The 56207-nt window shown below is 66.7% G+C and carries 51 protein-coding genes (2 of these 51 cut by a window edge); 11 read left to right on the forward strand and 40 right to left on the reverse strand.

Annotated features, from left to right (window positions below; genetic code table 11):
- From nirJ to C6W92_RS01730, 8 genes are all read right to left on the reverse strand, one after another.
- A protein-coding gene (gene nirJ / locus C6W92_RS01695) for a heme d1 biosynthesis radical SAM protein NirJ (protein ID WP_129431348.1) crosses the window boundary here: on the reverse strand, positions 1-544 show its 5' end (the start). Its footprint begins 674 nt before the window's first position; the window shows 544 of its 1218 coding nt (coding positions 1-544); the start codon lies at positions 542-544; the stop codon falls past the left edge of the window.
- Positions 544-1035 (reverse strand): AsnC family transcriptional regulator, encoded by a 492-nt coding sequence (locus C6W92_RS01700; protein ID WP_129431349.1) that lies wholly within the window; start codon positions 1033-1035, stop codon positions 544-546. The genes nirJ and C6W92_RS01700 overlap by 1 nt, the downstream gene beginning before the upstream one ends.
- Entirely contained in the window at positions 1032-1481 is a 450-nt protein-coding gene (locus C6W92_RS01705; RefSeq protein WP_129431350.1) for an AsnC family transcriptional regulator, read from the reverse strand. The genes C6W92_RS01700 and C6W92_RS01705 overlap by 4 nt, the downstream gene beginning before the upstream one ends.
- Positions 1478-2467, reverse strand: coding sequence for an AsnC family transcriptional regulator (locus tag C6W92_RS01710; RefSeq protein WP_129431351.1), 990 nt, complete (start codon positions 2465-2467; stop codon positions 1478-1480). The genes C6W92_RS01705 and C6W92_RS01710 overlap by 4 nt, the downstream gene beginning before the upstream one ends.
- A 4-nt stretch (positions 2468-2471) precedes the next feature.
- Positions 2472-3575 (reverse strand): cytochrome D1 domain-containing protein, encoded by a 1104-nt coding sequence (locus tag C6W92_RS01715; RefSeq protein WP_129431491.1) that lies wholly within the window; start codon positions 3573-3575, stop codon positions 2472-2474.
- A 161-nt stretch (positions 3576-3736) separates the two neighbouring features.
- A complete protein-coding gene (locus tag C6W92_RS01720) occupies positions 3737-4036 on the reverse strand; it encodes a cytochrome c (RefSeq protein ID WP_129431352.1) in 300 nt (99 codons plus the stop codon).
- Complete coding sequence (gene cobA / locus C6W92_RS01725; protein ID WP_104018198.1) at positions 4029-4796, reverse strand: uroporphyrinogen-III C-methyltransferase; 768 nt, start codon at positions 4794-4796, stop codon at positions 4029-4031. Before cobA ends, C6W92_RS01720 begins: the two co-directional genes overlap by 8 nt.
- An 82-nt stretch (positions 4797-4878) precedes the next feature.
- Positions 4879-6636, reverse strand: coding sequence for a cytochrome D1 domain-containing protein (locus C6W92_RS01730; protein WP_129431353.1), 1758 nt, complete (start codon positions 6634-6636; stop codon positions 4879-4881).
- 238 nt (positions 6637-6874) lie between these two features.
- Here C6W92_RS01730 and C6W92_RS01735 point away from each other — a divergent pair, with 238 nt between their 5' ends.
- The 3 genes from C6W92_RS01735 (at position 6875) to C6W92_RS01745 (ending at position 10213) form a co-directional block, all read left to right on the forward strand.
- A complete protein-coding gene (locus C6W92_RS01735; RefSeq protein WP_241691038.1) occupies positions 6875-8791 on the forward strand; it encodes a 4Fe-4S binding protein in 1917 nt (638 codons plus the stop codon).
- Between the two features lie 151 nt (positions 8792-8942).
- Positions 8943-9650 carry a Crp/Fnr family transcriptional regulator gene (locus tag C6W92_RS01740; RefSeq protein ID WP_129431354.1) on the forward strand — a complete coding sequence of 236 codons (708 nt, stop codon included), beginning with the start codon at positions 8943-8945 and terminating at the stop codon, positions 9648-9650.
- Positions 9632-10213, forward strand: a complete 582-nt coding sequence (locus C6W92_RS01745; protein ID WP_129431355.1) for a DUF4202 domain-containing protein — start codon at positions 9632-9634, stop codon at positions 10211-10213. Before C6W92_RS01740 ends, C6W92_RS01745 begins: the two co-directional genes overlap by 19 nt.
- Here the strand turns inward: C6W92_RS01745 and C6W92_RS01750 are convergent.
- From C6W92_RS01750 to C6W92_RS01830, 17 genes are all read right to left on the reverse strand, one after another.
- Entirely contained in the window at positions 10210-10479 is a 270-nt protein-coding gene (locus C6W92_RS01750) for a nitric oxide reductase F protein (protein WP_129431356.1), read from the reverse strand. The two genes, C6W92_RS01745 and C6W92_RS01750, sit on opposite strands and share 4 nt — an antisense overlap.
- 5 nt (positions 10480-10484) lie before the next feature.
- Positions 10485-11033 (reverse strand): cytochrome c oxidase subunit 3, encoded by a 549-nt coding sequence (locus C6W92_RS01755; RefSeq protein ID WP_129431357.1) that lies wholly within the window; start codon positions 11031-11033, stop codon positions 10485-10487.
- Entirely contained in the window at positions 11030-12967 is a 1938-nt protein-coding gene (locus C6W92_RS01760; RefSeq protein ID WP_129431358.1) for a nitric oxide reductase D protein, read from the reverse strand. Before C6W92_RS01760 ends, C6W92_RS01755 begins: the two co-directional genes overlap by 4 nt.
- A 9-nt stretch (positions 12968-12976) precedes the next feature.
- A complete protein-coding gene (locus C6W92_RS01765) occupies positions 12977-13789 on the reverse strand; it encodes a CbbQ/NirQ/NorQ/GpvN family protein (protein ID WP_129431359.1) in 813 nt (270 codons plus the stop codon).
- A 5-nt stretch (positions 13790-13794) separates the two neighbouring features.
- Complete coding sequence (locus C6W92_RS01770) at positions 13795-15159, reverse strand: cbb3-type cytochrome c oxidase subunit I (RefSeq protein WP_129431360.1); 1365 nt, start codon at positions 15157-15159, stop codon at positions 13795-13797.
- Positions 15160-15174: 15 nt separating this feature from the next.
- On the reverse strand, positions 15175-15627 hold the full coding sequence (locus tag C6W92_RS01775; RefSeq protein WP_129431361.1) for a cytochrome c: 453 nt from the start codon (positions 15625-15627) through the stop codon (positions 15175-15177).
- 229 nt (positions 15628-15856) lie between these two features.
- A complete protein-coding gene (gene fghA / locus C6W92_RS01780) occupies positions 15857-16690 on the reverse strand; it encodes an S-formylglutathione hydrolase (protein WP_129431493.1) in 834 nt (277 codons plus the stop codon).
- A 29-nt stretch (positions 16691-16719) separates the two neighbouring features.
- Positions 16720-17652, reverse strand: a complete 933-nt coding sequence (locus C6W92_RS01785) for an AEC family transporter (protein WP_129431362.1) — start codon at positions 17650-17652, stop codon at positions 16720-16722.
- Between the two features lie 126 nt (positions 17653-17778).
- The gene (locus C6W92_RS01790; RefSeq protein WP_129431363.1) at positions 17779-20316 is read right to left on the reverse strand and encodes a DUF4214 domain-containing protein; all 2538 of its coding nucleotides are present in this window, start codon (positions 20314-20316) and stop codon (positions 17779-17781) included.
- A gap of 190 nt (positions 20317-20506) precedes the next feature.
- Positions 20507-21568 carry an extracellular solute-binding protein gene (locus C6W92_RS01795; RefSeq protein WP_129431364.1) on the reverse strand — a complete coding sequence of 354 codons (1062 nt, stop codon included), beginning with the start codon at positions 21566-21568 and terminating at the stop codon, positions 20507-20509.
- Positions 21555-23216 (reverse strand): chloride channel protein, encoded by a 1662-nt coding sequence (locus C6W92_RS01800; RefSeq protein ID WP_164989155.1) that lies wholly within the window; start codon positions 23214-23216, stop codon positions 21555-21557. The genes C6W92_RS01795 and C6W92_RS01800 overlap by 14 nt, the downstream gene beginning before the upstream one ends.
- Positions 23217-23367: 151 nt before the next feature.
- On the reverse strand, positions 23368-24756 hold the full coding sequence (locus C6W92_RS01805; protein WP_206735489.1) for a polysaccharide biosynthesis/export family protein: 1389 nt from the start codon (positions 24754-24756) through the stop codon (positions 23368-23370).
- 30 nt (positions 24757-24786) lie between these two features.
- A complete protein-coding gene (locus tag C6W92_RS01810; protein WP_129431366.1) occupies positions 24787-25389 on the reverse strand; it encodes a YjbF family lipoprotein in 603 nt (200 codons plus the stop codon).
- Positions 25386-27497, reverse strand: a complete 2112-nt coding sequence (locus C6W92_RS01815; protein WP_241691039.1) for a YjbH domain-containing protein — start codon at positions 27495-27497, stop codon at positions 25386-25388. Before C6W92_RS01815 ends, C6W92_RS01810 begins: the two co-directional genes overlap by 4 nt.
- 294 nt (positions 27498-27791) lie before the next feature.
- Positions 27792-28118, reverse strand: coding sequence for a hypothetical protein (locus C6W92_RS01820; protein ID WP_129431368.1), 327 nt, complete (start codon positions 28116-28118; stop codon positions 27792-27794).
- A gap of 91 nt (positions 28119-28209) precedes the next feature.
- Positions 28210-30369, reverse strand: a complete 2160-nt coding sequence (locus tag C6W92_RS01825; protein WP_129431369.1) for a polysaccharide biosynthesis tyrosine autokinase — start codon at positions 30367-30369, stop codon at positions 28210-28212.
- A 140-nt stretch (positions 30370-30509) separates the two neighbouring features.
- Positions 30510-31238: a metallophosphoesterase gene (locus C6W92_RS01830; RefSeq protein ID WP_241691040.1), complete on the reverse strand. Its 729-nt coding sequence runs from the start codon at positions 31236-31238 to the stop codon at positions 30510-30512.
- A 234-nt stretch (positions 31239-31472) separates the two neighbouring features.
- Between C6W92_RS01830 and C6W92_RS01835 the strand changes: the two genes are divergently transcribed.
- A protein-coding gene (locus C6W92_RS01835) for an IS5 family transposase (RefSeq protein ID WP_129431370.1) occupies positions 31473-32230 on the forward strand; the annotation gives its coding sequence in 2 pieces (ribosomal slippage) (positions 31473-31794 and positions 31794-32230; 759 coding nt in all).
- 29 nt (positions 32231-32259) lie between these two features.
- Here the strand turns inward: C6W92_RS01835 and hslU are convergent.
- Entirely contained in the window at positions 32260-33561 is a 1302-nt protein-coding gene (gene hslU, locus C6W92_RS01840; RefSeq protein ID WP_129431371.1) for an ATP-dependent protease ATPase subunit HslU, read from the reverse strand.
- Positions 33562-33669: 108 nt separating this feature from the next.
- On the opposite strand from hslU, the gene C6W92_RS01845 reads away from it, so the two are divergent.
- Positions 33670-33933 carry a BrnT family toxin gene (locus tag C6W92_RS01845; RefSeq protein ID WP_129431372.1) on the forward strand — a complete coding sequence of 88 codons (264 nt, stop codon included), beginning with the start codon at positions 33670-33672 and terminating at the stop codon, positions 33931-33933.
- Positions 33899-34231: a BrnA antitoxin family protein gene (locus C6W92_RS01850; protein WP_129431373.1), complete on the forward strand. Its 333-nt coding sequence runs from the start codon at positions 33899-33901 to the stop codon at positions 34229-34231. Before C6W92_RS01845 ends, C6W92_RS01850 begins: the two co-directional genes overlap by 35 nt.
- Positions 34232-34330: 99 nt before the next feature.
- Here C6W92_RS01850 and hslV read toward each other — a convergent pair whose 3' ends face one another.
- The 10 genes from hslV to C6W92_RS01900 all read right to left on the reverse strand — a co-directional run bounded on the left by hslV (position 34331) and on the right by C6W92_RS01900 (position 48040).
- Positions 34331-34888, reverse strand: a complete 558-nt coding sequence (gene hslV, locus C6W92_RS01855; protein WP_129431374.1) for an ATP-dependent protease subunit HslV — start codon at positions 34886-34888, stop codon at positions 34331-34333.
- Between the two features lie 61 nt (positions 34889-34949).
- On the reverse strand, positions 34950-36098 hold the full coding sequence (locus tag C6W92_RS01860; protein WP_129431375.1) for an amidohydrolase: 1149 nt from the start codon (positions 36096-36098) through the stop codon (positions 34950-34952).
- Positions 36099-36176: 78 nt separating this feature from the next.
- Complete coding sequence (trxA, locus tag C6W92_RS01865) at positions 36177-36497, reverse strand: thioredoxin (RefSeq protein ID WP_104018221.1); 321 nt, start codon at positions 36495-36497, stop codon at positions 36177-36179.
- A gap of 48 nt (positions 36498-36545) precedes the next feature.
- Positions 36546-39953 carry a double-strand break repair helicase AddA gene (gene addA / locus C6W92_RS01870; RefSeq protein ID WP_129431376.1) on the reverse strand — a complete coding sequence of 1136 codons (3408 nt, stop codon included), beginning with the start codon at positions 39951-39953 and terminating at the stop codon, positions 36546-36548.
- Positions 39950-42898 (reverse strand): double-strand break repair protein AddB, encoded by a 2949-nt coding sequence (gene addB / locus C6W92_RS01875; RefSeq protein WP_129431377.1) that lies wholly within the window; start codon positions 42896-42898, stop codon positions 39950-39952. Before addB ends, addA begins: the two co-directional genes overlap by 4 nt.
- A complete protein-coding gene (locus C6W92_RS01880; RefSeq protein ID WP_129431378.1) occupies positions 42885-43574 on the reverse strand; it encodes a nucleotidyltransferase family protein in 690 nt (229 codons plus the stop codon). The genes addB and C6W92_RS01880 overlap by 14 nt, the downstream gene beginning before the upstream one ends.
- Positions 43571-44587, reverse strand: coding sequence for a phosphotransferase (locus tag C6W92_RS01885; protein ID WP_129431379.1), 1017 nt, complete (start codon positions 44585-44587; stop codon positions 43571-43573). Before C6W92_RS01885 ends, C6W92_RS01880 begins: the two co-directional genes overlap by 4 nt.
- Positions 44580-45065 (reverse strand): tRNA (adenosine(37)-N6)-threonylcarbamoyltransferase complex ATPase subunit type 1 TsaE, encoded by a 486-nt coding sequence (gene tsaE, locus C6W92_RS01890; protein WP_129431380.1) that lies wholly within the window; start codon positions 45063-45065, stop codon positions 44580-44582. Before tsaE ends, C6W92_RS01885 begins: the two co-directional genes overlap by 8 nt.
- 58 nt (positions 45066-45123) lie before the next feature.
- Complete coding sequence (locus C6W92_RS01895) at positions 45124-46602, reverse strand: PAS-domain containing protein (RefSeq protein WP_129431381.1); 1479 nt, start codon at positions 46600-46602, stop codon at positions 45124-45126.
- A 73-nt stretch (positions 46603-46675) separates the two neighbouring features.
- Complete coding sequence (locus C6W92_RS01900) at positions 46676-48040, reverse strand: ActS/PrrB/RegB family redox-sensitive histidine kinase (RefSeq protein WP_129431382.1); 1365 nt, start codon at positions 48038-48040, stop codon at positions 46676-46678.
- Between the two features lie 82 nt (positions 48041-48122).
- Between C6W92_RS01900 and C6W92_RS01905 the strand changes: the two genes are divergently transcribed.
- The 5 genes from C6W92_RS01905 to C6W92_RS01925 all read left to right on the forward strand — a co-directional run bounded on the left by C6W92_RS01905 (position 48123) and on the right by C6W92_RS01925 (position 53688).
- Positions 48123-48758, forward strand: a complete 636-nt coding sequence (locus C6W92_RS01905) for an SCO family protein (protein ID WP_129431383.1) — start codon at positions 48123-48125, stop codon at positions 48756-48758.
- A gap of 72 nt (positions 48759-48830) precedes the next feature.
- Positions 48831-49382 (forward strand): ActR/PrrA/RegA family redox response regulator transcription factor, encoded by a 552-nt coding sequence (locus tag C6W92_RS01910; protein ID WP_104018230.1) that lies wholly within the window; start codon positions 48831-48833, stop codon positions 49380-49382.
- Positions 49383-49531: 149 nt separating this feature from the next.
- On the forward strand, positions 49532-50518 hold the full coding sequence (locus tag C6W92_RS01915; RefSeq protein WP_104018231.1) for a glycosyltransferase family 2 protein: 987 nt from the start codon (positions 49532-49534) through the stop codon (positions 50516-50518).
- Between the two features lie 32 nt (positions 50519-50550).
- Positions 50551-52251 carry a beta-1,6-N-acetylglucosaminyltransferase gene (locus C6W92_RS01920; RefSeq protein WP_129431384.1) on the forward strand — a complete coding sequence of 567 codons (1701 nt, stop codon included), beginning with the start codon at positions 50551-50553 and terminating at the stop codon, positions 52249-52251.
- 6 nt (positions 52252-52257) lie between these two features.
- Positions 52258-53688, forward strand: a complete 1431-nt coding sequence (locus C6W92_RS01925) for a nodulation protein NodH (RefSeq protein ID WP_129431385.1) — start codon at positions 52258-52260, stop codon at positions 53686-53688.
- 3 nt (positions 53689-53691) lie between these two features.
- On the opposite strand, the gene C6W92_RS01930 is transcribed toward C6W92_RS01925, so the two are convergent.
- From C6W92_RS01930 to lptA, 4 genes are all read right to left on the reverse strand, one after another.
- Positions 53692-54156, reverse strand: a complete 465-nt coding sequence (locus C6W92_RS01930) for a PTS sugar transporter subunit IIA (protein ID WP_129431386.1) — start codon at positions 54154-54156, stop codon at positions 53692-53694.
- Positions 54157-54195: 39 nt separating this feature from the next.
- Positions 54196-54759 carry a ribosome-associated translation inhibitor RaiA gene (gene raiA, locus C6W92_RS01935; RefSeq protein ID WP_129431387.1) on the reverse strand — a complete coding sequence of 188 codons (564 nt, stop codon included), beginning with the start codon at positions 54757-54759 and terminating at the stop codon, positions 54196-54198.
- Positions 54760-54972: 213 nt separating this feature from the next.
- Complete coding sequence (gene lptB / locus C6W92_RS01940; protein ID WP_129431388.1) at positions 54973-55737, reverse strand: LPS export ABC transporter ATP-binding protein; 765 nt, start codon at positions 55735-55737, stop codon at positions 54973-54975.
- Positions 55734-56207 carry the 3' portion of a lipopolysaccharide transport periplasmic protein LptA gene (gene lptA, locus C6W92_RS01945; RefSeq protein ID WP_241691041.1) on the reverse strand. The gene runs 15 nt beyond the window's last position, so the window shows 474 of its 489 coding nt (coding positions 16-489); the start codon falls outside the window, past its right edge; the stop codon is at positions 55734-55736. The genes lptB and lptA overlap by 4 nt, the downstream gene beginning before the upstream one ends.

Raw genomic sequence — 56207 nt, forward strand, 5'->3', positions numbered from 1 at the left:
ATTGGGTCGCGTTGTCCCGCGTCAGCGTGAACCGCAGCCCCACCTTGATGCCGCGCTTTTTGCATTCGCGCACCCCGCGCAATGCGTCGGCAAAGGCACCATCCACGCCGCGAAACCAGTCATTGGTCTTGCCGATCCCGTCGATGGAAATGCCGACATAGTCAAAGCCGACCTCGGCCACGCGATCCGCCGTCTCGCCATGGATCTGCGTCCCGTTGGTCGACAACGCCAGCATCCGCACCTTGTCGCGTGCCGCGTGCGCGATCTCGAACAGGTCCCGTCTGTCGAGCGGTTCGCCCCCCGACAGAATCAGTGCGGGGATCCCGAAATCGCCCAGATCGTCGAGCGTCGCCATGGCCTGCGCATGGGTCAGCTCGCCGGGGAAATCCACGTTTGCGGAGACCGTGTAGCAATGCCGGCATTTCAGGTTACAGCGCCGGGTAAGGTTCCAGATCACCACCGGCCTGACCTCGGCCGCGCCACGCCTTGGGCGCACGGGGGTGGGGGTCACCAGTTGGTGCATATACTCGGTCAGGCGAAACATTACGTGTCTCCTTCGGGCCGTAGCCGCAGCCCCGTCTTCTTCAGAATCCGGGTCGAATAGAGGATGTCATGGCCGCGACAGGCCGCACCCAGTAGCGCGGCGATGCGCCCACGCTTCTCCTCGACCTCGGCGCGGCTCTCCGCGTGGATCATGGCGAACAGGTTATAGGGCCAGTCTGGCAGGGCGCGGGGTCGCTCGTAGCAGTGGCTGACGAAATCCAATGCGCCGACTCGCATGCCCAGCGCTGCCACTGCCGCATCCTCGACATCCCAGACCGACATGCCATTGGCCACCATCCCCAAGGCATAATGATTGGGAGCCGCCGCGATACGACGGATCACGTCGCGCTCCTGCATGGCATGCAGGCGGTCGCAGAGCGTGGCCACGCTCAGCCCCAACTCCGCCGCGATGGCAGCATAGGGCTCGGGTACCAGCGGCAGCCCGCCCTGCGTGGCGGCGATGATGCGGCGATCTGTGGCGTCGATGCTCATGCGGCTATCCTGAACCCGATGAAGAATTCCCGGCGTTTCGGGAAACGGAGCACGCGCAGCCCTGTTTCCCGCTCGATCGACATGGCCACGTCCTCGATTTCTGCTTCCGTTTCCGTGGCCAGCACGAACCACATATTGAGCCGGTGATCGCGTTGATAATTGTGCGCGACCTCTGGCCGGGCATTGACTTTTGTCAGCGCGCATTCGAAATCCGCATCCGGCACCGCCATGGCGCATAGGCAAAACGCACCCCCCATTGCCTCGGCGTCGTAGAACGGGCCAAAGCGAGTGATGATCCGGTCCGCTTTCAATCGTTCGAGCCGCGCCAGCAGGCTGGCCTCGTTCAACCCCAGTTCCTGCGCCACGACGCGAAAGGGTTCGGGGGTGATCGGAAATCCCTCCTGTAGTCGGTTCAGGATCGCCCGGTCGGTGGCGTCGAGGGTCATGCCGGGCTCCTTTCGCGGGTCACGAGCGCGCCGGTCTGCTTGAAGCAATGGCTTGAAAACAACGCCAGGTGCGGCACGTCCTGAAGCTCGGGGCGCCGTGCCGCCGCCTCCAGCGTTTCCAGCGCTTCGGCCCGGCTGCGAGCGTGAATCATGGAATAGAGCCGGTAAGGCCAGACCCCTGCCACCGGCCTGCGTTCGTAGCACAGGGTCACGCCCGGTTGGGCCGCAAGAACCGGCCCGGCGCGCGTGACTGCGTCATGCGGCATGTCCCAGACAACCATAGCATTGGATCGCCAGCCAAGCGCGCGGTGACGCACGATCACGCCGAGGCGGGCAATGATCCGCGCCGCCGACAGTGCCCGGACGCGTGCGATCACCTCGTCCATGCTCAGCCCCAGCGCGTCACCGACACGGGCATAGGGGCGCTCGATCAGCGGCAGGCCGCGCGCCAGCGCCTGCACGATCTCGCGGTCGCCGGGCTGTAGGACTGACACATCGGGTGGCGGTGCGGCCGGCCTCACGCAGGCCTCGCCGCGCAGGGAAAATCCCAGATCGAGGTTGAAGGGTCGCACCAGCGGGAGGTTGAGCACGCGCAGCCCGCTGCGCTGCCCAATTCGGGTCAGTGTGGCCTCCACATGGGTGCGGTCCGGACCGGTGACGACGAACCACAGGTTCCAGGAATTCTCGCGCAGGTAGGAATGGTTCACTCCCGGCTCCGCCCCGATCAGCGCTGCCACCTCCTCGATCCGGTCCTCGGGCGCCGCCACGACAGCGAGCGTGCTGGCCGCGATCGTGCCCGGCGCGACGGTGGCCCCGACCCGGGTGATCTGTCCGGCCGCCTGCTTGGCCCGCAGCCGAGCGATCACATCCGCCTCCGAGGTGCCCAGGTGCTGTGCCAGCGCGGCAAAGGGCCGCGCGTCGATCGGGAAATCGCGCTGCCAGTCATCCAGTAACGCACGGTCGATGGGATCTGCGAAACAGCGCATCGCTCTAGAGCCCCGTCTTGTGCGCGCGGGCGGTAAAGAAGATGCCCGATGGGTTCTCGGCAGCGATCTCACGCAGTTTCTCGAAGCTCTGCGTGTCGTAGACCATGATCTTGCCGGCATCGCGCACCGACAGCCATACCTCGTGGCCGCGCGCGGTGAACTCCATGTGCAGCACACCAGGGCCAGGTTTGAACGTGCGGATGACCTGCTTGGTCAGCGTGTCGATCACCTGGATGGTGTCGTTATTCGGGTGGGCAAAATTCACCCAGACATGGCGACCATCGGGCCGAGCCATCGCGAACACCGGCTGGCCGTAGACGGCGGTGCGCCCGCTTTCCTCGAGGCTGCGTGCATCGACCCAGAGCACTTCGTGCTGGCCCATCGCGGGCAAGGCGAACTCGTGCCCGGCAAGCGCCCAGCCCTCCAGATGCGGCATCTTGTAGACCGGCAGCCCCTCACGCCCCCGTGCATAGCCAGGCAGTATCGGGCGCGGCGTGGGGCTGTCCTGCCAGAGGTCGAGCGCGGTCAGGTGATCCTCGCCGAAGAGTCCGGCGATATAGGTCCGCCCGTCGCCCGTGACGAGTGCGTCGTAAGGATTGCTTCCCATGCCGCTGATTCTGGTGATCTGCAGGGCGTCGCCGCTGAGATCGGCGATCCATGTCTCGCCCTTGTCCCACAGCGAGAAGACGAAGCGCGTACCGGGGATGTCCACCAGCCCGATGGTCTTGGAGCCGGTGGGGATGTCGGCCACCATTTCCAGCGTGTCGGCGTCGAACACCCGCACGCCGCCCGGCTCGTAATTCGACACGGCGACATAACGGCCATCGTCCGATATTGCCCCGCCGATGGAATTGCCCGCCTGCATCACGCGCGCCACGACGCGTCGTTCGAGGATATCAACCTTCGTGAGTCCGCCATCGCGGCCAAAGACATAGGCAAAGCGCTGGTCGGGCGAATAGACGAGGCTCGCGTGGCTCAGATCGCCCAGGCCTTCGATTCGTGCCAGCCGCGCGCGCTCGGACTGGTCCACCACCAGGAGCGATCCGCTCGCGCGCTCCACCACCAGGCCGAGATCGCCCGTGGCTTGCGCCTGCGCGCCCGTGGCCATGGCAGTGCACAACACGACGGTCACCGCGTTCAGCAGGTGTCGGAAATGGGTACTTTTGCCAAGAAGAAGCGCAGGGCCGGTTTCATCTTTCTCCAGATACTCCGGGGGAGTCGCCCGCCGGGCGACGGAGGTAGCGCCCCCGAACAAGCGTCGGAACCGGGTCATTCGGCATCTCCGTTCAGCAGATACTCGGCAATCCACCTTGCATCCTCCTCGCTTAGCAGCGGGCGCCAGGGCGGCATCGGCGTGCCGGGGACGCCGTCGAGGATGACAGCGGCGAGGCTCTCGTCGTCGTGATGCCCAAGGGCCCGTGCGCGGATATCCGGCCCCAACCCTCCGCGGAGCGTCAGCCCGTGGCATGAGCCGCAATCCTGCCGCACCAGGCGTTCGAGCGCCGCGGCGTCCTGATCGGCGAACGCCGGCGTCGCGGCCAACGCCAGTATCAGCGCCGCCCTATTCACCGGCCATCACCTGCGGCAAGTCGGCCGGCAGCGGGACGTCATGGTAGAGCGACACCACGTGTCCGAGGACGAAAAGCACCGGCGCGGCCATCAAGCGAGCGGCCATGTCGGTGCCGATCCGGTCGAGCCGCGAGAGTACTCGTGCCTCGCGCGGGGTCGTGGCATTGGCGACTGCCAGCACCGGCAAGGTTCCCGGCAGGCCCGCGCGCATCAGGTTGAGCGCGATCTCGGCGATATTGGCGGCCCCCATGTAGATCACCAGCGTGGTGTCCTCGCAGGCCAGGCTCTTCCAATCCAGATCGAGTCGCGCGTCGCGGGCGCGGTGACCGGTCACGTAACGCACGCCGGTCGCGAGCCCGCGATGGGTGAGCGGAACGCCGGTCGCCGCCGCCATGCCCTGCGCGGCGGTTATGCCGGGGGCATACTCCACCTCGATACCGTGGGCGGCGAGATAGGCGGCCTCTTCCGAGCCGCGCCCGAAGATCAGCGGGTCGCCGCCCTTTAGCCGGGCAACGGTCAGGCCCTCGCAAGCAAGCTCGCACAGGATCTCGTTGATGCGTTCCTGCGGCACGGTATGGCATTTGGGCGCCTTGCCTACCGGCACCATCCGGGCATCTGTCGGAGCGAGGGCGAGGATTTCCGGCGAGACCAGCCGATCATAGACCACTGCGCCGGCGGTTTGCAGCATCCTGCGCGCACGCACCGTCATCAGGTCTGCCGCGCCGGGGCCTGCGCCGATCAGATAAACCTTGCCTGTCATTGTCCTGGCTCCTCGGCTTGGCTCGGGGTTCATTCGGGAAAGGTGCCGGGGACCCGCTCTTGCGGGACCCCGGCGGCGCGCGTCAGTAGACGTCGGCGCGCGTGTTGTAGACGTTGAACTTGCCCGTGGGCGTGATCAGGCGTTCGTCCTTGATCACCTTCTTGAGCTCCAGCGTCTTGTCGTCGATCACCACGAGGGCCGATTCCTTGTCCGCCGCGTTCCAGACCGAGAACCATATTTCATCACCGGCCTTGTTGAACTCGCCCTGCACGACGCGGGGCTGACCATCGGTGATCCCGGCCCATTCCACCAGTGGCAGAACGGTGTATTCGGGTTCCTCCTGCGCGAGGTCGGCCACATCGAACACGACGACCGAGCCTGACACTTCGGCATCCGGATTGAGCGGCGCATCGACATAGAGGTGCTCCGATTCCGGGTGTGTCTTGACGAAAAGCGATCCGCCGCCCATCGCATAGACCTGCTGCACCATTTTCCAGGCATGGTCGGGATGGTCCACGGGATCGGTGCCGATCATGGCGACGGTTTCATCGCCAAGGTGCGAGGTGACCCAGACCGGCCCGTAGGTGGGGTGGTCGATATTGGCCCCCCGGCCCGGGTGCGGGGTGAGGCCTTGCGTGTCGATCACCGCCTCGACATCGCCTTCCTTGGTGTCGAGCACCACCACCTTGTTGCGCGCGTTTGCCGCCGTCAGGAAATAGCGCTTGGTACTGTCCAGCCCGCCATCGTGCAGAAAGCGTTCGGCCTCTACCTCGGTGATTTTCAGGCTTTTGATGTTGGAATAATCCACCAGGTGGATCTTGCCGGTTTCCTTGATGTTGACGATGAACTCGGGGTTATAGTGCGACGACAGGATCGCCGCGACGCGCGGCTCGGGGTGGTAGGTCTGTTCGTCATAGATCATCCCCCGGGTCGACTTGATCTTGAGGGGCTCCAGCGTGTCGCCATCCATGATCACGTATTGCGGCGGCCAGTAGCTGCCGGCGATCGCATACTTGTCTTCCCAGCCTTCCATCTTGGATGTCTCGACCGAGCGCGCTTCGGTTCCGACCTTGATCTCGGCCACCGTCGCCGGGGTCTCCATCCACAGGTCGATCATGTTGATCCTGGCGTCGCGGCCAATCACCAGCAGATAGCGGCCAGAGGCCGAGATGCGACTGATATGCACCGCATAGCCGGTGTCGATCACTGCCTTGATCTCATAACTGGCCCCGTCGATCAGGGCGATTTGCCCGGCATCGCGCAGCGTGACCGAAAACAGGTTGTCGATGTCGATATCGTTCATCTTCTCGGTCGGCCGGTCCTCGGGGGCGACGTGTACCTTCCAGCTTGCCTGCATCTCGGGCATGCCGAATTCCGGTGGTGCGGCGGGATCCAGAAGCAGGTAGCGCGCCATCATGCCGACCTCGTCCTCGGTCAGGTCGCCCGAGGTGCCCCAGTTGGGCATGCCGGCGGGCGAACCGTAGGTGATGAAATCGCGCAGGTATTCAAACCCGGTTTCACGGGTAATGTCGGTGGTCAGGGGCTTGCCGGTTGCGCCCTTGCGCAGGACGCCGTGGCAGCCCGCGCAGCGTTCGAAATAGATCGTGTTGGCCTTTTGGTATTCGTTTGGTGTCATCACCGGGTCGCCGGGTTTGCGCCCCGGTATTTCGACCTGAAGCTGGCCAAGCGTGGTCATGCTGGGCTCATAGGCCGCCGCGGGGCCGTCGGCATGGTCGGCGGGCTTTGCCTCTTGGGCCTGGGCGCCTGAGATGGCAAGCCCGAGGGCAAGGGCCGCGCTTGACAGCAGCGTGGCGCGCCATGTGGCTTTCCTGGGTATCATTTGGGTTTCTCCAATTCCGCTGGTGAGGCAGGGCCGAGCCTGCGCCGGGGGCGGGGTGATCTCCTTGACCAAAGTCAACGCTCGCCGCTCGACCTGGCGCGACAAGCGGTGGATGATGCGCGCGCTCCTAGCTTTCTGTCTGATCGCTCTTTTGTGGCCTTTCGGGTCCCTATGGGCGCAGGGTGTGGCGCGGCCCGGCTTAGAGCGGACGATGTCTCCTGCCGTTCCCACCCGCGAGATGGCCGCCGAACTCCTTGATCTCGATGGGTCGCTGAGCGTGACCCGGCAGGACGAGGCTGCGCCAGGCTGGCAGATCTCCGGGCCGACAGGCGTGGCGGGCTTCATTGCCTCGACTTGGGAGGTGACGCGGTCAGTTGGCTATTCGGGCCGCCCGCTGGATATGCTCGTGGCCGTGGACATGCAGGGCCGTATCGCCGGGGCGCGGCTCATGCGTCATGCCGAGCCGATCTTGACGCTGGGTCTGTCGGACGATGACATCGCGCGCTTCGTCGGTGGCTTTGCCGGGGTCGATCTGGCCGATCCGGGCGGCCCCGGCCCGGGGCCGGATATGCCTGACATCATCTCGCGCGCCACAGTCTCCACCGGGGTGATCCGCGATTCGATCCTGCGCACCGCGCGCACGCTGGCCATCGCGCGCGGGCTGTTGCCGGGCGGCGGGATCGACCGGGTAACATATAAACCCCGCGACTGGGCTGCACTGATGGGGCAGGGGGCCATCACGAGCCGCAAGGTAACCCTGACCGAGGCGGCCGAGGCGCTGGCCGGCGCCAAGGTGCCGGTGCCGGAGGGTGATGCGCCTTTCATAGAGCTATACGCGGCCCTGCTCGATCCGCCTGTGATTGGCCGTAACATTCTGGGCCAACAGCAATATACACGCGCGGTGGGGGCGCTTGGCCCCGGGGAAACCGCGCTTTTCGTCGCCTCGCGCGGGCTTTACTCGCATCGCGGTACCGCTTGGCGTCAGGACGGTGTGTTCGATCGGCTGACGGTGGTGCAGGGCGAGGCGCGCATCGCGCTGATCAAATCCGGCTACACCCGGATCGACGAGCTGGCCATCGAAGGCAAGCCCGAGTTCAAGGAACGCAGCATCTTCCGCCTGCCGGGTGACGAATTCGATCCCACGCAGCCCTTCACGTTGGAATTGCGGGCAAGCCGGGCTGCCGAGACAGGGGAGGTCAGCTTTGCCGCCCATCTGGGTTACGCACTGCCTGCCGCCTATATCACCGAGCCGCCCGCCGAGCCCGCGCCGCTCTGGCAAGAGCGTTGGCAGGAAAAACGGCTTCAGGTCGCCTCCGTCATGGTCATGATGGCCGCGCTCACGCTGATCCTGCTGGCGCAGGAATGGATCGTCCGACGCAAACGGCTGTGGCTGGGGCTCCGGCTGGGATATCTCACCCTCACGCTCGTGTGGCTGGGCTGGGTGCTGGGTGGGCAATTGTCGGTCGTGCAGGTGGTGGCTTTCGTGCAGTCGCTGCTTTCGGGCTTTCGCTGGGAGACCTTCCTGATCGAGCCGGTTATCTTCACGCTCTGGTCCGGCGTAGCGCTGGGCCTGCTGTTCTGGGGGCGCGGGGTATTTTGCGGCTGGCTCTGTCCCTTCGGGGCGCTGCAGGAGTTGACAAGCCTCGCCGCGCGCCGTCTGGGCGTGCCGCAGATCACGGTGCCGCACGCGGTGCATGAGCGGCTCTGGATCATCAAATACACGCTCTTTCTGGCGATCCTCGCGCTCAGCTTCTACTCGATGGACCTGGCGCTGCGTCTGGCCGAGGCGGAACCGTTCAAGACCGCCATTTCTATGCGGATGATGCGCGCCTGGCCGTTCGTCGCCCTTGTTCTGGTGCTGCTTCTGGCGGGGCTCTTCATCGAGCGGTTCTATTGCCGCTATCTCTGCCCGCTTGGCGCGGGGCTGGCGATCCCGGCGAAGTTACGGGTCTTCGACTGGCTGCACCGCCGCCCGCAATGCGGCCGCGAATGCCGACTTTGCGAGACGAAATGCACCGTCGGTGCGATCGACCCGCTGGGGCGCATCAACCCCAATGAATGCGTGCTCTGCCTGCGATGTCAGGTGGTGATGAACGATCCGGGGACGTGCCCGGTGCTCAAACGTCGCCAACGCCGGACCGAAGCCACTACATGATGACCGGTCCCGTGCCAGGCCACTCTCCAGCAAGGTCTTGACCGGAAAACAGAAGCGTTGACAGGGACAGCTTGTCTGCCGATGGACCGGCGGCAGCCATTGCGCTAAGACTCGAGGCGAACAACGTGCTCTGGTCGGTGGTTTGATCCTCATGAAGAAATCCGAGAGTCTAGAGATTGCGAAAAGATCGCTGCTTCTGGCCAACCTGCCGGAGCAGGTGACCGACGCATTGCTGAGCGATGCATCGATCCGTGAATTCGCCCGGGGAGAAACGGTTTTCCTGCAGGGAGAGAACGCGAGCGTGATCCACGTGGTTCTAGACGGGTGGGTCAAGCTTTACAGAATTGCGCCGAATGGCAGCGAGGCCGTCGTCAACGTGTTTACGCGAGGCCACAGCTTTGGCGAGGCGGTGGCGTTTCGGATGCAGCCCTATCCGGTGTCGGCCGAAGCCGTGACCGATTGTGTTCTCATGCAGATCCCGGCGCGTCGTTTCATCTCTATCCTGCATCGGGAACCGGAAGTGGCGATTGCCGTTCTGGCCTCGACCTTCCAGCACCTGCACGATCTTGTCGGGCAGGTCGAGCAGATCAAATCGCAGACCGGCGCGCAGCGTGTTGCGGATTTCCTGATACATCTTTGCACGCGTGATTCCGGGACCTGCGTGGTGACGCTGCCTTATGACAAGGTGCTGATTGCCGGACGGTTGGGAATGAAACCCGAGAGCCTGTCGCGGGCATTTGCCAAGCTGAAACCCGTTGGAGTGCATATCGCACGCCACAACGCCACCATCGACGATATCGAGGCGCTGCATGACTATGCCGAAAGAGATCCGGCAGACGCATGGGGCAAGGCACTGTGAACAGGCTCGAAATTGCCCTCGCCGCAATTGATGCGGCCAACGCGCACGACCCCGACACGACAGAGGGGCAACCGGCCGCGCAGCTTTATGGCCAGAGAATGAGCGCGGAGTTGTCCAGGCTGTTTCCCGATGCCTCGGCGCCGTTGCAGATCGCCGCACGGGGTCAGCATATCGAACGCTGGATCATGAAAAGGCAGGAGTTTCCGGAGGGGCGTGCCGGGTACCTGGAATGGCGCACCGAGCTTGCCAAACATCATGCCAAGCGCGTGGGCGAGATCATGCTGCAGGCGGGCTACGACCGGGCCGACGCCGAGCGCGCGGGCCGCATGATCCGCAAGGAGGGCATCAAGCGCGACCCGGAGGTGCAGGCGTTGGAAGATGTCATCTGTTTCACCTTCCTGAAGTGGTATTTCGCCCCATTTGCGCCCACGCAGGACCCGGCAAAGCTCGAAAGGATCGTCGTCAAGACGGCGCGCAAGATGTCGGCGCAAGGGCGCGCGCGCGTGCTTGACGAGTTTGACCTTCCCGAGACATTAGCCGCGGCGTTCCGGCCCCGAGCCTAGCCCAGGCCCGGCGCGAGGTAGAGCCCGAGAAGGACGAGGCAGAACAGGGCGAGCGCGATCTCGAACCCGTGCCGCCAGAATGGTGCCTGCGCCAGCCCGAGGTATTGCGCGAGGATCACCCGGGCCTTGAGCCATGCGAGTGTCAGGATGGACACCCCGGCGATCGCCGTGAGGCCCGGCGGCCAGAGCCAGAGCGACAAGGCGGTCGAGCCGAGGCTGAGCCCGATCAGCACGGCCCAGGCGCGCAGCAGGGGATCGCGGGGCATCGCGGTCACCTCAGCAGGTAGATGACCGGAAAGAGCAGCACCCAGACCAGATCGACCATGTGCCAGAAGGCCGTCCCCGCCTCTATGTTGCGGGGCGCGTCCTGCCATGCGACCAAGGTGAGAACCACCACCCCCGCCACAACGTGCGCGGCGTGAAAGCCGGTGAGCAGGTAGTAAAAGGTAAAGAACGGGTGCGTGTCCCAGGCGATGCCCGCGCCCGCCTTGGCCGCGTACTCCACGGATTTGATGATCAGGAACACTACGCCCAGCAAGGCCGCACCGAGAAGCGCAAGACGTGTCAGGCCGCGCCGAGCGTATTCGCTCTGACGCAAGGCGAAAGCGGCGAGGGCGCCGGAGGTAATGAGCACGACAGTGTTGATCCCCGCGCCGGTGCGGTAGAGCGCGTCCTGTGCTGTGGCAAAGCCTGCAGGGTCCGTTATCCGCACGGCGAGAAAGGCCGCGAGACCCGCGCCGAATACCAGAAGCTCGCTGACGATCAGCACCCAGATCATCAGATCGCCGGGCAATTCGTCGAAAACGCTTGCGTCGCTCATGCGCCGACCAGTTCGCGGTAGATCATCGGCAGTGCCTCGGTCAGGCGTTCGGGGTGTGGGATGACGTGAAAGCCGCCCTGCCCGAACATCCGCGCGAACCAGCTTTTGGCCTGTTTGTCGACGGTGATGCCAAAGACCGACTGCCCGGCGCGGCGCGCTTCGCGCACTGCCATCGCGGTGTCCTCGATGCCGTGACGCCCCTCGTAATGGTCGAGGTCGTTGGGCTTGCCATCTGTGATGACCAGCAGCAGGCGGCGCTTGCGTGCCTGTTGTGCCAGACCGGCAGATGAATGGCGAACTGCGGCCCCCAGACGGGTGTAGAAGCCGGGGCGAAGCGCTCCGATGCGCTGCTCGACCGTCCCGGTCATTGGTTCGGCGAAACCCTTGCAGGTCTGGATATAGACGCGGTCGCGCTTGAGCGACGAAAAGGCGTGGATGGCGAAATCGTCGCCGCAGGCATCCAATCCCCAGGCGAGAGCCGCCAGCGCCTCGCGTTCGATGTCGATCACGGCGCGATCGCCCACCGCGCTTTCGGTGGAGCGCGACACGTCGAGCAGGATCGACACCGCGAGATCGCGCGCGATGGGGCGGGTTTGCCGCCATATGCGGTTGGTGCCCGCGCCATTGGCGAGGATATCGACCCGCGCGCGCACCGCCGCCTCCATGTCAAGCTCGTCACCGTCCAACTGGCCGGGGATCGAAACGCGCCCGGGGCGCAGAGCCTCGAACTGACGTCTGACATGGGTGATGCGGCGGGCCGCGCGCGGGTCCTGGCGGAAGGAGGGGACGCAATCCTCCGGCTCTGCCAAGCTATCGAGGACGCGCACATGGTCGGGCAGGTATGCGCCGCTGCGCGTGTCCCATTCCGGGTAGGTGGTGATGCCTGAAATACGCTCGCGGTCCACGTCCTCGGGGGCGAGGTCGAGATGTAGCTTGAGGCGGGTCGCGGGGGCCTTGGAAACCTGTCCGAGGCCGATTTCCTCCTGGTCGTCGGCGGCCTTCTTGGCCGAGTCGGGATCGTCGTCATCGACCCGGCGGTTGAGGTTGAGGAACTCGGCCCAGCTCAGGATCGCCTCGAACTTGTGCAGGATCAGGCTGTCGCGGCGATCAGCCTGATCGGCCTTGCGGCGGCGGGCGCGGTGGGTCTTGTTCGAGCCCTCCTCGGGCGGGCCGTCGGCATCGCGGCTCTCGACCTCGTCGCGGGCCGAAAGGATCAGTTCGCGCAGGTCGGGCCAGAGCGCGACGGGCCGGTAGGGGCGATAGCCGCGCGGGGCGGTGATGGTGGGGAGGTCGCCGGTCTCAAGCGCGGTCTTGAACGCTTGGGCGCGGTCGCAAAGCGGCGCGGGATCACCCAGAAGATGCCGGATCAGCGCCTCGATGGCGGCCTCGCTGCGCGGCAGGCCATTGGCGGGGCGATAGTGCAGCGTGGCCGAGCAGAGGCCATTGTAGAGGTCGCGCAGCCCCGGCGCGGCGACCAGCGCGGCCTTGGTCATCTCATGCGCCGCGCGCAAGGATAGCAGGTCGGCGCGCAGCGGGTCTGGGTCGGTCGCGGGATCAGGCGCATGGGCCACAGCCGCCGCGAGCCAGAGGTAGAGCGCGCCATTGGCCTCGCGCGAGGGAAAGAGCGCCAGGGTATCGGGCAGGCGCAGCACCTCGCCGTCGAAACTGGCGCGCGGGGTCAGTTCGGCCTCGGTGCCCAAGCGGCGCAGGAACCGCAGGCGGTGGCGCGAAACCTCCGGCGAGACCGGCCTGATCTCGACCGAAGGCGCGCCACCCAGCCCTCGGAAAAAGACTGCCAGCCGCCCGCTGACCTCAGAGAGGTCAACCGCGGCTCCGTGATGCACCTGCGGCGCATCGAGGCGACTGGCAAAAGCGTGCCACAGCTTCCCGATGGTTTCTTCGGGCTCCCATGGCTCGATTTCGATCCCGGTCATGGCCATGCCTCACCCAAAGACGGCCGTCACGAGATCGAGGAGCCCGCGTTTGATATCCGCGTCATCGGTCAGGGGCTGGATCATCGCCGCCTCGATGGCGCGCTCGACCGGCATTCCCGTGGCGATGAGGGTCGCGGCGTAGATGACGAGGCGGGTCGAGACACCCTCCTCAATGTCCTGGCCCTTGAGGGTGCGCAGCTTGCCGGCGAGGCGCACGAGGGCGCGGGAGCGCTCCTCCGGCAGACCGGATTCACGGCTGACGATCCGGGTTTCCAGATCGGGGGCGGGAAAGTCGAACTCCATCGCGACGAAGCGCTGCCGGGTGGAGGGCTTAAGCGTTTTCAGGATGTTCTGATATCCTGGGTTGTAGGACGCCACGAGCATGAAGCCGGGGGCGGCCTCGATCTCTTCGCCGGTGCGGTCGATGGGCAGGATGCGGCGGTCATCGGTGAGCGGGTGCAGCACCACGGTCACGTCCTTGCGAGCCTCGACCACCTCGTCGAGATAGCAGATCGCGCCCTCGCGCACCGCGCGGGTGAGCGGGCCATCGACCCAGACCGTCTCGCCACCCTTGAGCAGGTAGCGCCCGATCAAATCCGCCGCCGAGAGGTCATCGTGACAGGCCACGGTATAAAGCGGGCGGCCAAGCGTTGCGGCCATATGCGCCACGAATCGGGTCTTTCCGCAGCCCGTCGGCCCCTTGAGCAGTACCGGCAGGTCGTTCTGGCTCGCTGCCTCGAACAGCGCGCATTCCCCGCCTTGTGCGAGGTAGAAGGGGGCGGTGGCCGCCCCCTGTTGTTGCAGGGTCATATCTCCGTCCATCGGTCTCACTCCGCTGCGACCGAAGGCTCGGTCGAGATGATCTCGCGCCGCGGCACGGCCAGAGAATAGATCAGCAGGACTACGCCGATGAACACCACCACGCCCGCGCCAAAGCGCATCCAGTAGAAGATTGCGATCTGGTCCTGGACGTTCATGTAATATTCGCCCAGCACGCGCTGCATGTGCGTCTGCACCGTGCCCGCGAAGGTCAGCGTGAAGGTCATGAAGACCATACCGCCCGACATGAGCCAGAACGCCGCCATGTTGAGCACCTGGTTATAGGGATCGCGACCCCGCAGGATGGGCAGCGCGTAGGTGAAGATCGCGATGTTGAGGCAGACATAGGCGCCGTAGAAGGCGAGGTGCCCGTGCGCCGCGGTGATCTGCGTGCCGTGGGTGTAATAGTTGACCCCGTGCAGCGTGTGCAGGAAGCCCCAGACGCCTGCGCCGAAGAAGGCAAGCGTGGCGCAGCCCAGCGACCACAGGAGAGCCGCCTTGTTGGGGTGGTCGCGCCGTCCCTTCCAGACCATGACGAAGGCAAAGGCCATCATCGCGAAGAAGGGGATCACCTCAAGCGAGGAGAAGATCGAACCTATCCACTGCCAGTAACCCGGCGTGCCGATCCAGTAGTAATGGTGTCCGGTGCCAAGTATGCCAGAGAAAAGTGCTGCGGCAACAATGACATAGAGCCATTTCTCCACCACCTCGCGGTCCACGCCCGTGAGCTTGAGCATCAGGTAGGCGAGGATCGACGCCATGATCAGTTCCCACACGCCCTCGACCCAGAGATGGACGATGTACCACCAGTATTGCTTGTCCACGGCGAGGTTGTCAGGGTTGTAGAAGGCGAAGAGAAACAGGAGCGCCAGCCCCCACAGACCCAGGAGCAGGATGTTGGAAATCGCCGTCTTTCGACCCTGAAGCACCGTCATCGAGACGTTGTAGAGAAAGATCAGCGCGGCGACGACGATGCCGATTTTGACCCAGACCGGCTGTTCGATGAATTCGCGCCCCTCCTTGCCCAAGAGCCAGTGTCCCTCGAACAGGTTGAAGAGATAGGTCACGACGACACCCAGTGTGCCGACCACGAGAATGATCAATTGCAGGTATGCCAGCTTGGGTGAGTGGATTTCGCGCTCGGCCTCCTCTGGGATGAGGAAGTAGGCCGCCCCGAAAAAGCCTAGCAATAACCATACGATGAGAGAGTTTGTGTGCAGCATTCTGAGCGTGCTGAACGGCACCAGTTCGCTTAGGAAATTGGGGCTGACATAGACCCAGCCCACCAGCAGGCCGCCGATGATCTGGATGAGAAAGAGCGCGAGCGCCACCGAGAAGTAGGCCAGCGCGATTTTCTGCGTTTCGTATTTCATTGGTCCGGTCCTTTCTCAGCCCGCGTCATTGGGCGGCCAGCCCTGTGCGTCGATGGAATCGACCCAGCGCAGGAAATCCGCGAGCCCGCGGGTCTCTTCCTCGGTCAGCTCGAAATAGGGCATCTGGCGACGCCCCTCGGTGCCGCTGGGCTGCGACTTGATCCAGCCGTCGAGCATCTCGTAGGCTCCGTCCGGGTCGTCGGCCACGCCCCAACGGGTAGTGACATTTGCCAGTTCAGGCGCAAAATATGCGCCCTCGCCCATGATCGAATGACAGTTGATACAGGTCTTGTCCTCCCAGACCTTCTTGCCCAGCGCGACGCTCTCGGTCAGGGTCTCGGCATTGGTCGAGGTGGTGACGATATAGCGATGCGAGTGCACCGACAGACCCACGAAGATGATGATGAAGAACAGTGACCCCCCGTAAAATATGTTTCGGGCCATGCTCTTGGTCATGACTTCGCGCATGATGATCTCCTTTGCGCGTTGATGCGTGTGGGGGGGACAGTGCGCCGGGCGCGCGGCGTGCTCCTTGACAATTGTCAACGGCGGCGCGCGAACGAGCGGCGCTGGCGCACGGGCGCCGGGCCCGGCGAATGCGCACGCTGGTGGCAGATGGATCAGGGACGAACCTGCAGGTTCGGGGCGCGAACCGCACGGTTCGCCCCCGAACGGCGCGCGGTTGGTTTACGCGCTGTTAGTCGCGCCAGAGAGCCTCGGCGTGAAAGCCGACATGCTCTTCCATGAACGTCGCGATGAAGAAGTAGCTGTGGTCGTATCCCGGCTGCATCCGGAAGCTGCCCTGCTGGCGGCGGCCGATGGCGGCGGTGGCGAGGGTTTCGGGGCGCAAAAGATCGAGGAATTGGTCGGAGGTGCCGGTATCGACGAGCATCGGCCCGTCGAAGCCGCGTTCGGCCATCAGCAGGCTCGCGTCATGGGCGGCCCAGGCGCTCTCGTCCGGGCCGAGATAGGCGGCGAACTGCTTGCGGCCCCAGTCGCCGCCGGTGGGGTTGCAGATGGGCGAGAAGGCCGAGACCGAGCGGAACCGCCCCGGGAGCGACATCGCCAGCGTCAGCGCGCCGTGCCCGCCCATCGAGTGGCCGGTGATGGCCTGCCGGTCCATGTCGAGCGGAAACTCGGCGCCGAGGAGCGCGGGCAACTCGGTGGCGACGTAGTCCCACATGCGGAAATGCGGTGCCCAGGGCGCTTCGGTGGCGTTGACGTAGAAGCCCGCCCCCTGACCGAGATCGAACGCCTCGTCATCGGCCACACCCTCGCCGCGCGGGCTTGTGTCGGGAAACACGAGCGCGATGCCCTGCTCGGCGGCCCAGCCCTGTGCGCCGGCCTTGACCATCGCGTTCTCGTGGGTGCAGGTCAGCCCCGAGAGATACCACAGTACCGGCACCGGGCCGCTCTGCGCCTCCTCGGGCAGGAAGAGCCCGAAGGTCATGTCGCAGCCGCAAACCTCGGAAGCGTGGGTGTAGACGCCCTGCCTGCCGCCAAAGCAGGCGTTTTCGGAAACCGTGTGTATCATGGACCTGTCCTTTCGTCGTCTTCGTGTCAGTAAAGCGCGCCGGTCCAGCCGATCACCGCCGAGACGCTGAGCACCGCCGCGGCGGTGGAGATGAAGATCGCCGAGGACACGCGGCGCGGCGCGACCCCGTAGCTTTGCGCGATGATGAACACGTTTCCCGCCACCGGCAAGGCCGCCGCCGCGATTACCACCGCCGCCGAAAAGCCCGGCATGTCGAACACCCACAAGAGCGAGATTGCCACCGCCGCCGGGTGCAGCACCAGCTTGCAAAAGGAGAGCCAGCCCGCCACGTGGGGCCGCTCGGCGGCCTTTTCCGCCAGCGACGCGCCGATGGCAAACAGCGCGCCGGGCGTGGCCGCGCCGCCCAGGAGCGCGAGGAAGGCGTTCATCGTGTCGGGGATCGGCAGGTCGAGCGCGGACCACGCGAAGCCCGCGGCAATGGAGACGATCATCGGGTTGCGGATGAGGCCGCCGCCGATGCTGCGCAGGATCGCGGGCGACATGCGCCCGTCGCGTGCGCCGGTGATGAGGATCACCACCAGCGAGCCGAACACCAGCAGATCGACCGCCAGCACCAGCATTACCGGGCCGATGGCCGCCTCGCCCATCAGCATGGCGAGCATCGGCACCCCGAGGAAGCCCACGTTGCCGATCACCGCGCATTGCGCCTCGATCGCCGCCGTCTCGACCCGCTGGCGGCGCAGCATCGCCACCAGCGTCGCCAGCAGGTAGACGACGAGGCTGGCCGAGAGGTAGGCCGCGACCAGCCGCCAGTCGAGCACCTCGGCGAGCGACAGGTTGGCGGAGAAGCGAAACAGCATCGCCGAGAGCGCGAAGTAGAACACGAACTTGGTGAGCCAGGCGGTGCCCGCGGGCGAGAAGAAGCCGCTGCGCCCGGCCCCGTAACCGAGGCCGATGAGAAGAAAGAAGGGCAGGGTCTGGAAGAACACGCCGAGCATGGCGGGCACTGGTAGCAGGCTGGCCCGGCACGTCAATCGGCAAGAGGACGTAGCGAGGGGCGGTACGAGGTAGCGGGATCCGCAGAAGGCGCCGTTCAGAGCGATCTCGCGGATTGGGCGGTGCCGTCAGGCAATGGCGAACGGGTCGTCCAGCACGCCGACGAGCGGCATGAGGAATTCGCCGTTCGTCGGGTCCAGCGCATCTGTATAAAATTGATCCGTGGCGTCGATGGCGTCTTCGATGCTCTGCTGCGATCCATCGAACAGTTCCATGACTTCGAGGCCATTCAGAGGGTCCGACATACCTTTGATAACGGTGAAGTAGATGCCGATATCGACCTTGTTCTCGATATAGTCGATATCCGTGCCTTGCGCCCCGTTGAGAAGTCTCGAAATAAAAACGTCCCGCGGGATTGTCCCCGAATTCAAGTGTCCCAGCCAGAAGTCGAAGCCGCCTTGATCAGGATCGCGTCCGAGAACGTTGTTGTAGACTGCCTCGACAAACTCAGCGTTGGACGAGTCGTCCGGGTACAGCGCCCGGGTCTCGTCTGCGGTATCGAACCGGGCGGCGATCTCTTCCAGGGTCCGTCCGTTACTGAACGCCGTCGCCCAGAAATACAGGCCCGTCGCGTCCGGGGCCCGGTTGAAATACGCGATGTAGAGCTCGATCAGGTCCGCGAACTGCTCCTCGTTCAGCGCCACCGGCCCGCCGAACCGATCCAGGTTCATGGGATTGCCCCCCAGCGCCGGGATCTCGGTATCAAAGTCCAGGAATTCCATGTCGATGAGCGTGTCGGTGCCGTTGCCATCCGCGCGCCGGTCGGTGAGCGTGGTGCCGCCCGGGCTCAGCGTCAGCGTGTAGCTTGACTGGTCACCGGAATAGACGGCCATGTCCCTGCCCGCCCCGCCCTCAAGCAGGTCATCGCCCGCGCCGCCGGTGAGCGTGTCGTTACCGGCCTCGCCCCGGAGCGTGTCGTCGCCCGCGCCGCCGGTCAGCGCGTCGGAGCCCGAGGTGCCGACGAGTGTGTTGGACTCGTTGGGGGCGTTGGGCCCGGGGGGTATGGGGGGGCCGGTAGGGGTGCCGGGGGTGTCGGGGCCGGTGGGGGGCGTGACCGGCGGGGGGATGTCGGCGGCGATGATCGGCAGCCGGTCGGGCCAGTCGAACACCGGACCGAACAGGGTGGCGGCGTCGGGCACGACCGGCGTGGGGCTCGACAGCTCGATCACCGTGTCGCGGAAGGTGATGCGCGCGGTACCCGGTCCTGCGTCGATCCCGAGCTGTGCGGGACCGCGCAGCATCGGCAGGTCCGACAGGTCGAGCCGGTCGGTGCCGGGGGAGAAATCCGTGATCGTCACGCGACCCGATTCGGCGGAGACGACGAAGGTATCCGCGCCCGCGCCGCCGCGCAGGACCGTGTCGCCCGGCCCTGCCACGAGGATGTCATCGCCCGCGCCGCCGTCGAGCGTATCGGCACCGGCGCCCTGCGAGGCGAGCAGGTCGTCGCCCGTGGTGCCCGCGACAAGGGCAGCGGTGTCGCCCAAGTTGGTCACGACGACTCCGAGGTCCGAGATATCCTGCGAGAACTGGCTGACGCCGCCCCGCGAATCGCCGGCCACGAAGACCTGTAGCTGTTCGCCGAGTATCGCCGCGCCGATATCCTCGACATTTTCCAGCCCGAGGCCGATGTCGTGGGGCAGCGTCTCGACATGCAATAGCCGACCGTCGGGCAGCAGGCGAAACAGGCTGAGCCCGTCATCGGCGCCGCCCGCGACGATGAAGACGTGATCGCCCGCCTGCGCGACGCTCAGTGCGTGGACCTCGCCGAAGCGGGTGCCGAGCGTGTCGAGCAGGTGGTCGGCGACCGTCAGGCTGCCGTTGTCGCCGACGCGCACGACGCTGAGCGAATCGGTGCCCGCCGAACCGATCACCGCCCATGTGGCACCATGCGCCGAGACCACCGCCAGCGTGGTGGGGTCGGCCACCGACAGGCCGTGCGTGCCATCGACCCGGGCGCCCGGGCTGAGCGCGCCGGTGGTGGGATCGACGCCGAAGGCGTGCAGCACGCCGGTGGTCTGATCTAGCGCGAGAAGGCGTTGGCTGGTGCCATTTCCCGCCATAGCCAGCAGCGTCGGGCCGTCGAAGGCGGGCATGTCGCCAGGCCCCTGCGACGTGGCGGCCAGGGCGGGGGTCGGCGCGCCGGGGCGGTAGACGAGGATCCGGCCCGCGCCGCTATCGGCGACGAATAGCGTCTCGACCCCGCGCACCCAGGCCGAGACCATTGCCGAGACAGTGCCGCCATCAGAGGGCAGCGCGGCCAATGACAGCATCTCTCCGAAGCTGCCATCGTCGTTGATTTGGTGGGCGAGAAGCGCCGCGCCGCTGTCATCGGGAGCGGCGCCGAAGGCGAGTGATTGCTGGCCCGGTCCGCCCACGGGCGTCGCCAGGCCGGTTTTGCCGGTGCTGGCGGCGCCGGAGAAATGCGTGGTGTCCACCAGCGTGGCGGTCGTGCCCTCGTCAAGACGCCAGGAGATCAGCCCACCGGCGGGGCCGGTTCCGGCCACGAGATGCAGGCCGCCATCGAGCCGCGCGAGCCCGAGATCGCGCAGGTCCTGATCCAGCAGGGGATCGCCGAGCAGAAGGTGGGAGATGAATTGCAGGCTCATCCGAGCACCAATCCGGTTTGGGACACCGGATCGCTATGCGCCGCGATCGCGCACCAGGCGGATCGTAATTCCGGCAGAACCATGCCTTTCGACTACGGCTTTACGCAAATTCTTCGCGCTTTCGGTGCAGGCGCGTCGGAGTGCCCGGCCATCGACCATTACCCGGGACGTCGGCCCGCAATCCTGGTGGTCATTCCTCTTGATCGAGCCATGACTGGAATCGCCGCTGTCGCAGGGCGCGGGTGTTGGCATACCACGCGGCATCGCGGACAAGGGCGCGCCCGCCATGCTGTGGCGCGTTGGGCAGATGCACGCGCATCGGGATGCCGGTCTCGGGGTTGAGACCGATCCGTTCGAACGCCGATTTTCGCGCCGGGCCGTATGGGATGCGTTCGGAGAACCGCGCCATGATGGCCGGTTGCAGGGCGTGAACGAGAAAGCGGCGCGCGAGCCTGGCAGTTTCGGTGGTTGCCGGGATCGCCCAGACCTCGGTGCCGATGATCCGGCCGTCCCAAGCGATGTCGACGGGAACCGCCCCGCGCCTTGCCACGTCGAAGAACCGGCCGTTGAAACCCGAGGCCATCACGGCATGGCCCTCCGCCAGCATCTGCGCGGGTTGCGCCGGGTCGTCCCACCACAGGATGTATTCGCGGATCGTATCGAGCTTGCGAAAGGCGAGACGCAATCCCCGGTCGGTGCTGAGCAGCCCATAGACCTGCTCGGGGGGCACGCCCTCGGCCAGCAGGGCCCATTCCAGAATACCGTCGGGGCCGTGCTGGACCGCGCGCTTGCCGGGAAACCGCGTGGTGTCAAAGAAATCCTCGATCCGGGTGGGTTTTATGCCCGGAAAGGCACGTTCGTCATATGCCATGACGCGGGCGTATACGTTCTGGGGGATGGCGCAGCGGGTGGGTGTGTGCGGGGCGAAATCCGCCATCGCGGCATTGCCGACAAGCGCCTGCGCATCGAGCCGCAGCAACAACCCCTCGGCGCAGGCGACGCGCGCCTGATCGGCGAGCATGTCGATCACGTCCCATCCCTCTGCCGCGGCGCGGTCGCGCAGAGCCGCGACGGTGCCGTCGTACTGCAGGGCCTCTACCGCATGGCCGGTGGTTTCGGAAAAGGGGGCGAACACCGCCTTGCGCTGCGCGGCCTCGTAGGCTCCGCCCCATGTGGCGACGGTGAGGTCCTGCGCCAGCATCGGGGCGCAGAGGAGCACGGTCCAGAGGGTGATGAGGCTAGAGCGCAGCATTCTCTTCCTCCCTGATGCGGGCGACGTGGTCGAGCCATGCGGTGACCATGTCCGCCTCGGACACGGCCCCGAGGTAGCGCCCGTCCGCGCGCGCGACGACGGGCACCGCGTCGCCGACGAAGCCGCGCATGCGCTCCATCGCGTCGGCGAGGCTGGTGTCGTCCTCGAAGGTGAGCGTCGCGGGCTGCTGCCCGTCAGACGGGCTATAGACGCCGACAAGCTTGCCCTCGGCGTCGAGAACGAAGGCTTGCCGCCAGCCACGCTCGGAGAGGCGCCGGGCGATCGTTTCAGGCGTGTCTTCGGGGGTCATCGTGACCGCGTCCTCGCTCAGGAGGTCACGCACGGGCAAAGCCGCGAGATGCGCGCGGTCCCGTCCAAGGGAAAAGTCCATGCCGCGGCGGGCGAGCTGAATGTCGAACAGCGACCGTCCGAACAGACGGTGCGAAACGAGGTTGGAGAACACCACCGCGACCATCGCGGCGATGGTGATGTCGTAATTGCGGGTCAGTTCGAACACGATCAGGATGCAGGTGAGCGGCGCGCCGATCACGGCGCTGGCAAAGGCCATCATCGCGCCGATGGCATAGACCGCGACACCCGAGGTCGGGATGCCACCGGCGCCCGACGCCAGCATCCAGAACAGCGCGCCGATCAGGCTGCCGATGAGGAGGGCGGGGCTGAATACGCCGCCGGAAAACCCCGCGCCCACGCAAAGCGCGGTGAGCACGATCTTGGCGAGGATCAGCACCACCAGCTCGCCCTGGCCGAACGCCCCCTCGATGGTGGCAAAGCGCAGCGTTTCGGTGCCGATGCCCAGCACGTCCGGCAACGCAAGCGCGGTTAGCCCCACCGCGAGCCCCGCCACGCCGGGGCGCAGGGCGGGATGTGCGATCAGGCCCGCGATCCACGGTCCGCAGGCCAGCACCAGCCGCATGAAGCCGATTGCCGTGAGCGCGACCAGCAGGCCCAGAAGGGCGAAAAGTGCGAATTCATAGCCATGCGCCACGCCGGCGAAATCCACGAGGAAGAGCGCGGGCCGCTCGAAGATCACGTTGGCGATCACGTAGCCGGTGACAGAGGCGACCGTCACCGGCGCAAAGGCCTGCGTCGCGTAGTGCCGCAGCACCACCTCGTGGGCAAAGACCAGCCCGGCGATGGGGGCATTGAACGCGGTGGCGATGGCCGCCGCGACACCGCAGCTCATGGCGATCCCGTCGAGATTGGGCACGTCGGCGCGCAGCCTGCGGACCGCCCCGCCGAACAGCGCGCCGAGATAAACCATCGGCCCGTATTGGCCCACCGAGGCCCCGGTGCCGAGCGACAGGATCGCGGTGAGGCTGGAGACGAGGCCGCTGCGCGTGTCGGGGAGCGGGCGGCGGAACTGCACCGCGCGAATCACGTCGGGTGGCCCGAGAGGGCGGCGTTCGGGCGACAGGTGCCGGTGCAACAGCCCCACGCACAGCCCGCCCAGCGTGGGGACCAGCAGGGTCGCGAGGGTGACGAGCCAGGGCGTCCCTTCCCATTGCACCCGCGCGCGCGGCGCGACCAAGAGGGCCGAATTGAGCGCCGAGACCAACTCGACAAACGCGATCGCCGCGAAAGAGGCCGCCGCCCCGACGCCGAGCGCCGTTCCCGTCAGGATCATCATGCGGAGGACCGGGCGCGCGGGATTTGCGTGGGGCACAACACTCATCCGGACATATTCCGCATTCCGGGCCCGCCGCACAAGGCACGGTCGCAAGGAGGCTTGTCGCGGGCAAACGGCATCCGCCAGGGGAGCCTGCCCTGTGCGGGCTACCTCACCGCGCCGCGATACTTGCGGGTGTTGTCAGCAGCGATGGCACGATCTGCTGGATCACGCGGTTCCACTTGGTGACCGGTTGCTCCTCGACGAAGACGATGTCGTTAGGGCGCATTTGCATCCGCGTGGCTAGGGTGATGTTGACGGCGTTGCGCGTATCGAGGTGCCAGGCGGTGACAGCCCCGAAATCGGCGGGGTCCTGCGACGGGCGCAGCACGTAGATATTGCCCGGGTTGCCGGTGCGGGTCGGGATGCCGCCCTCGCCATAGAGCACATCCGCGAGCGTGGCCTGCTGCGCGTAGGGTAGCGGCACGCGGGCCTGTTGCTTGACCTCGCCGGCGAGGTAGATGTAGTCGCGCGGCTCGGCCCCCAACTCTGTGCGCGCGCGGAAATTGCTGCGCCGCTCCTCCAGGACGCTGCGCCGGAGCGCCATCTCGGCCTGCATCATGTCGAGCGTATCCTTGCGCGCCTGCGAGCGCAGGCGGATCACGTCCACCTCCTGACGGTAGAACTCAAAAGCGCGGTCGAGGTCGTAGGTATTGTCGACGAAGACCGCGTCACCGTCCTTGAGTGGCAGGTCGTGCAGGTCGGGGCGCGCGAGATAGTCTTCGTAGGGGATCTGGTAGAGCGTGCCGTCACGGTAGAGCCGCAATGATGCGAATTCCTCGTCGCGCACCGTCACGCCACCCGCGGCGGTGAGGGCGTCGCCAAGCACCGGCGGGGTCAACGTGACCGGCAGGCGCGCGGCCTGGTTCACGGCACCGCCCACGGTGACATGTTGCGAGTTGAACTCCGCGACCTCGAGCGAGAAGGCCGGGTCCACCTGGTTTTCGAGCAGGAAGCGGAAGATCCGGTCCTGCGCCTCTTGCAGGGTCAGGCCGCCGATCTCGACACGACCGATATCGGGGATCGAGATCGCCCCGTCATCGGAGACGGTATAGCCCTGCCGCTGGGTCTGCGCGGCCAGCAGGCCGCTCAGCCGCTCGACGGTGTCGCCGTTTGTCTTGGTGGCCAGAAGCACGACATCGCCAATGCCGATCCGGTAGGGCCGCGGCTCGAACGCCGGAGGGAGGCGCATTTCCAGCGCGGCGGGTCGTGCGGTGGGTACGTCCGGGGCGGCGGGCAGTGTGCCGAGGCCGGGCCCCTGCCGGGCGCTGGCGGTGCTGTGGAATTCCCGCGGCAGGTTGCGCGGGCTGTAGGGGCTGCGGTTGGCCATGATGACGGTTTCCGGTGTCAGGGCGATCTCGCGCACATCCACGCCCCCCGCCGTGCGGCTGACATTGGGGCTGGTGTAGACGACGCCGCAAGCCGCTGGCAGGAGGAGCCCCGCCGCAAGTGCCAGAGCGTGTAGCGGATGCGCGCCGAATCCGGCCCTGCGGTGTCTCATCTTGTCATCCTCCTTTATTCGCCCCGGGGATCACTCGCGCGGCAGGCGTTCGGTTTCCATGTAGTCGATGGCCGGGCTGACCCATTGCCGTGATCTCGTGATCTCGCCGGTCTGATCAAGCCAGTAGGTGTTGGTCATCCCGCCATGCGGCGAGGCGCAGCGCTCAGTAATCCGGCGGACCGGTCCGGTCTCGGCCCGCACGTCCCGGCGGCATTGGAAGCTGCGAAACACCGTGCGATCCTCGCCGTCGAGATAGCTGCGGATATGGGGATAATGCGTCGCCTTATCGGTGCCGCGCAGCATCGCCAGTGTGCCGTCGACATCGGCGGACATCAGGTCGTCCCCCAGCCCGCGCGTCGCGACCAGCACCCCGCTGCGAAAGCTGAGCGTGATGCCGTCGAGCGTCTGCCAGACGGTCACGCCGCCGTTGCGGGCCACCGGGGCCAGCGTGGCCTGCGCGCCGGTGGCGGGCAGGGTGACGCGCAGGCGCGCGGGCCCGATCGGTTGCGGCGGCACGGCGGCCACGGTGCCGGTGAGGTCCAGCGTCCGGCTCATCCGGTCGCATCCTGCGGCCAGCAACAGCACAAGACCGGCCGCCAGCGCGGCGCGTCCGGGGCGGAGGCGGACGTTCATCGCCAGAACCTCCCCCAGCCATCCTGCAGCGCCGGTTTCTGCCGCGGGCGAACCCGGTCGTAGAGCCGCCCCGGCACGTCGAGGCGCGCGCCGCCGTCGCGCTGCACGGGCCGGATCGTGGTGGTGTAGGCGGTCTTGTTGGGCTCGCCGGTCAGCCACCGGATCGGCACGGTGATGCGAATGCCCTTGTCGAACGAGCCCTCGCCGAAGGTGTCGAAGGGCACATCGGTCAGCGTCGCGAAGGCGCCGATCCGCCAGCCATTGCCGAATTCGCGATCCAGCGAGATGGTCGCGCCCCAGTCTTCGGCGAGATAGCGGCCGGCATCGACCTGCGCGTGAAAGCCGTTGCCCATGTCCCAGTAGGCCGAGACGTGGCCCGTCGCCACCTCGTAGTTGCGAAAGCCGAACCCGCCATCGAAATCGCGCTGCCAGGCGTAATTGACCTCTGCCCCCAGCGCGAAGGGGCTGTCGTTGCGTTTCCACAGCAGTTCGGTGGACAGCCCGCCGAACATCCGCTCAAAGTATCCGACCGTCACCCGGCCATAGAGATCGCGACCGGGCTTGAAATAATGCGCGCCTGTCAGCTGGGTGAGAGCGGTTTCCCCCTCACGGTCATAGAGCGCGAAATCGCTGCGGACCCGGGGCAGCACCGAATCCGAGCGTCGCGTCGCGTCGTCGAGATTGCCAAGCACCTTCTGGCGCAGGATGCCGGAGACCTCAAACCCCGGCATCGGCTGAAAGGATACATCGAGCTGCGCCCCCGCATCGGCCCGAAGCGGACCGTCGGGGTCGAAGAAGCTGGGGCTCAGATAAGGCGAAATGGTCCAGTCAAAGCCCGGGTAGCGTTCTGGCGCGGGGGTGGTCGTCCCCTCGGGCGAGGAGATTCGCGCGCGGGCAAAGCTTTTCCACGCGCCGTCCAGATCATGTTCGAGCGTCTCCATGTTGTCGCGGCGGAGGCTGATCTGCGTGACCGGAAGGCCCGCATCGACAAGCGTGATGTCGAAAACATCGACATGCGCGGGCAGGTGTCGTGCGAGCACCCGTGCCGTGCGCCCGACCGCCTGTGCCTCCTGAAGGTAGGTGTCGTTCTCGATCTCGATCCGGGCGGTGCCGCCGGACAGTGAAAAGCCATGCAGCCCGAGGCCCTGTGAAGAAAGCGCGCGCGCGATATCGCCGCGCAGCGCATCGCGCTCGACAACGCCGTCGGTCCAGCCGAGCGCGGCCACTGTCGGGGCGTTGCGTGCCAGGATGGGCGGCGGCGCGGGATCGCGCCCGGCATGGTTGGGCGGGGATTTCGGATTGAGCGCGGTGCTGAGCTGCACGCCCAGTTCGCTGCCATAGAGGTAACGCAGCGACAGGTCCGTCATCGGCCCGAGGCCGTATGTGACCCCGAAGTTCAACTGTGATTTGCGCCTGAACGCGCTGGGGTCCTCGCGCGGATGATCGTCGGAGGAGTATTCGACCGTGAACTTCAGCCGGTCGGTCGCCTGCCATTCGATCCCGCCAAAGAGCGCCGCGTCGCCGCGGAAGAATTGCGCCGCTTCCACATCGCCGCCTTTGCCGAAGTCACGCTCGGGCCGACGCTTGAACCGATCGTCGAACACGCCGAGGGGGTTGGTGAACCCGCCCGACCCGCCGAGCCGCCCCCAGCCGATCCCGCCGGTGAGCCGAACGGACTCGCCAAAGGTCTTGGTGGCAACGAGGTATTCCGAGGAATAAATGCCGGTGCCGAGAAAATCGTTGAGCCCGACCGCGAGGGCAGGGCGCAGAGCGGTTTCATCGGCGAAACGGTAGTGCAACGAGAAGCTGCGATCATAGAGTGTGCCGCGGCCCGCATTCGCCAAGTTGTCGAGCACGGAGTAACGGAAACTGCCCGACACGCGGGGCAGAATCTGAAAGGTCAGCGTATTGCGGGCCTGCCCGGCAAAGCTGCTTGCGGTGAAGGCCAACTCGCCATCGGGCCTGCTCTTCGCGACAGGCATGTCGATCAGGCCGGGGTAGCCGTAGCTGTTGTAGCCGGTCCCGATCGTCGGCGCGTCGTCCGCAAATGCTGCATGAGCCGCGCCGAACACCGCCGCGATCACCCAGGCACCTGTTTCCCTCGACAACTCCCGCATGACGTGTGGTTAGCAGAATGCGGAACGAAAACAACGATAGAAGTTCGTCAATTCCGCTCGGCGATGGGGATCGTGACATTAGGGTTACGGCGAGCGTGCCGGGGTAGATTTTGTTTAGACCAGGCACAATCTTTAGTTGTTTCTATTCGGGGACTCGCGGTGGAAGTGGGAGTCCGGGAGCGCAGCAGCCAGCCGGAGTGCCAGACGCCTTTTGCGTGCTGCGAGCCGCCGTACCCGCCCACATGCCGCGGGGTGCTCATAATAGCCCCCCCGAGCGGTCGCCTGTCAGGTGCCGGGCGTGGAACTGCTGCCGCCGCCGCCCGATGCTGCGGCGACGATTGCAACGACAACGAGGCCGGCAAGGATGGCGCCGCCGCCGCCAAGCCCACCTTCCATACCGGCGGTCGCGTTGACGCATCTGACTCTCAGGGTGTCTCCGGCTCCGCCAAACCGGGCGGTTTCGATCCCGGCGCCACCGCACACACCGAGGCGGGTGGCCATTTCCACGGCCGTTTCATTGTCCTGTCGAACCGCGGATTGCTGCGCAATCGCAGGTAGAGCCGTGGCGAGCCCTGCGACGAGAGCCAAAGTGGAACCTGTGACCGTCTTCATTTCCGGATTCCTTGCCTAGTGAAAACATCTTCAGGTTGAGTGTATGCGAAGTCGCGTCAGATTTAAACAGCCGATATTCGGGCGGCACGATTCAGGCCGCCTCGTAGTAGCCCCTGCCATAGGCCCCGTAGGCCCCGTACTTGCCGTCATAGCCATATCGGCGCATCCCTCTCGGGTCGATCTGTGCCAGTGCAATGCCGGTGATCGTCAGATTGGCAGAGGCAAACTCGCGCAGGGCGGCGGCAACCTGTGAGTGCTGCGTGCTGTTCCAGGCGACGGTAAACATGATGGCATCGACATGCTGGCCGATTACCCGCGCGTCGGGCACCACCAGCACCGGCGGGGTGTCGATGATGACGAAATCATAGGCGTTGCGCGCCCGTGCCACGAAGGCGCTGAACGTGTCGGACGAGAACAGGTCGGCGGCGTTGGCGCGCGATTTCTCGCCCATCAGCACGTCGGCACCGAGACGGTCGTCGTGAAACACCACCTCGTGCAGCGGGATCTCGCCCGACAACGCGGTCAGGACCCCGCCTTGCGGGGCGTTGCGGAAGTATTCGGCAAAGACCCGTCGGCGGATGTCGCCCTCGATCAGCAGCACCTTCTTTCCCAGCCCTGCCAGGTTCTGCGCCAGCGCGATGGATTGCGTGGTCTTGCCCTCGCCAGGCAGGGCGGAGGTGGACATGATTACCTTGGGCGGATTGTCGATATTCGACAGCAGGAGAGAGGTGCGCAGGTTGCGCACCGCCTCGGCCGGGGCGGATGTGGGCTTGTCCCGCAGGTAACCGATCAGGTCTTCGCGGGCCTTGAGCGGCATTCTCGGTATTTGGCCGAGCACGGGCAATCCTATCGCGGCCTCTAGGTCCTCTGCGTTGCGGAACGTGTCATGCATGAACTGCCGGACGAGCACGATCGCCGCCCCGGCCATCAGCCCCAGCATCATGGACAGTGCGACGATCAGCGCCGTGCGCGGGGCGACCTTCTCGCCGGGGATGGCGTCCGAGAGCACCCGGCTGTCGGCCTGCTGAAGCCCGCGCTGCACCGTGGTTTCCTTGAGCCGGGTGAGAAATGTCTCGTATAGCGTGCGCGTGGTCTCTGTCTCGCGCTCCATCTGCTGAATGCGCACCAGGTCGGCGGATTGACGGTCGATGCGGCGCTGCAGGTTCTGATACGAGGTTGCCAGCGCGTTGGTCTGGCCCAGGATCCGTTCACGAGCCTCGCGCGCCCCCCCGATCAGGGTATCGAGGCGTTGATCGAACAGGGTTTTGGCCTCGGCATCGCCGCGCGCGATGGGGGTCAGCAACTGCCGAAGCGAGGGGTCGCCGGTTTCCTCGGTTATGGACTCTCGGTTTCCGGTATCGCGCAGCTCTTGCAGGTGGATCACCTCTGCCTCGGCCTCGCGCGCACGCGCGCGCATTTCCTCGAGCCGCTCGCGCATGTCCTTGGACCGAAGGTTGAGGCCTTGCAGCGTTTCGGGGCTGACAAGGTCGGTCTCGGCCCGCGCGGCCTTGAGCGTCTCCTCCCTTTTGCGGAGATCCTGTTCAAGCTCTGTGACCCGTTTCGACAGCCATGTGACCGCTGTCTCGGTGGCCTCGAACTTTACCGAAATCTGGTCCTGGAGGTAGAGGTCGGCCAGGGTGTTCACGATCCGCGCCGACTTGTCGGCGCTGCCGGTGGTGGCGGAGATGGTGAACACGTAGGTATCCCGTTGCACCGAGGCCGAGAGCGCGTCGCGCAGCCCGTCGACGGCCTCGGCCCGGGGAGTCTTTCTTGCGCTCTCCTGCTGCGCTGTCCCTGTGCTGAGCAATGCGGACAGCAGGGCCTGCACCCGGGAACGGGCCTGTGCGATGAGCGGCGGCGATCTCAGGTCGGGGTTGAACTCCGGGTCGTCCACCAGTGCCAGCTCGTCCACCAGCTTGCCCAAGAGCCGTCGTGACAGGATGATCTCGATCTCGGTGTTCAGCGCGGCGGTTTCGGTCGAGACCCCGGACATCACGCTCTCGATATCGACGACCTGGTTGCTGCGCACCTCCAGCATGAGCTTGGCACTCGAACGGTATTCCGGCTGGGCCAGGCCAAGCGCGTAGTATCCGCCCGCTAGGATCGCCAGTGCCGTCACCAGCATGATGGTCAACTTGCCGCGCCAAAGTGCGCGGAGAAGCTCCACCAGGTCGATTTCGTCGTCCGCGACCTCGGTTCGTGACGGGCGGGGAATGGCCTGCTCGAAAAGAGGGTGTCTGGTGTCATTCATCGAACGGCAATCCCCAACCTGTGGTTGAGAGCTACTAGTTGATAACACCCATAAGGTAAAGTGCCTGCGTCATTCGGGGACAGGCGTGGCGCCGGTCCTCATCATCCCGGTGCACGGGTTGGACGGGGGGCTGGCGCGGGCTAAAGGCCTGGGCCGGTTTGGAAAAACCGCACGTCGCCGGCGGCGATGGCCGCCGCTGTCAAGCGGCCGGTGGCGTAGGCCCCGGTGTCGAGCGCGATGCGGCCGTCGCGGACCTCGGGCGTATCGACGATGCTGTGACCATGCGCCACCCAGTGCCCGTCGGGACGCGGCCGACGCAGGAAATCGGCATGACCCCAGGTCAGGGTATCGGTCGCCTGGTCGGGGATCGGCCGGTCCGGGTCGGCACCGGCATGGACGGCCCAGATATTGCCGCTCTGCCAGAACAATGGCCGCGCCCGCAACCAGGCGATCATCGGTTCTCCCATCGCATCGGCCAGCCGGTCGCGCAGCGTCCCGAGGGCGGTGGCATCGGCCTGGGCACCCACGGGCGGGGCGATGCCGAAGCTGGCCAGCGTTTGCAGGCCGCCATTGCGGAGCCAGACGGGGCCGCGCCTCTCGGGAAAATCCAAGAAATCCAGCAGCATACGCTCGTGGTTGCCCATCAGGCAGGTGACGGGCGGCGTGCCCTCGGCCGAGAGTGTCATCAACAGGTCCAGCACCTCGCGGCTCTGCTCGCCTCGGTCGATGTAATCGCCCAGCAGGACCACCGGCCAGCCGGCGCAGTGGGCCGCGATCTGCCGGTCGAGATCGAGCAGGAGATCGGCCCGCCCGTGGATATCCCCGACCGCCACGAAGGGCCGCTCGGGGGCCAGTGTCGACAGGGGCAAAGGGGCCTGCGCCGGGGGTGGTGCGCGACGGGAAAGGAGGCGGGAGAGGGTGCGCCGGAGGCCGGTCACAACGGGGGCGGGAATCGGCATGGCCCCATTTTGCGTGAAACGGGGGAAGAGAAAAGCGGTTTCCGCCCGGGTGGGCGAATCGGGGCTGATCCCCCTTGTTAGGCTCTGGACCCATTGATTTCAGACGCTCTGCGTGATTCACGGCACCGAAAACGGAGCGGTGACATGTCTGATCTCTTCTGGCTGAGCGACGCGCAGATGGCGCGTCTTTCCCCTTACTTCCCCAAGTCGCACGGCAAACCTCGTGTCGACGACAGACGCGTCTTGAGTGGTATTATCTTTATCAATCGCAATGGGTTACGCTGGCGGGATGCGCCAAAGGAATACGGCCCTCACAAGACGCTCTACAATCGCTGGAAGCGTTGGAGCGATAGGGGGATCTTCGCAAAGATGATGACAGGACTGGCCGCCGAACACGGCGAGAAGAAGACCGTGATGATCGACGCGACTTACCTGAAAGCCCACAGAACGGCGTCCAGTCTGGGCGTCAAAAAGGGGGGCGCGGCCGCCTGATTGGACGCACCAAGGGCGGGATGAACACCAAGCTGCACGCCATCTGTGACAGTCAGGGGCGGCCGATCGATTTTTTCGTCTCTGCCGGACAGATCAGTGATTACATTGGCGCGCGGGCGCTGTTGAGCAGCCTGCCAAACGTCAAATGGTTGCTCGGAGACCGCGGCTACGACGCCGACTGGTTCCGAGACGCCTTGCAAGACAAGGGGATACGCGCCTGCATCCCAGGTCGGAAACAACGCAAGACCCCGGTCAAATACGACAAGCGCCGCTACAAACGCCGCAACCGGATCGAGATCATGTTCGGCAGGCTCAAGGACTGGAGGCGCGTCGCGACCAGATATAACAGATGCCCCAAGGCATTCTTCTCCGCCATCGCTCTCGCCGCACTCGTCATCTACTGGCTGTGAAACTCAATGAGTCCAGAGCCTAGGCGACATTACAACACATACCTCGACAAATCCGCCGACCGCATCAGCTCGCCAAGGTTCTTCTCGACAAACGCAGCGTCCACCGTCACCGCCTCTCCCGCGCGGTCGGGGGCGGTGAAGGAGAGTTCTTCGAACACCCGTTCCATCACCGTGTAGAGGCGGCGGGCGCCGATGTTTTCGACCGACTGGTTGACCTCTGCCGCGATGCGGGCGAGCGCGGCGATGCCGTCCTCAGTAAAGTCGACGGTCACCTCCTCGGTGCCCATCAGGGCGGTGTATTGGCGGGTGAGGGCGTTGTCGGTCTCGGTCAGGATGCGGACGAAATCGGCCTCGGTCAGCGCGCGCAGCTCCACCCGGATGGGCAGGCGGCCCTGCAGTTCGGGCAGCAGGTCTGACGGCTTGGCGATATGGAAGGCGCCCGACGCGATGAAGAGGATATGGTCGGTGCGCACGGCGCCGTGCTTGGTGGAGACGGTGGTGCCCTCGATCAGCGGCAGCAGGTCGCGCTGCACGCCCTCGCGGCTGACATCGCCGCCGCGCGCGTCGGACTTGGCGCAGACCTTGTCGATCTCGTCGAGAAAGACGATGCCGTTCTGCTCGACCGACTCGAGGGCGGTGCGGGTGACCGTTTCGTCATCGAGCAGCTTGTCGGCCTCTTCGCTGACGAGGAGGTCGTGGCTCTCGGCCACGGTGATGCGCTTGCGGGTGGTGCGACCGCCGAACGCCTTGCCGAAGATGTCGCCGAGATTCATGATCTGGCCGCCGGGCTGGCCCGGAATCTCCATCCCGCCGAGGGGGTTGGAGGTGTCGGTGACGTCGATCTCGATCACGGTGTCGTCGAGCAGGCCATCGCGCAGCTTCTTGCGGAACATTTCGCGGGTGGCGTCGCGGGCATCCTCGCCGGCGATGGCGGTGATGACGCGCTCTTCGGCGGCGGCCTGGGCGCGGGTCTTGACGTCCTCGCGCATATATTCGCGGGTCTGGGCGATGGCGCTGTCGACGAGATCGCGGATGATCTGCTCGACGTCGCGACCGACATAGCCCACCTCGGTGAACTTGGTGGCCTCGATCTTGATGAAGGGGGCGCGGGCGAGCTTGGCGAGGCGGCGGCTGATTTCCGTTTTGCCGACGCCGGTGGGGCCGATCATCAGGATGTTCTTGGGATAGACCTCCTCGCGCAGGTCATCGGGCAGTTGCTTGCGCCGCCAGCGGTTGCGCAGCGCCACGGCGGTGGCGCGCTTGGCGTCCTTTTGGCCGATGATGAAGCGGTCGAGCTCGGAGACGATCTCGCGCGGGGTGAGGTCTGTCATTGAGGAATCCTTTACCGGTTTGCGGCAGAGATACGCATGGCGGGCGGGGAATTGAAGGGGTTGTGATTTGTATATACAGATCGTATATACTACTGGTGAGACGCGAGCGTGAGGTTCTCATGGGACGAGGCCAAGCGCGAGGCGGTCCTTGCAAAGCATGGGATCGACTTCGTCGATATCCTGCCGATGTTCGCGGGGCGGCTTCTGGTCATTCCGTCCCACCGGGACGAACCGCGATGGCTGGCGATCGGTATGGTGGACGGGTTGGAATATGCGGTGGTTTTCACGCGGCGGGGCGACGAGCTTCGGTTGATTTCGGCAAGGAGGGCCAAGCGGAATGAGCGACGACACTATCACGCGCATGAGCCTTGACGAGATCCGGCGCCAGAAAGGGCAGAGCGATTGGGAGCGCGTCGAGCGCGAGGCGGAACAGGACGCGGCGGCCGCGGATGATCCGGTGTTTGACGAGCCTGAATGGGATTTCGCCCGGGCGATCTTTGTCGAGGCGGGCGGGCTTGATCTGGACGATCTGCCCGAGGCGAAAAAGCCCATCTCGCTACGCGTTGACCGCGATGTGCTCGACTTTTTCAAGCGCCAGGGCAAGGGCTATCAAACGCGGATGAACGCCGTTCTGCGCGCCTATATGGAGGCGGTGGAGAAGAAGGGCTAAAGCGTGTCGCGATCATTCGCATTCACGCGACACGCTCTAACTCCTTGATTCGCATGTTCAAGGAGCTCAAAACCGGTTCCCACTTTTGAGCAACATGCTCTAGCTGCGCGCGATCTTTTCCACGGTCAGGTTGCCGTTGGTGTAGACGCAGATGTCGGCGGCGATCGCCATCGCCTTGCGGGCGATTTCCTCTGCGGTGTGGTCGGTCTCTGACAGCCCGCGCGCGGCGGCGAGGGCGTACATGCCGCCCGAGCCGATGGCGGCGATGTCGTGCTCCGGCTCAAGCACGTCGCCCGCGCCGGTGATGACGTAAAGCTGATCCCCGTCGGTGACGATGAGCATGGCCTCTAGCTTTTGCAGGTACTTGTCGGTGCGCCATTCCTTGGCGAGATCGACGCAGGCGCGCTGAAGCTGGCCGGGCGTGGCCTCGAGCCGCGCCTCGAGCTTTTCCAGAAGGGTGAAGGCGTCCGCCGTGGACCCGGCAAAGCCCGCCACCACGTCGTAGCCGCCGGGCGAGAGGCGGCGTACCTTGCGAGCCGAGCCCTTGATCACGGTCTGGCCGAGGCTCACCTGCCCGTCGCCCGCGACGACCACCTCGCCGCCCTTGCGCACGCCGATGATGGTGGTGCCGTGCCAGCCTGGAAATTCGTCGCTCATGCGTCCTCCGGTGTGGTTGGCCCTATATGGAAGGGGTGCGCGCGGGGTGCAAGGTCTGTGGTCAGCCGAGCAGGTCGCGGGCGATGCGGTGGAAGATCCGCACGCCCGTGGGGATGAGGTCGTCGGGAAAGTCGTAATCGGGATTGTGGAGCGCCGGGTGATCCTGTCCGGCGCCGAGAAACAGCATCGCCGCCCGGGCGGAATGGCCGAAGCGCCCGAAATCCTCGGACGGGCGCATGGGCAGACCGCGCCCGTCATGGACGAGGCCGAGCGCGTCGAGCGCGGTTTCGATGATGCGGGTGGCCTCGGGGTGGTTCTCGGAATGGGCGAAGATGTCGTGCCACGCGATCTCGGCGGAGAGACCGTGGGCCGCCGCCGTCTCTGACACCAGCGTTTCCGCCGCGTTCACGAGGGCCGCCATGCGGTCATCGGTGAGCGTGCGCAGCGTCGCATGGAGGGTCGCGTCACCCGGCGCGATGCCGAAGGCGGGCGGCCCCATCCGCGCATGTGTCACGGTGGCGAGGGTGAATTCGGCCTCATCCAGCGTGCCGTGCGACAGCGCCGTGAGATCGGGCATGAGGCGGGCGAGCGCGGCCATCGGCGAGGTGCCGGTCTCGGGCTGCGAGGCGTGGGCGGAGCGGCCCGTCAGGGTGATTTCCATGCCGCGCGAGGCGCAGGTCACCGGACCGGGGATGAGCGAGACATGGCCCAGGGGCATGCCGGGGACATTGTGGAGGGAAAAGGCGTAATCCGGTGAAACAGTCTCGAATCGCGGATCGGCGAGCACGGCTGCCGCGCCCGCGCCGGTTTCCTCGGCCGGCTGAAACAGCAGCACGGCGCGGCCGCGTTCGGGGCGGGCGCGCGACAGCAGGCGGGCGAGGCCCGCGAGGATCGCCATGTGCCCATCATGCCCGCAGAGGTGCCCGTTGCCGGGCACGGTGGAGCGATGCGGGGCGGTGCCGGTCTCGGCGATGGGCAGCGCGTCGAGCTCGCAGCGAAAGAGCACGGTCGGTCCCGGCTCTGCACCGGCGTAGGTGGCGGCGATGCCGTGGCCGCCGATGCCGGTGAGCAGGTGGTCGGGCGCGTGCGGCCCGAGCGCCGCGGTGACCCGGCGCGCGGTCTCGGCCTCCTTGCCGGAAATCTCGGGGTGGCGGTGCAAGTCGCGGCGGAACGCGGTGAGGTCGGCGATGTCAGAATTGGTCAGGGTCATGGGGCGATCATGCGGATATCGGCGCAAAAGAAAAGGGCCGCGCGGGGCGCGGCCCTTCGCTCTCGACCTTTCCGGGTCTCAGATGCTGTCTTCGATCCAGCTTTGCAGCGCGGCCTTGGGGGCGGCGCCGGCGCGGTTGGAGATCACCTCGCCGTCCTTGAAAATGAACAGCGCGGGGATGCCGCGCACGCCCATCGCCACGGCGGAATTGGGGTTGCTGTCAACATCGACCTTGGCGACCTTGATCTTGCCTTCCATCTCTGTGGCAAGCTCTTCGAGGGCGGGGCCGATCTGTTTGCAGGGACCGCACCATTCGGCCCAGAAATCCACCACGACGGGGATATCGGAATTCTTTACCTCGGCGTCGAAGGTGGCATCGGTTACGGCGACGGTGGCCATCGGCATTACTCCTTGTGTGTGGGACTGTGTCTGGAACTTGCGCTGAACCTATGTAGCCCCGCCCCCGGCGTCAAGCGATCCCGCCCGCAAGAGCGCCGCGGTCACGAGGGCGTGTGGCAGCGGCATCAGCGTGGCGGTGCGCGTCCAGAGGAGCGCGGTCTCGACCTCGCGGTCGGGGTAGATCGCGGCGAGCGCGTGGGCATAGGCGCCCATCTGCCGCAACAGGCCCTCGGGGGTATCCTCGGGGCGGTCGGGCAGCACGGCGTTGGTCTTGAAATCGACGGCAAGCACGCGGTCGGGTGCGAGGATCAGCCGGTCGATCACCCCGTGGATGCGCCGCCCGCCAAGCGCGTCGAGCGCGGCGGAAAAGGGCACCTCGGCGAGCGCGTCGGCGGTGAAGAGGTGGGCGAGGGAGGGCCTGGACAGCACCTTTTCCGCCTCGGCGAGCAGGAGCGCGATCTCTTCCTCGCTGGCGGCGTCGGGGCCGTGACAGAGCAGGGTGTGGGCGGCGGCGGGGCGGTCCGCGGTGGGTAGCGGCGGCAGGATTTCCAGCAGGCGGTGGACCTGCCGCCCGCGGCGCTTGGCGGCGGGCTCGTCAAGCCCGCCCTCGCCGGGCAGCGTGGTGGCGCCGCCGAGATCAGAAGGCTTCAGGGTCTTTGGCGCGGTGTCATGCGCGGGGGCGTGGGCGGCGAAGAGCGGATCGAGGATTGTCTCTGTCCCAGGGGCCAGTTGGGCCGTATCAGTACCTGTTTCCGGCCAGGCTCCAGCCTCGAGCCGGAGGCCGTCGCCGGTCGGGAAGGCGTGCGGCCTTGCCCCCGCCGTGGCGAGACCTTCGCGGATGCGGTCATGCCACGCCGCCCCGTCGGAGCCGAGGTCGCCCGCCGCCGCGACGATCAGCCATTTCTCGGCCCGGGTCATGGCGACGTAGAGCAGGCGGTCGCGTTCGGCCAGTTGCGCGGCCTGGCCGGTTTCGGCGGCGGTGGCGAGGGCGCCTGGCATCTCGTCCTTGTTGCCGCGCCAGAACGGGGTGCCCTCGTGGATGACGATGGCCGGGGCGGTGGGCGCGTTCCATTTCCCGGCCTGCGGCAGGATGACCACCGGTGCCTCCAGCCCCTTGGCGCCGTGCACGGTCATCACGCGGATGCGGTCTCCGGCGCTGTCCATCTGGCGCTTGATCTCCATCTCGTCGGTTTCCATCCAGACGAGAAAGCCGGTGAGGCTACTGACGGCGCGGCCCTCGTAGGTCATCGCCTGCGCGAGCAACGCGTCGATGCCGTCCTCGGCCTCGGGGCCGAGCCGGGCGAGCAGGCGGCGGCGGCCCTCGTGGCGGGTGAGCATCCGCTCGATCAGGTCGTAGGGGCGCAGGAAATCGGCATGGTCGCGCAGGTCGTCGAGAATGGCGAGGGTTTCGGGGTGTGCCGCGCGGGCGGCGTGCAGCGCCTCCCACAGGGTGCGGCGGCCGCGATGGGCGGCAAGGTCGAAAAGCTGTGCCTCGGTGAAGCCGAAGAGCGGCGAGCGCAGTGCGGTGGCAAGCGCGAGATCGTCATCCCCGGTGGCGAGGAAAGACAGGAGCGCGGCGAGGTCGCGCACCGCAAGCTCGCCGCCGACCTTGAGCCGGTCAGCCCCGGCGACGGGCAGGTCGGCGGATTTGCAGGCGCGGATGATTTCGTGAAACAGGCGGCTGCGGCTGCGCACGAGGATCAGCACGTCGCCCGCCCGCATCAGCCGCGCGCCGCCCTCTGCGTCGCGGTCGGGGATGGCGGTGCGCGCGTCGAGCAGCGCGCGGATATGGTCGGCGATATGGCGGGCAAGGATCACCGCCGGGTCGGTCTCGGCAGGGATATCGACGGGGTGATGCCAGGGCGGCGGCTCGGCGCTCTCGGGCTTGGCCACGGGCGGCCAGAGGTCGACCCGGCCGGGCAGCGTATCGAAGAAGGCGATGTGGCTCTGATCCGGCGCAAAACCGCTTTCTTCGGCCCCGGAGAGGCAGGTATCCACGGCCCGCAGAATGGCCTGCGAGGAGCGGAAGGAATAGTCGAGGCGGCGCTCTTGCAGGGGGGTGCCGGTGGCGTCGAGCCGGAGGCCGAATTCCTGCCGCATCCGGTCGAACTCGCGCGCGTCGGCACCCTGGAAGGAATAGATCGACTGCTTGCGGTCGCCCACCACGAAGAGCGTACGCCGCACGTCCGCCCGCGCGCCCGCGCCGGAGGTGAATTCCTGTGCCAGCCGCTCGATCACCTGCCACTGCACGGGGCTGGTGTCCTGCGCCTCGTCCACGAGGATATGGTCGATCCCGCCATCGAGCCGGTAGAGCACCCATGCGGCGACCGAAGAGTCGGTGAGCAGGTCGCGGGCGCGCAGGATCAGGTCGTCGAAGTCCAAGAGGCCACGGCGCTGTTTTACGCCGGAATAGAGCCTTATAAAGACCTGTGCGAAGTCGTGGAGCGCCCGGGTGCGTTCGATGGTGAGGAGCGCGAGGCGGGCCTCGCGGGCTTCGGACACCCGCGTCATCCATGCGTCGAGTTCTGCCATGAGCTCGGGCTGTGCTTTGCGAATGGGGTTCGTAGGGAAAGGCTGGCGGGTGATGCCGGGGAGTTTCGGTGCAAACGCGTTCTCGCCCGATTGCAGCAGAAACACGCTTTCGAGCACCGGCAGCGCGCTGAAATCGAGCGCGGTGAGCGTGGCGAGTTTCTCGGCAGCCTTGACGTCGTTGGAGGAACTCGCGCGCAGCACCGGCAGGAGCTGGTCAAGCAGCGCGCCCTCGGAGCCGAGAAAGACCCGGGCGGCGATGCTGTCGCGGCTTAGATCGCCGGGTTGATCGAGCAGCGCGCAGAGCGCGGCATCGTCGGGCGCGGTGGTGAAATCGGCCTGCCGGGCGAGGATGTCCCTTGCCAGCGCATCGAGGCTTTCGTCGGCGTGGTGGCGCGCGAGCGCGGAGAGCACGGGGGCCTCGGGACCGGCGGCGATCTCCTCAACGATCTCGGCGCGCAGCAGGCGTGCGGTCTGGTCGTCGATCTCTGCGAAATCCGGGGTCACGCCCGCCTCGAGCGGAAAGCGGCGCAGGAGCGACGCGCAGAAGGCGTGGATGGTCTGGATGCGCAACCCGCCCGGCGTCTCGATCGCCTGCGCGAAGAGGCGGCGCGCGCGGCGCAGCATGTCGGGGCCGGTTTCCCCGTCGTGACCGAGATCGCCGAGCGCCGCCGCGAGGGCGCCATCGGGCATCATCGCCCATGTGCCGAGCGTGTCGAACAGGCGGATCTGCATCTCGCTGGCAGCGGCCTTGGTGTAGGTCAGGCACAGGATGTGCTGCGGGTTGACGCCGTCGAGCAGGAGCCGCGCCACCCGGTTGGTAAGCACCCGGGTCTTGCCCGACCCGGCATTGGCCGAAAGCCAGGTGGAGCGGTCGGGTCGTGCGGCGATGATCTGTGCGAGGGAGGCGGGGTGGAGCGTGGTCATTGGCCGACCCTCATGCGCTGTGGCGGATCGGTGATGTCCCATTCGCCGTGGCGGGCGAGCTGATCGTAATCGCCGCGCGCCTCGGTGGTGCGTGGGGCGCGGCGGGCGACATAGCCGGTCGCGGGATCGCCGTAGGCGGCGATCAGCGCGGCAAGCTCTGACAGGATGCGCGCGGGCGGCATCTCGTCTAGCGGGGCGTCGATCTCGCCGGGCTTGGCGCCCATGCCGATATAGGCGGCGCGCCGCACCGGCATCGGGCCGAGATCGTCGAGATCACCGCGCTCGACCATCGCCGCCTCGAGCAGGAGCTGCTTGTTGAAATGCGCCTGTTCCTTTTTGCCCGGCGGGGTACCGGTCTTGTAATCGTAGAGCAGCGCGCGGCCTTGCGGGTCGATGTCGATGCGGTCGGCCTTGCCGGTGAGGGTGAAGGGCGGATCGGCGAGCCGCAGCGTCGCGGGGCGTTCGAGCGCGGCGGGGGTGGCCCCGGCGCGACGGGCGGCTTCCTGGGCCACGAACCATTGGGCGACCCGTTCCATCCGCGCGAGCCAGAGCGCGCGTGCTTCGGCCCAGGGCACGGTTTGGGCCAGAACAGTCTCTGTCATTTCCCTCAAGGCGGCCGCGGTGAGTCGCTCGGGGCGGTCGCGTGTCTCGGCGATGAAACGTTCCAGAATGGTGTGGTGCACGGTGCCGCGCAGGAGCGCGTCGGGCACCTTCATCAGCGGATCGAGCGGGCGCAGCCGCAGGATGTGGCGGGCATAGATGGCGTAGGGATCGCGGATCAGGGTCTCGATCTCGGTGATCCTCAGCCGGTCGGGGCGCAGCCCGGGTGGCGGGCAGGGCGCGGGGCGCAGGGCGCGGGGGACCTCGTCCGGCGCCTCGAGCAGGGCTGCGCGGTGCAGCCAGTCCCGGCCGCGCGCGCGCATCGCGTCGAGCGTTTCGGGGCCGCCCTGATCGGGCAGGCCGCCGAGCAGGTTCTGCACCCGGTTGAGCCAGCGAGAGACCACCGTCTGTGCATCCGACGAGCGCACCGAGCGGGTGAGCCAGACCTCGCGCGCCGCGATCGCCTGCTGGAAATCATGCGCCTGAAGCCCGATGCGCCGCTCGGGCAGCAACAGCCCTGCCTGAACCCGCAGTGCCCGGTTGAGCCACGGGTCGGGCGGGGGCGGATCGGGCCAGCCGCCCTCGTTGAGCCCGCCGAGAATGAGCAGGTCGGCGCCTTGCACCCGCGCCTCTAGCGTGCCCCAGATGCGGATGCGGGGATGTGGCTCGACCGGGTCGCGCGCCTCGCGCGCGGCAAGCGCGTCGTGGACGAGGCGGGCATAGTCGAGCGGCGTCATGGTGCCGCCAGAGGCGGCCTCGGCGGCCAGCTCGTCCATCGCGGCGCGGGCCTCTTCGCCGGCGGCCTTGTCCCAGAGCGTGCCGGCGCCTTCGGGGGCCTCGGCTCCGCGGGCGATCCGCTCTGCCAGCGTGCGGTGGGCGGTCACGAGCAGACTGAGCGGGTCGGGACCGGGCCGGTCGCGACCGATCAGGCAGGTGCAGACCCAGTCGATCCATTGGACGATGGCGGGCTCTTCGCGTTGCCGGGTGGCGGCCCAGTCGCGCAGGCTGTCGGCGTCGGGATAGGGCGGGCCGTGGCGGCGGAGGTGATGCTCCAGCAGGCCGGTGAGCCGCAGGTGGGTGCCGCGCCCCGCGCCGGTATGGGCGAGCGGATGCTTGAGCAGCGCGAGCAGCGCGTCGGCCCCGGTGCGGTCGGCGAAGAGATCGGCGACATGGCGCAGGAACCGCCCCGGTGGCGAGAGATGCAGCGGCTGACCGGCGCTGTCATCGGGCAGGATGCGCCAGCGGTCGAGCGCGGCGGTGACCTGCCGCGTGAGCGTGCGGTCGGGGGTGATTAGGGCGGCGGTGATCCCTTCCTCGGCGGCGGCGCGCAGGCGCATGGCGATGGCCAGCGCCTCGCGCCGCGTGTCGGGCGCCTCGAGCAGGGTGACGTGCTGCATCGCCCCGGGGATGTCGGTGAGCGCCGGGCCGTCGCGCAGCCATTGATCCGTCACCGGCGCGGGCCGCAGCGCCAGCGACACGAGCCGGTTGCGCGCGGGGCAGGGCGGTGGGGTGTCATGCCAGGGCCGAACCGCGTCCGGTGCGATCCCGGCGCCGTGCACGAGGCGGGCAAAGCGGAATTGCGGGTGGTCCTCGGACACCATGGGATCGGTCAGGGCGCCCCAGACATGCGCGGGCGCGTCGAAATCGAAGCCCGGCAGCACCACCGCCCCCTGCGGCAGCCGCGCCACCGCCTGCATCAGCATATGCGTTGCCCCGCGCGATCCGGTCGATCCGGCGACGATCACGGGGTGGTCGGGGGGCGTTTCGGCCCAGGCCGCGATGAGCGCCTCGACCACGCGGCGCTGGCGCGCCTCTGCGTCGGGTGCGTCGGCGTCGCTGTCGAAAAAGGGTCGGAGGATGCCGAGAAAGGTCTTGATCCGTGCCCAGTGCCCCGACTGATCCGCGATGTCGAGCGCGGCGATGGTTTCGGGGGCGACACCCTCGCCGTGCATCTCGTCGATGAGTTTGGCGAGGCTGTCGGCGAGGCCGAAGACGGCACTGCGCGGCGCGATATCGGGCGCGCGGTCGAGCAGCGCCGAGACGAGCTGCGCCAGTTCCAGCTGTCGCCGCAGGCGCGGGGCGGGGGGCGGCAGGCGGCCTGCCTGCCAGTTTTCGCCGAGATCGGTGACGAGGCTCAGACGTGGCAGAAGGCCGGGCGGCCCGTCGTCGAGGATGTCGCGCAGGCGGCGGGCCATGCGGCGGGTGTTGACGATGATCTGTACCCGCGCCAGCGCCTCGGGGGGCGCATCGCCGAGCCGTGCGCGCAGGCCGTCGATGAGCGCGCGGGGAAAATCCACGCCCGGCGCGAGGCCGAAGATGCGGGGGGCGGGATCAGTCTCGAACATGGCCGGATTTCAGCATGTCTTTGGCCAGGGCGATGCCCTCGGGGTGGCCGACATCGCACCAGCGCCCCGGGTAGATTGCGCCGAAAAGGCGGCCCTCGGCGGCGAGCGCGTCCCACACGCGGTTGAGCGAGAAGGCGCGCTCGGGGATACCGGCGAGGCAGGCGGGGTCGATCACCTGCACGCCGGAGTAGACCAGGCCCGGACCGCGGGAGAGGCGGCCATCGGGGGCCAGCGTGAAATCGCCCGGCCCGGCATGGCCAAGGGCGCGGTCCGGCGGCAGGCACAGGAGCAGCGCGCCCATGCGGGCGCCGTCCCAGCGGGCCGCGAGATGCGACAACGGGTTGGACCCCTGCCAGATCGCGTCGGAATTCATCGTCAGCACCGGACCCGTGCCGAGCAGCGGCAGTGCCGCGCGCAGACCGCCGCCGGTGTCGAGGATATCGGGCGTCTCGTGCGAGAGCAGGATGCCGCGCCCGTCGAGATGCGCGGCCAGTTGTGCGGCGCGGTAGTGGAGGTTGACCACCGTGCGGGGCGGGGCATTATCGGCCACGAGGTCGAGCGCGTGGTCGATGAGCGGGCGGCCGGCGACCTCGACCAGCGGCTTGGGGCGGTCCTGCGTCAGCGTGCCCATGCGCGTGCCGAACCCGGCGGCGAAGATCATCACCGGAAAGCTCATGCCGCGTGGCCCGACGTGAGGCGCGCAAGATGCGCGGGGGTGGGCGGCGGCAGCGCCTCGGCCACGAACGCGGCGAGGGGGGCGAGCGCGGGGTGGCGCAGGTCGGTTTGCAGATGCGCCCAGACGCGGGGGATGAGCGCCACGTAATGCGGCTTGCCGTCGCGCAGGCTGAGCCGGGCGAAGACGCCGAGAATGCGCAGGTTGCGCTGCGCGCCGAGCCAGTGGAACGCGGTGGTGAAGCCCTCTGCATCCGCGCCGGTGGCGGCGATGTAATGGGCGAGCATCGCGTCGGCAGTGGCGGGCGAGACATCGCGGCGCGCGTCTTGCAGCAGCGAGACGAGATCGTAGGCGCGGTGACCGCGCATCGCGTCCTGGAAATCGAGCAGGCCGACGCGCGCCACGCCGGCGCGGTCGGGTAGCCAGAGCAGGTTCTCGGCGTGGTAGTCGCGCTGGATCAGGACGCTGTCGGCCTCCGGCAGTGCGGCCAGATGTGTCTCTAACATGGCGCAAAGCCGGGCGCGAAGCGCGGCATTCCCGTCGCCGGTGGCACCGTGATGATACCAGTCGAGCGCGAGGGCCGCGAGATCGGCCATCAGCGGCGGATCATAAGGGGCGAGGCCCGGGGGCGGCGCATGGCGATGCAGATCCACCAGCAGGTCGGTGGCGGCGCGGTAGAGCTCTGGCTCCAGCGCCGGGGTATCCTCCAGCACCCGGGCAAAGAGGGCATCGCCCAAGTCCTCCAGCAGCAGCAGGCCCGCCTGCGTGTCCTGGACAAGGATCGCGGGGGCGGAGAGGCCGAGGCTGCCGAGGTGGCGCGCGATTGCCGTGAAGGGGCGCACGTCCTCGCCGCGTTCGGGCGGGGCGTCCATCAGCACCGCGCGTGCGCCGTCGGGCTGCACCAGCCGCAGGTAGCGCCGGTTGGAGGCGTCGCCCGCGAGCGCGTGGCGCGTGGCGCTGCCCCAGCCATTGGCGGCGAGAAAGGCGTCGATCCGGGCGGTGCGGTCCTCAGGCATCGGCGTGCACCTTTGCGTCCGCGAGCCGGGGTGTCCAGCGCGGATCGGACCAGCGCAGGGTGAGGTGGCGCGTCTCTGGCGCGGTGCCGTGGGCGAAATCGAGATGCAGCGCCGTCTCCGGGGTCATGTCGGCGAGGCGGTCGGGCCATTCGACGAGCGTGATGGCCGCGTCAAAAGCCTCGGCGAGACCGAGTTCGACAATCTCGGCGGGGTCGGTGAGCCGGTATAGATCGGCGTGCCAGATATCGGTGGCTGGGCCGGGATAGGTCTGCACCAGCGTGTAGGTGGGGGATGGCACCTCTTCGGTCGGCGTGGTGAGGGCGCGGATCAGGCAGCGGGCGAAATGGGTCTTGCCCGCGCCGACGGGGCCCGAGAGCAGCAACACGTCGCCCGCCCCGAGCCGCGGGGCGAGGTGCCGCGCCAGCCCGCAGGTGGCGTCGGGGCTGGTGAGGCGAAGGCGGCGGGTCTCTTGCGGCATGGGCCAAGACTACACGTGGCCCGCGCGCGCCTGCAAGCGCGATGCGGCGATCAGGCGGTCAGGCGGAGAGCGCGGCCCGGGTGTGTTCCGGCGGTGCGCGGCGCAGCGTGAGCATCACCTGGCCGGGGCCGAGCGGGACCAGGCTCAGGGCCAGCGCGGGGCCGGTGTCGCGCGCAAGCTGCCCAGTCATCGCTTGCGGCTGGCTGTCGGCGTCGAGGTGGACGGCCACCCCCTGCCAGATCGTGTCATCGGGAAACCGCGCGCGGCAGGTGTCGATCACGGCGTCGAGCGGCATCCCGGCCTCTCGTGCGCCCGGGTCGAGCCGCGTGAGCGTGGCGAATCGGCGGTTGCAAAACACCAGCCCGCCGCCGCGGGACAGCACGGCGATGGCGTCGTCCACGCGGTCGAGCGCCGCGAGCAGCACGTCGCGTTCGGCGCGCTGGTGGCGGGTGGCGGAGATTTCGTCGGAGATGTCCTCGATCAGGAAGGCCACCGCGCCGTCGGGATGCGGCCGCCCGGTGACGCGGTAGGTGCGCCCGGTCGCAAGGCTCCAGACCTCGCGGTACTGGCCGTCATGGGCGGCGTCGATCATCGCGTGGATCTGGCCGCGCCAGCTTGAATAGTTGCGCGGCTCGGGCATGACCTGCCGGTCGCGCAGCATGTCGAAGAAAGAGAAGATTTCCGGCTGCCCGCTGAGGAACACGGGGTCGAGCCCGGTGAGATCGGCGAGCGCCGGGTTGAACATGGCGAGCCGGTGCGCGCGGTCGAAGACGGCGAGGCCGGTGGGCAGGTCGGCGAAGCTGCGCCCCAGCGTCTGGACGAAGTCGCGCCGCGCCTCCTCGGCGCGGACGAGGGGGGTAACGTCGGTGGCAAAGACCAGAGTGCCGCTCGCGTCGTCGTGGCTGGCGAGATCGAACCAGCGTGGAGGGCTGTCGAGCGCGACGCGCGCCGATCCCGTGGCTGACAGAAGCTGCGCCCGGTCGTCGGGCGGCAGGGCCGCCGCCGCGGCATTTTCCCAGGTCACACACCCCTCTTTGTCGCGCAGCCAGACCGGCATCGGCATCCGCGAGAGCGCCACGCCCTGGCGTGAGGTTTCCTGGAGGTGTGCAAGAAGCGCGTGGCGCGTTGCCGAGCAGGCGGCGCGCGGGTCGCGCAGGGTGAGACGGGTGCGGGGGCCGCCGGTCTCGACCTCCAGCGTGGCGGGGTCGGTTTCGGGGTCTTGCGCGGTGTAGCGACGCGTTCCCCCGGGCGGCTGGCCGGGCAGCACGAAGCGCGGTGCCAGCCAGCGGGTGAGCCGCGCCCAGTCATCGCCGGTGTCGTCCTGAGTGGGCGGGAGCGCGCCCTCGTCCGCGTCGGTGTCGATGAGCGCGCCGTCGCGCAGCAGAAAGGTGGAGGTGGCCGCGGAGGGATCGGGCGGTGCGGCGGGCGCGCGACGTGGCGCGGGCAGCAGCGCCCCCGCGATCCACAGCGCCGCGACCGAGAGCGCGAGCGCCGCTGCCGCCAGAATCACCATTTCCGTCATCGCCATCGCCGCCATCCATCCGCTCCGCTGTCATCGCGTCCAGCGTTGCGCAAACTGGTTAAGACGGGCTTAACGTCGATCCGGGCAGTCAGCCGGAGAACGGGCGGTTCTCGCCCAGACCGGCGGCCCCGGTCTCGTCAGTGACGGCAATTGCGGCGAGTGGCCAGCTTACCTCGATGAGGGCGCCGGGCGGGTCGGTGCCGTTGGTAAAGGTCAGATCCGCGCCCGAGCGTTCCAGCAGGGTCTTGGCGATGAAGAGGCCAAGTCCCATGCCCTCGTAGCCCGGCCTGTGCGGATCGGGCGCGGCGCCGCGGCGGCGCATGAACGGCTCGCCCAGGCGGCCGATCATGTCCGGGGGAAAGCCGCGCCCGTCATCCATGATCCGCAGCGTGATGCGGCGGTCGCTCCAGCGGGTCTCTACGATGACCGTCTCACGCGCGAAATCGACGGCGTTCTGGATCAGGTTGCGCAGGCCGTGGATGATCTCGGGGCGGCGCAGCACCGTGGGCTGCGTCGTCGGGTCGTCGCCATTGGCGCCGTGGCGGAAGCGGATGCGTTTGCCGCGATCGACATGCGGCTCGGCGGCTTCTTCGACCAGGGCGGTGAGTGGGGCGCGGCGCAGGTGCAGGTCGTCCTTGCCGGCACGGCCCATCGAGCGAAGGATATCGCGGCAACGATTCGCCTGGTCGCGGATCAGCAGCGCGTCCTCGCGCAGGTCGGGGCGGTCGTCGAGATCATCGGCCAATTCGGTGCTGGTGAGCTTTATGGTGGCGAGCGGCGTGCCCAGTTCGTGCGCCGCCGCCGCCACCACGCCGCCCAGGTCGGTGAGCTTTTGCTCGCGCGCGAGCGCCATCTGCGTCGCCTGGAGCGCGTCGGACATGGTGCGCACCTCCTGCACGACGCGGCGCGAATAGACCCCGAGAAACACCACCGCGATGACGATGGCCACCCAGTTGCCGAAGCGGAAGATGTCGGGCACGCGCAGCACCTCGCCCTGCACTGTGCGCAGCGGCAGGTGGAACTGCATCAGCAGCGTCACGATGACGATGGCCATCACGCCCACGAACACCGTGGAGCGACCGGACAGCGCCGAGGCGGAGACGGTGACCGGACCGACGATCAGGATCGAGAACGGGTTGTTCATGCCGCCGGTGAGATAGAGCAGCACGCCAAGTTGCAGCATGTCGAACAGCACCACGAGGAGCGCATCCTGTTCGGCGAGGCGCTTGGTCTCGGCGAAGACGAAGGTGGCGACGAGGTTGGAGGCGACGGACACGCCGATCACGAGAAAGCACAGCCCCATTTCCAGGTCGAGGTGGAAGAAATGTTCGGCGACGACAAGCGCGCTGGCCTGCCCGGCGATCGCCCACCAGCGCAAGAGCGTGAGCGTCTTGAGGCGGATCCAGTTGCGCCCGTGGCCGGACGGGAAGCTGTCGGGGGAGATATCGGACATCTGCGCGGACACGTCCCATTGTGTGAACCAAGGATCGAAGGTAGAGGGTTGCACCGGAACCTGACCGAGGCAAGAGAGACCGATGATCCGCACGATTGCCATTGCCGCCGCCGCCATCGCCGTCGCGGGTCTTGGGGCCATGTATGTCGCAGGCTTTGGCGACGCCGATTCCGAGGATCGCTTTGCCCAGTGCCGGGCGTCGAACGTGGCGGGCGGGGCCGCGCAGATCGGCGGGCCGTTCGAGCTTGTGAGCGAGACCGGCGAGACGGTGACCGACAAGGACGTGATCGACAAGCCGACGCTGATTTATTTCGGCTATACCTTCTGCCCCGATATCTGCCCGCTGGATGCCGCGCGCAACGCCGCCGCCGTGGACCTGCTCGAAGAACGCGGTCACATGGTCAAGCCGGTGTTCATCTCGATTGACCCAAAGCGTGACACGCCCGAGGTGATGGCGGAGTTCACCGATTACCTGCATCCCCGGATGCTGGGCCTCACCGGCAGCGAGGAACAGGTGCGCGCCGCGTCCAAGGCCTATCGCACCTATTATCAGGCGCAGGAACCCGAGGAAGGCGCGGAGGAGTTCTACCTCGTGGATCACTCGACGATGAGCTATCTGAGCCTGCCCGGGCACGGCTTTGTCGAGTTCTTTCGCCGCGATGTGACACCCGAGCAGATGGCTGACCGGATCGCCTGTTTCGCCGACGCGGCCTCTTGACGCGTTTGTTTTGACGCCGAATAGTCCACGGGCTACAACCCCTTGCACGGATACGCGCAAGGGAGGTCGGCAATGACCGCAGAACAACTCGATATCGGCGAGGACAGGACGCTTCTGCTGGTCGATGACGACGAGCCGTTCCTGCGGCGGCTTGCCAAGGCGATGGAAAAGCGCGGATTCGAGGTGGAGATTGCCGACTCGGTCGCCGCGGGCCGCGCAAGCGCGCTGGCCCGCCCGCCCGCCTACGCGGTTTGCGACCTGCGGCTCGGGGACGGCAACGGGCTCGACGTGGTCGAGACGATCCGCGAGCGCAGGCCGGATGCGCGGATCGTGGTGCTGACGGGTTACGGGGCCATTGCCACCGCCGTCGCCGCGGTCAAGATCGGGGCAACGGATTACCTGTCCAAGCCTGCCGACGCGACCGATATCACCAACGCGCTCCTGGCCAGCGATGTCGACCTGCCGCCGCCGCCCGAGAACCCGATGAGCGCCGACCGCGTGCGGTGGGAGCATATCCAGAGGGTCTATGAGCTGTGCGACCGCAACGTGAGCGAAACGGCGCGGCGGCTCAACATGCACAGGCGCACGTTGCAGCGTATTCTCGCGAAACGCTCGCCGAAATAGGATGCCGTTCAATCTGTTGCCGATACCGCAACAATTCTCTGAATAGTGGCAATCTGTTCCAATGCGGGGTTGTATTAACCGGTCTCGGGTAGTGTGGTGACGACAGGGATTTTTAGGGGATCGCTTTGGGGGTTTGGCAATCATACCGGATGCGGCTCAGGCGCAAACGGGCCAAGATACGTGCGTTCCGCAAGCATTTCTCGCTGCGCCCGGTATCCGATCGCACCGGACAGATCCGCCCCGGCCAAGTGCTGCTGTTCTCGACGCTGCGCGACGAATATGTGCGGCTGCCCTATTTTCTAAAGTACTACCGCGACTTGGGGATCGCGCATTTCCTGATCGTGGACAATGACAGCAGCGACGGGGGAACCGAGTATCTCGCGCGGCAGCCCGATGTGTCGCTTTGGACCACGAAGGCGAGCTACAAGCGGTCACGCTTTGGCGTCGACTGGCTCAACTGGCTTCAGGCGCGCTATGGCCACGGGCACTGGACGCTGGTGGTCGATCCCGACGAATTCCTTGTCTACCCGTTCTGTGACACGCGACCCATCCGGGCGCTGACCGACTGGCTCGATTCCAGCGCGGTCAAGTCCTTTGGCGCGATGCTGCTGGACATGTATCCCAAGGGGCGCATCGACGCGGTGCCCTACCGCGCCGGGCAGGACCCGATAGAGATCGCCGCTTGGTTCGATTCTGGTAACTACATGGTCGAGAAGAACCGCCTCTACGGCAACCTGTGGATACAGGGCGGGCCGCGGGCGCGGGTGTTTTTCGCCGACCGGCCCAAGAAGGCGCCGGCGCTCAACAAGACGCCGCTGGTGCGCTGGGACCGGCGTTACGCCTATGACAGCTCTACCCACATGCTGCTGCCGCGCGGGCTCAACCTCACCTATGACGAGTGGGGCGGCGAGAAGGCGAGCGGCATCCTGTTGCACGCCAAGTTTCTCGACACCTTTGCCACCAAGGCCGAGGAAGAGCTGAGCCGGGGTCAGCACTACGCGGGCAGCGTCGAGTACAAGGCCTATGCCGCGCATGTGCGCGACAACCCCGAACTTTGGTGCAAGTGGTCGGAAAAGTATATAAACTGGCGGCAGTTGGAGATCCTTGGGCTGATGTCCAAGGGCAACTGGGCATGAGGCAGGGCCAGGGGACAGGGAATGGCAGCGACATGAGCCTCGGCATCGTCATGCTGGTTCATACCGCCTTTGGCCGGGCCGAGCAGGTTGCGCGCCATTGGGCGGCGTCGGGCTGTCCGCTGGCGATCCACGTCGACAAATCGGTGCCGCGCAAGGCCCACGCCGATTTTGTCGAGGCGCTGTCGGACCTGCCGGACCTGCGCTTTGCCAAACGCCATCGCTGCGAATGGGGCATGTGGGGGCTGGTGGCGGCCACGCAGGATGCCTCGGAGGTCATGCTGCGCGCGTTTCCCGACGTGCGGCATGTCTACCTCGCGTCCGGGTCCTGCCTGCCGCTGCGCCCGGTGCAGGAGCTGATCGACTATCTCGCGGCGCGCCCGCATACCGATTTCATCGAGAGCGCGACGACGGCGGATGTGCCCTGGACAATCGGCGGGCTGGACGAGGAGCGATTTACCCTGCGGTTCCCGTTTTCCTGGCGCAAGAACCGGTATCTGTTTGACAAATACGTGGCGCTGCAACGCGCAGTGGGATTCCGGCGGCGCATCCCCAACGGCATCGTGCCCCACATGGGCAGCCAGTGGTGGTGCCTCACGCGGCAGACGCTTTCGGCGGTGCTTCAGGACCCGGAGCGCCCGGTCTACGACCGCTACTTCTCGAAGGTGTGGATCCCCGATGAGAGCTATTTCCAGACCCTGGCGCGGCAGTATTCCCGCCAGATCGAGAGCCGGTCGCTGACGCTGTCGAAATTCGACTACCAGGGCAAGCCGCATATCTTTTACGACGACCACCTCCAGCTCTTGCGCCGGTCGGACTGTTTCGTGGCGCGCAAGATATGGCCCTATGCCAACCGGCTCTACGAGGCGTTCCTGACCGATCAGGCCAGCGCGATGAAGCGGACCGAGCCCAACCCGGGCAAGATCGACCGTATTTTCGCCAAGGCGGTGGAGCGGCGCGTGCGCGGGCGGCCGGGCCTGCTGATGCAGAGCCGGTTCCCGGTGGAGGGGCGCGAGAACCGAACGACCTGCGCACCGTATTCGGTGTTCGAGGGGTTCGTCGAGTTGTTCGAGAATTTCGAGCCGTGGCTGGCGCGGGTGACGGGAATGCGGGTTCATGGCCACCTGTTCGCCCCCGCGCGCGCCGAGTTTGCCGATGGCCAGGCGGTGATGGCCGGGGCGCTGTCGGACAGCGCGGCGCTGCGCGACTACAACAAGCGCGCCTTTCTCACCAGCCTGATCTGGAATACGCGCGGCGAGCGGCAATGTTTTCAGATGGGCCCGGGCGACGAGGTCGAGGATATCGAGTGGGACATCGCCAAGGACCCGAACGCGCAGATTTCGGTGATCTCGGGTGCGTGGGCGGTGCCGCTGTTTCAGTCCAACGCCAATTTCGCCGACCTGCGCAGCGAGGCGGCGCGGCTCCAGCATGTCGAGGCCGAGCATCTCAAGGTGCTGCGCTCGCAATGGGCGCGGGCGCGGGTGCGGATATGGACGATGGCGGAATTCGTCGAATCGCCGATGGAGCCGTTGCAGAGCGTCCTTGACGAGATCGGCCACAGCAATCCGCGCGGATTGGCCGAGGTGCCGCGCATGGCCGATCTGAGCGGCTTCGGGCAATTCCTGCAAAACCTCAAGAACCAGGGGATGCATCCCTACCTGATGGGCGATTTCCGGGCCGATACCGGGGTCCACGAGCCACCGGGAAACCGGGGCAGGCCCTACCTTGTGCGGTAGCGGGCGATGACGGCGGGTTTCGATTATTTCGTGATCTTCGCGGAGATGCGCACCGGCTCCAATTTCCTGGAGAGCAATCTCAATGCGTTCGACGGGATCGAGTGTCACGGCGAGGCGTTCAATCCGCATTTCATCGGTTATCCGAACCGGACCGAGCTGCTGGGGATAACGCAGGCCATGCGCGACGAGGAGCCGGCACGCCTGATCGGGGCGATCAAGGGGCAGTCGCAGGGTATCGGCGGATTCCGCTTCTTTCACGATCACGATGCGCGGGTGCTTGACCCGATGCTGGACGATCCGCGCTGCGCCAAGATCGTGCTGACGCGCAACCCGGTGGACAGCTACGTGTCGTGGAAGATCGCGCAGGCAACGGGACAGTGGAAGCTTACCAACGTCAAGCGGCGGCGCGACAGCACCGTGCGTTTTGACGCCGAGGAATTCGAGGGCCATCTCGCGCGGCACCAGGCGTTTCAGCTCGTGCTGCTCAACCGGCTTCAGACCAGCGGACAGACGGCGTTCTACATCGGCTACGACGATCTGCAATCGGTCGAGGTGATGAACGGGCTGGCGCGCTATCTCGGCTGCGAGGCGCGGCTCGAGGCGCTCGATGCCTCGCTCAAGCCGCAGAATCCCGAGCCGCTGGAACGCAAGGTCGAGAATTACGACGAGATGGCGCGGGCGCTGGCGCAGTTCGACCGGTTCGACCTGTCGCGCACGCCGAATTTCGAGCCGCGCAGGGGCGCGGCGGTGCCGGGTTTCGTCACCGCCGCGCATGCGCCGCTTGTCTACATGCCGGTGCGCGGAGGGCCAGAGGCGGAAGTGCGCGCGTGGCTGGCCGCGCTTGATGGGGTGCCCGAGGACACGCTGCCCACCCGGCTCAACCAGGGCGCGCTGCGGCGGTGGATGCGGGGCAAGCCGGGGCACCGGTGGTTCACCGTGCTGCGCCACCCGGTGGCGCGGGCACATGCCGCGTTCTGCGAGCGGATCCTCGTGCCGGGGCCGGGCTGTTTTAACAGCATCCGGCGCACCCTGCGCAAGGCCTACAAGTTGCCGATCCCAGCCGATTGGCCCGATCCGGGCTATGACCGGGCGGCGCATCGCGCGGCATTCGCCGGGTTTCTCGGGTTTCTCAAGGCCAACCTCGCCGGGCAGACCGCGATCCGGGTGGATGCCCATTGGGCGACGCAGGCGGCGGTGATCGAGGGGATGGCGCAATTTGGCGCGCCCGACGCGATCCTGCGCGAGGAAGAGATGGCGGCGGGGCTCGTGGCGGTGGCGCGGCAGGTGGGGGTCGCGGCACCGCAAGCGCCGGGTTCGGTGGTGCCGACGGGGCCGTTTGAGCTCGGCGATATCTACGATGACGAGATCGAGCGCCTGACGCGCGCCGTTTACCAGCGCGACTACGTGACCTTTGGCTTCGCCGATTGGGCGTCGTAGGGCTCAGGCGGCTTGCGCCGCCTGAGCCTCTGACACGATGGTGTAGAGCGTCGCGCTGTCGTGGTTGGCGCGCAATTTGGCGCAGAACGCGGTGTCGCGCAGGGTGCGCGAGACCAGTGCCAGCGCCTTGAGATGCTCGACCCCCGAATCGGTCGGCGCGAAGAGTGCGAAGACGAGGTCCACGGGCTGGCGATCCACCGCGTCGAACGGGATCGGCTTGTCGAGCACGGCGAGCGCGCCCACCACCCGGTCGAGCCCGTCGAGCCGCGCATGTGGCAGGGCGACGCCGTTGCCAACGCCCGTGGGCCCGAGGCTCTCGCGCTCCAGCAGGGCGTCGATGGCATCGGAATGCGGCACGTCATAGGCCGCCTCTGCCAGCGCGCCCAACTCGTTCATCAGGCGCTTCTTGCTGCTGACGCCGGACAATGCACGGACGGCCTCGGGTTTGAGGAGCATGGTTAAATCCATATTTTATGACGTATCGACCGGCTTGCCGGTCATCCTCGATCAGGGGTCAATCCAGCCGATATTGCCGTCATCCCGGCGATATACGACATTGACCGTCTCCTTGCCTTCCTTGCGGAACACCAGCACCGGCGCGCCAGCAAGCTCCATCTGCATCACCGCCTCTCCGACCGAGAGAGAGGGGATCTGTGTCTCCATCTCGGCCACGATGATCGGTTGCAGGCTGTCGGGTTCGTCCTCGGCCCCGCCCACATCCGATGAGAGGATATACGAGGACACGCCGGTGAGTTCAACCGGTTCCGAACGGTCCTTGTGATGGTCTTTCAGGCGGCGCTTGTAGCGGCGAAGCTGCTTCTCCATCTTCTCGCTGCAGGCATCGAAGGCGGCGTAAATCTCGTGCGCCTTGGCCTTGGCCTGTGCGGTCAGCCCGGTGGAAAGATGCACGACGGCCTCGCAGGCGAACTCGCTCGCATTCTTGGAAAATGTCACTTGCGCGTCGGTCGGGCGTTCGGCGTATTTCGACACCACCGTGCCAAGCTCGTCCTTGACGTGAGTCTGAAGGGCTTCGCCGATGTCGATCTGCTTTCCACTGATTTGATAGCGCATCTTGCCTCCTTTTATTCCACGGACTGGCGCGGCACAGGGTGTGCGCGCGTGGTCAGGCCCGGTTCTCGATGCAGATAGGGGACATGTCCTGATCTTGGCCGAAGCCCGCCCCACCGCGTGGGGATGATCGGGAATCCGGCGTGCGATCACCACATGTCATGATACAATTGACGCCCCTTGCCGGGCCTTTGTCAATCCGATTTGCGCAGGCGATCACGAGATGCGAAATGTGTCGCCGAGATAGACCCGGCGCACGTTTTCGTTATCGACGACGTCGCGGGGGCTGCCGGACATCAGCACCTTGCCATCGTGCAGGATATAGGCGCGGTCCACGATCTCTAGCGTTTCGCGCACGTTGTGATCGGTGATCAGCACGCCGATGCCGCGCTTCTTCAGGTCGGCCACGAGGTGGCGGATATCGCCGACCGAGATCGGATCGACCCCGGCAAACGGCTCGTCGAGCAAGAGGTAACGCGGATTGGCGGCGAGACAGCGCGCGATCTCGACGCGGCGTCGCTCGCCGCCCGACAATGCGAGCGCGGGGGCGCGGCGCAGGTGTTCGATGGAGAACTCCGACAAGAGCTGTTCGAGCCGCTCGCGGCGGTGTGCGCGTGACGGCTCGGTGATCTCGAGGATGGCCATGATGTTGTCCTCGGCCGAGAGGCCGCGGAAGATCGACATTTCCTGCGGAAGGTAGCCGATCCCGAGCTTGGCGCGGCGATACATCGGCAGCGCCGTCACGTCGCGGCCATCGATAAAGATATGCCCGCCCTCGGGATGGATGAGGCCCGCGATGGCGTAGAATGTCGTGGTCTTGCCCGAGCCGTTGGGACCGAGCAGCGCCACCACCTCTCCCTGATCGAGCGAGAGCGAGACGTCGCGGATCACCAGCTTCTTGCTGTAGCTCTTGCGCAGGTTCTCGACCCGCAGGCCGGTCGCGTCGTTGCTGTGCGCGAGGCTGAGGCTTGCCGCGCTCATTGATCGCCACCCGGTTGCAGCACGGTCTTGACCCGCCCGCTCACGCGGGCGGTGCCCGCGGCGGTATCGACAAGGACGGTCTCGCCGGTGATCGCGTTGTCACCCTGCACGAGCAGCACGTCACCGCGCAGTTCGATCATGCCGGTGGTGATGTTGTAATCGGCGCGCGCCGCTTCGGCGGCGTCCTCGCCGCTGACAAGGGTGACGCCGCCGGTCGCCTCAAGCGATTCTATCCCGCTCTGGTCGGCGAGGTAGATCACTCGCACCCTCGGGGCCGACAGCCGCATGGCGCCCTGCGAGATGACCACGCTGCCGGTAAAGAGCGCGGTGTTGTCGGCCTGGTTGACGTTGAGATTGTCGGAGGTCACCTCGATCGGCAGAGAACGGTCGCTCTGAACCTGGCCGAACGCCACCGGAGCGCCTTGCGCTCCCGCCAGGACCGGCAGGCACAAAAGCGCCATGGCGGCGGC

This window comes from Roseovarius sp. A46 (assembly GCF_004126395.1).
Classification (GTDB): Bacteria; Pseudomonadota; Alphaproteobacteria; order Rhodobacterales; family Rhodobacteraceae; genus Roseovarius; species Roseovarius nitratireducens.

What these genes read in the sequence shown, in the direction of transcription:
- C6W92_RS01895 (WP_129431381.1), bottom strand. Translation starts at nt 46,602, where the DNA reads ATGGCGGCGATGGCGATGACGGAAATGGTGATTCTGGCGGCAGCGGCG.
- C6W92_RS01915 (WP_104018231.1), top strand. Translation starts at nt 49,532, where the DNA reads ATGCGGCTCAGGCGCAAACGGGCCAAGATACGTGCGTTCCGCAAGCAT.
- C6W92_RS01925 (WP_129431385.1), top strand. Translation starts at nt 52,258, where the DNA reads ATGACGGCGGGTTTCGATTATTTCGTGATCTTCGCGGAGATGCGCACC.
- C6W92_RS01805 (WP_206735489.1), bottom strand. Translation starts at nt 24,756, where the DNA reads ATGAGACACCGCAGGGCCGGATTCGGCGCGCATCCGCTACACGCTCTG.
- C6W92_RS01750 (WP_129431356.1), bottom strand. Translation starts at nt 10,479, where the DNA reads ATGCCCCGCGATCCCCTGCTGCGCGCCTGGGCCGTGCTGATCGGGCTC.
- C6W92_RS01910 (WP_104018230.1), top strand. Translation starts at nt 48,831, where the DNA reads ATGACCGCAGAACAACTCGATATCGGCGAGGACAGGACGCTTCTGCTG.
- C6W92_RS01930 (WP_129431386.1), bottom strand. Translation starts at nt 54,156, where the DNA reads ATGGATTTAACCATGCTCCTCAAACCCGAGGCCGTCCGTGCATTGTCC.
- C6W92_RS01730 (WP_129431353.1), bottom strand. Translation starts at nt 6,636, where the DNA reads ATGATACCCAGGAAAGCCACATGGCGCGCCACGCTGCTGTCAAGCGCG.
- C6W92_RS01715 (WP_129431491.1), bottom strand. Translation starts at nt 3,575, where the DNA reads ATGGCCACGGGCGCGCAGGCGCAAGCCACGGGCGATCTCGGCCTGGTG.
- hslU (WP_129431371.1), bottom strand. Translation starts at nt 33,561, where the DNA reads ATGACAGACCTCACCCCGCGCGAGATCGTCTCCGAGCTCGACCGCTTC.
- C6W92_RS01880 (WP_129431378.1), bottom strand. Translation starts at nt 43,574, where the DNA reads ATGAGCTTTCCGGTGATGATCTTCGCCGCCGGGTTCGGCACGCGCATG.
- addB (WP_129431377.1), bottom strand. Translation starts at nt 42,898, where the DNA reads ATGTTCGAGACTGATCCCGCCCCCCGCATCTTCGGCCTCGCGCCGGGC.
- C6W92_RS01705 (WP_129431350.1), bottom strand. Translation starts at nt 1,481, where the DNA reads ATGACCCTCGACGCCACCGACCGGGCGATCCTGAACCGACTACAGGAG.
- C6W92_RS01795 (WP_129431364.1), bottom strand. Translation starts at nt 21,568, where the DNA reads ATGCTGCGCTCTAGCCTCATCACCCTCTGGACCGTGCTCCTCTGCGCC.
- C6W92_RS01760 (WP_129431358.1), bottom strand. Translation starts at nt 12,967, where the DNA reads ATGACCGGGATCGAAATCGAGCCATGGGAGCCCGAAGAAACCATCGGG.
- C6W92_RS01800 (WP_164989155.1), bottom strand. Translation starts at nt 23,216, where the DNA reads ATGATGATCCTGACGGGAACGGCGCTCGGCGTCGGGGCGGCGGCCTCT.
- C6W92_RS01825 (WP_129431369.1), bottom strand. Translation starts at nt 30,369, where the DNA reads ATGAATGACACCAGACACCCTCTTTTCGAGCAGGCCATTCCCCGCCCG.
- C6W92_RS01785 (WP_129431362.1), bottom strand. Translation starts at nt 17,652, where the DNA reads ATGCTCGGCGTGTTCTTCCAGACCCTGCCCTTCTTTCTTCTCATCGGC.
- C6W92_RS01710 (WP_129431351.1), bottom strand. Translation starts at nt 2,467, where the DNA reads ATGCGCTGTTTCGCAGATCCCATCGACCGTGCGTTACTGGATGACTGG.
- C6W92_RS01765 (WP_129431359.1), bottom strand. Translation starts at nt 13,789, where the DNA reads ATGGACGGAGATATGACCCTGCAACAACAGGGGGCGGCCACCGCCCCC.
- C6W92_RS01905 (WP_129431383.1), top strand. Translation starts at nt 48,123, where the DNA reads ATGATCCGCACGATTGCCATTGCCGCCGCCGCCATCGCCGTCGCGGGT.
- trxA (WP_104018221.1), bottom strand. Translation starts at nt 36,497, where the DNA reads ATGGCCACCGTCGCCGTAACCGATGCCACCTTCGACGCCGAGGTAAAG.
- tsaE (WP_129431380.1), bottom strand. Translation starts at nt 45,065, where the DNA reads ATGCCGCAAGAGACCCGCCGCCTTCGCCTCACCAGCCCCGACGCCACC.
- addA (WP_129431376.1), bottom strand. Translation starts at nt 39,953, where the DNA reads ATGACCACGCTCCACCCCGCCTCCCTCGCACAGATCATCGCCGCACGA.
- C6W92_RS01850 (WP_129431373.1), top strand. Translation starts at nt 33,899, where the DNA reads ATGAGCGACGACACTATCACGCGCATGAGCCTTGACGAGATCCGGCGC.
- C6W92_RS01860 (WP_129431375.1), bottom strand. Translation starts at nt 36,098, where the DNA reads ATGACCCTGACCAATTCTGACATCGCCGACCTCACCGCGTTCCGCCGC.
- C6W92_RS01810 (WP_129431366.1), bottom strand. Translation starts at nt 25,389, where the DNA reads ATGAACGTCCGCCTCCGCCCCGGACGCGCCGCGCTGGCGGCCGGTCTT.
- C6W92_RS01745 (WP_129431355.1), top strand. Translation starts at nt 9,632, where the DNA reads ATGGGGCAAGGCACTGTGAACAGGCTCGAAATTGCCCTCGCCGCAATT.
- hslV (WP_129431374.1), bottom strand. Translation starts at nt 34,888, where the DNA reads ATGAGCGACGAATTTCCAGGCTGGCACGGCACCACCATCATCGGCGTG.
- C6W92_RS01735 (WP_241691038.1), top strand. Translation starts at nt 6,875, where the DNA reads ATGGCCGCCGAACTCCTTGATCTCGATGGGTCGCTGAGCGTGACCCGG.
- C6W92_RS01920 (WP_129431384.1), top strand. Translation starts at nt 50,551, where the DNA reads ATGAGCCTCGGCATCGTCATGCTGGTTCATACCGCCTTTGGCCGGGCC.
- C6W92_RS01885 (WP_129431379.1), bottom strand. Translation starts at nt 44,587, where the DNA reads ATGCCTGAGGACCGCACCGCCCGGATCGACGCCTTTCTCGCCGCCAAT.
- C6W92_RS01740 (WP_129431354.1), top strand. Translation starts at nt 8,943, where the DNA reads ATGAAGAAATCCGAGAGTCTAGAGATTGCGAAAAGATCGCTGCTTCTG.
- C6W92_RS01770 (WP_129431360.1), bottom strand. Translation starts at nt 15,159, where the DNA reads ATGAAATACGAAACGCAGAAAATCGCGCTGGCCTACTTCTCGGTGGCG.
- raiA (WP_129431387.1), bottom strand. Translation starts at nt 54,759, where the DNA reads ATGCGCTATCAAATCAGTGGAAAGCAGATCGACATCGGCGAAGCCCTT.
- lptB (WP_129431388.1), bottom strand. Translation starts at nt 55,737, where the DNA reads ATGAGCGCGGCAAGCCTCAGCCTCGCGCACAGCAACGACGCGACCGGC.
- C6W92_RS01775 (WP_129431361.1), bottom strand. Translation starts at nt 15,627, where the DNA reads ATGCGCGAAGTCATGACCAAGAGCATGGCCCGAAACATATTTTACGGG.
- C6W92_RS01700 (WP_129431349.1), bottom strand. Translation starts at nt 1,035, where the DNA reads ATGAGCATCGACGCCACAGATCGCCGCATCATCGCCGCCACGCAGGGC.
- C6W92_RS01790 (WP_129431363.1), bottom strand. Translation starts at nt 20,316, where the DNA reads ATGAGCCTGCAATTCATCTCCCACCTTCTGCTCGGCGATCCCCTGCTG.
- cobA (WP_104018198.1), bottom strand. Translation starts at nt 4,796, where the DNA reads ATGACAGGCAAGGTTTATCTGATCGGCGCAGGCCCCGGCGCGGCAGAC.
- C6W92_RS01820 (WP_129431368.1), bottom strand. Translation starts at nt 28,118, where the DNA reads ATGAAGACGGTCACAGGTTCCACTTTGGCTCTCGTCGCAGGGCTCGCC.
- C6W92_RS01755 (WP_129431357.1), bottom strand. Translation starts at nt 11,033, where the DNA reads ATGAGCGACGCAAGCGTTTTCGACGAATTGCCCGGCGATCTGATGATC.
- C6W92_RS01900 (WP_129431382.1), bottom strand. Translation starts at nt 48,040, where the DNA reads ATGTCCGATATCTCCCCCGACAGCTTCCCGTCCGGCCACGGGCGCAAC.